This is a genomic window from Catenulispora sp. MAP12-49, from assembly GCF_041262705.1.
Taxonomy (GTDB): Bacteria; Actinomycetota; Actinomycetes; order Streptomycetales; family Catenulisporaceae; genus Catenulispora.
Window position 1 is genome coordinate 112,057 of sequence record NZ_JBGCCP010000024.1, and the last position, 45,496, is coordinate 157,552.

General features: G+C 68.6%; 37 protein-coding genes and 1 tRNA gene. 15 read left to right on the top strand and 23 right to left on the bottom strand.

The genetic code is table 11. The annotated features are described in order from the left end of the window. Nucleotides 1-118: 118 nt before the first annotated feature. Nucleotides 119-1,480 carry a hypothetical protein gene (locus tag ABIA35_RS34125; RefSeq protein WP_370360703.1) on the top strand — a complete coding sequence of 454 codons (1,362 nt, stop codon included), beginning with the start codon at nt 119-121 and terminating at the stop codon, nt 1,478-1,480. Between the two features lie 14 nt (nt 1,481-1,494). Here ABIA35_RS34125 and ABIA35_RS34130 read toward each other — a convergent pair whose 3' ends face one another. The 4 genes from ABIA35_RS34130 to ABIA35_RS34145 all read right to left on the bottom strand — a co-directional run bounded on the left by ABIA35_RS34130 (nt 1,495) and on the right by ABIA35_RS34145 (nt 4,193). Next, a complete protein-coding gene (locus tag ABIA35_RS34130; RefSeq protein WP_370336266.1) occupies nt 1,495-2,316 on the bottom strand; it encodes a YhjD/YihY/BrkB family envelope integrity protein in 822 nt (273 codons plus the stop codon). Between the two features lie 198 nt (nt 2,317-2,514). Beyond that, a complete protein-coding gene (locus tag ABIA35_RS34135) occupies nt 2,515-3,063 on the bottom strand; it encodes a hypothetical protein (RefSeq protein ID WP_370336264.1) in 549 nt (182 codons plus the stop codon). A gap of 153 nt (nt 3,064-3,216) precedes the next feature. Then, nucleotides 3,217-3,498 (bottom strand): hypothetical protein, encoded by a 282-nt coding sequence (locus ABIA35_RS34140; RefSeq protein WP_370336262.1) that lies wholly within the window; start codon nt 3,496-3,498, stop codon nt 3,217-3,219. A 59-nt stretch (nt 3,499-3,557) separates the two neighbouring features. Further along, nucleotides 3,558-4,193 (bottom strand): GAP family protein, encoded by a 636-nt coding sequence (locus tag ABIA35_RS34145; protein WP_370360704.1) that lies wholly within the window; start codon nt 4,191-4,193, stop codon nt 3,558-3,560. 169 nt (nt 4,194-4,362) lie between these two features. Between ABIA35_RS34145 and ABIA35_RS34150 the strand changes: the two genes are divergently transcribed. Both ABIA35_RS34150 and ABIA35_RS34155 read left to right on the top strand, forming a co-directional pair. Then, nucleotides 4,363-6,072: a SulP family inorganic anion transporter gene (locus ABIA35_RS34150; protein WP_370360705.1), complete on the top strand. Its 1,710-nt coding sequence runs from the start codon at nt 4,363-4,365 to the stop codon at nt 6,070-6,072. Then, nucleotides 6,065-6,634, top strand: a complete 570-nt coding sequence (locus tag ABIA35_RS34155; RefSeq protein WP_370360706.1) for a hypothetical protein — start codon at nt 6,065-6,067, stop codon at nt 6,632-6,634. The genes ABIA35_RS34150 and ABIA35_RS34155 overlap by 8 nt, the downstream gene beginning before the upstream one ends. Here the strand turns inward: ABIA35_RS34155 and ABIA35_RS34160 are convergent. From ABIA35_RS34160 to ABIA35_RS34205, 10 genes are all read right to left on the bottom strand, one after another. Then, nucleotides 6,603-7,217 carry a phosphatase PAP2 family protein gene (locus tag ABIA35_RS34160; RefSeq protein ID WP_370360707.1) on the bottom strand — a complete coding sequence of 205 codons (615 nt, stop codon included), beginning with the start codon at nt 7,215-7,217 and terminating at the stop codon, nt 6,603-6,605. The two genes, ABIA35_RS34155 and ABIA35_RS34160, sit on opposite strands and share 32 nt — an antisense overlap. Continuing rightward, nucleotides 7,214-8,620, bottom strand: coding sequence for a diacylglycerol kinase family protein (locus tag ABIA35_RS34165; RefSeq protein ID WP_370360708.1), 1,407 nt, complete (start codon nt 8,618-8,620; stop codon nt 7,214-7,216). Before ABIA35_RS34165 ends, ABIA35_RS34160 begins: the two co-directional genes overlap by 4 nt. A gap of 11 nt (nt 8,621-8,631) precedes the next feature. Beyond that, nucleotides 8,632-9,045 (bottom strand): hypothetical protein, encoded by a 414-nt coding sequence (locus ABIA35_RS34170; protein ID WP_370336251.1) that lies wholly within the window; start codon nt 9,043-9,045, stop codon nt 8,632-8,634. Nucleotides 9,046-9,182: 137 nt separating this feature from the next. Next, nucleotides 9,183-10,148: a hypothetical protein gene (locus ABIA35_RS34175; protein WP_370336249.1), complete on the bottom strand. Its 966-nt coding sequence runs from the start codon at nt 10,146-10,148 to the stop codon at nt 9,183-9,185. Between the two features lie 186 nt (nt 10,149-10,334). Beyond that, the gene (locus tag ABIA35_RS34180; protein ID WP_370336247.1) at nt 10,335-10,676 is read right to left on the bottom strand and encodes a carboxymuconolactone decarboxylase; all 342 of its coding nucleotides are present in this window, start codon (nt 10,674-10,676) and stop codon (nt 10,335-10,337) included. 152 nt (nt 10,677-10,828) lie between these two features. After that, nucleotides 10,829-11,278 (bottom strand): RDD family protein, encoded by a 450-nt coding sequence (locus tag ABIA35_RS34185; RefSeq protein ID WP_370360709.1) that lies wholly within the window; start codon nt 11,276-11,278, stop codon nt 10,829-10,831. Continuing rightward, complete coding sequence (locus ABIA35_RS34190) at nt 11,275-11,835, bottom strand: hypothetical protein (protein WP_370360710.1); 561 nt, start codon at nt 11,833-11,835, stop codon at nt 11,275-11,277. The genes ABIA35_RS34185 and ABIA35_RS34190 overlap by 4 nt, the downstream gene beginning before the upstream one ends. Nucleotides 11,836-11,879: 44 nt before the next feature. After that, on the bottom strand, nt 11,880-12,170 hold the full coding sequence (locus tag ABIA35_RS34195) for an SHOCT domain-containing protein (protein ID WP_370360734.1): 291 nt from the start codon (nt 12,168-12,170) through the stop codon (nt 11,880-11,882). Nucleotides 12,171-12,180: 10 nt separating this feature from the next. Beyond that, nucleotides 12,181-12,627 carry a DUF6325 family protein gene (locus ABIA35_RS34200; protein ID WP_370360711.1) on the bottom strand — a complete coding sequence of 149 codons (447 nt, stop codon included), beginning with the start codon at nt 12,625-12,627 and terminating at the stop codon, nt 12,181-12,183. Between the two features lie 179 nt (nt 12,628-12,806). Continuing rightward, nucleotides 12,807-16,361: a cell wall-binding repeat-containing protein gene (locus ABIA35_RS34205; RefSeq protein WP_370360712.1), complete on the bottom strand. Its 3,555-nt coding sequence runs from the start codon at nt 16,359-16,361 to the stop codon at nt 12,807-12,809. 165 nt (nt 16,362-16,526) lie between these two features. Between ABIA35_RS34205 and ABIA35_RS34210 the strand changes: the two genes are divergently transcribed. Further along, a complete protein-coding gene (locus ABIA35_RS34210; RefSeq protein WP_370360713.1) occupies nt 16,527-17,330 on the top strand; it encodes a hypothetical protein in 804 nt (267 codons plus the stop codon). Between the two features lie 19 nt (nt 17,331-17,349). On the opposite strand, the gene ABIA35_RS34215 is transcribed toward ABIA35_RS34210, so the two are convergent. Further along, nucleotides 17,350-17,892, bottom strand: a complete 543-nt coding sequence (locus ABIA35_RS34215; protein WP_370360714.1) for a cell wall-binding repeat-containing protein — start codon at nt 17,890-17,892, stop codon at nt 17,350-17,352. Between ABIA35_RS34215 and ABIA35_RS34220 the strand changes: the two genes are divergently transcribed. Next, nucleotides 17,871-18,056, top strand: a complete 186-nt coding sequence (locus ABIA35_RS34220; RefSeq protein WP_370360715.1) for a hypothetical protein — start codon at nt 17,871-17,873, stop codon at nt 18,054-18,056. The genes ABIA35_RS34215 and ABIA35_RS34220 overlap by 22 nt on opposite strands. 33 nt (nt 18,057-18,089) lie before the next feature. Here the strand turns inward: ABIA35_RS34220 and ABIA35_RS34225 are convergent, their stop codons facing one another. After that, nucleotides 18,090-18,380, bottom strand: coding sequence for a hypothetical protein (locus tag ABIA35_RS34225; protein WP_370360716.1), 291 nt, complete (start codon nt 18,378-18,380; stop codon nt 18,090-18,092). A 429-nt stretch (nt 18,381-18,809) separates the two neighbouring features. Here ABIA35_RS34225 and ABIA35_RS34230 point away from each other — a divergent pair, with 429 nt between their 5' ends. Beyond that, the gene (locus tag ABIA35_RS34230) at nt 18,810-19,142 is read left to right on the top strand and encodes a hypothetical protein (RefSeq protein ID WP_370360717.1); all 333 of its coding nucleotides are present in this window, start codon (nt 18,810-18,812) and stop codon (nt 19,140-19,142) included. A 31-nt stretch (nt 19,143-19,173) separates the two neighbouring features. Here ABIA35_RS34230 and ABIA35_RS34235 read toward each other — a convergent pair whose 3' ends face one another. The 4 genes from ABIA35_RS34235 to ABIA35_RS34250 all read right to left on the bottom strand — a co-directional run bounded on the left by ABIA35_RS34235 (nt 19,174) and on the right by ABIA35_RS34250 (nt 23,460). Further along, complete coding sequence (locus tag ABIA35_RS34235) at nt 19,174-19,494, bottom strand: phospholipase (RefSeq protein WP_370336222.1); 321 nt, start codon at nt 19,492-19,494, stop codon at nt 19,174-19,176. A gap of 107 nt (nt 19,495-19,601) precedes the next feature. Next, a complete protein-coding gene (locus tag ABIA35_RS34240; protein ID WP_370360718.1) occupies nt 19,602-20,996 on the bottom strand; it encodes a DUF4331 domain-containing protein in 1,395 nt (464 codons plus the stop codon). 84 nt (nt 20,997-21,080) lie between these two features. Continuing rightward, nucleotides 21,081-21,407, bottom strand: a complete 327-nt coding sequence (locus tag ABIA35_RS34245; RefSeq protein WP_370360719.1) for a hypothetical protein — start codon at nt 21,405-21,407, stop codon at nt 21,081-21,083. Between the two features lie 193 nt (nt 21,408-21,600). Continuing rightward, on the bottom strand, nt 21,601-23,460 hold the full coding sequence (locus ABIA35_RS34250; RefSeq protein WP_370360720.1) for a multicopper oxidase family protein: 1,860 nt from the start codon (nt 23,458-23,460) through the stop codon (nt 21,601-21,603). A 1,057-nt stretch (nt 23,461-24,517) separates the two neighbouring features. Between ABIA35_RS34250 and ABIA35_RS34255 the strand changes: the two genes are divergently transcribed. The 4 genes from ABIA35_RS34255 to ABIA35_RS34270 all read left to right on the top strand — a co-directional run bounded on the left by ABIA35_RS34255 (nt 24,518) and on the right by ABIA35_RS34270 (nt 28,911). Further along, a complete protein-coding gene (locus ABIA35_RS34255; RefSeq protein WP_370360721.1) occupies nt 24,518-24,913 on the top strand; it encodes a hypothetical protein in 396 nt (131 codons plus the stop codon). 166 nt (nt 24,914-25,079) lie between these two features. Next, the gene (locus tag ABIA35_RS34260; RefSeq protein WP_370360722.1) at nt 25,080-25,664 is read left to right on the top strand and encodes a PadR family transcriptional regulator; all 585 of its coding nucleotides are present in this window, start codon (nt 25,080-25,082) and stop codon (nt 25,662-25,664) included. Between the two features lie 2 nt (nt 25,665-25,666). Further along, the gene (locus ABIA35_RS34265) at nt 25,667-26,386 is read left to right on the top strand and encodes an ABC transporter ATP-binding protein (protein ID WP_370336210.1); all 720 of its coding nucleotides are present in this window, start codon (nt 25,667-25,669) and stop codon (nt 26,384-26,386) included. After that, on the top strand, nt 26,383-28,911 hold the full coding sequence (locus tag ABIA35_RS34270) for an FtsX-like permease family protein (protein WP_370360723.1): 2,529 nt from the start codon (nt 26,383-26,385) through the stop codon (nt 28,909-28,911). The genes ABIA35_RS34265 and ABIA35_RS34270 overlap by 4 nt, the downstream gene beginning before the upstream one ends. A 58-nt stretch (nt 28,912-28,969) precedes the next feature. Here ABIA35_RS34270 and ABIA35_RS34275 read toward each other — a convergent pair. Continuing rightward, nucleotides 28,970-29,064: transfer RNA gene (locus tag ABIA35_RS34275), tRNA-OTHER, on the bottom strand. A 243-nt stretch (nt 29,065-29,307) separates the two neighbouring features. Here ABIA35_RS34275 and ABIA35_RS34280 point away from each other — a divergent pair. The 4 genes from ABIA35_RS34280 (at nt 29,308) to ABIA35_RS34295 (ending at nt 37,180) form a co-directional block, all read left to right on the top strand. After that, entirely contained in the window at nt 29,308-33,834 is a 4,527-nt protein-coding gene (locus ABIA35_RS34280; protein WP_370360724.1) for an RHS repeat-associated core domain-containing protein, read from the top strand. Further along, the gene (locus tag ABIA35_RS34285; RefSeq protein WP_370360725.1) at nt 33,813-34,547 is read left to right on the top strand and encodes a hypothetical protein; all 735 of its coding nucleotides are present in this window, start codon (nt 33,813-33,815) and stop codon (nt 34,545-34,547) included. The genes ABIA35_RS34280 and ABIA35_RS34285 overlap by 22 nt, the downstream gene beginning before the upstream one ends. 760 nt (nt 34,548-35,307) lie before the next feature. Beyond that, entirely contained in the window at nt 35,308-36,429 is a 1,122-nt protein-coding gene (locus tag ABIA35_RS34290; RefSeq protein ID WP_370360726.1) for a DUF262 domain-containing protein, read from the top strand. A gap of 7 nt (nt 36,430-36,436) precedes the next feature. Then, complete coding sequence (locus tag ABIA35_RS34295; RefSeq protein ID WP_370360727.1) at nt 36,437-37,180, top strand: MAE_28990/MAE_18760 family HEPN-like nuclease; 744 nt, start codon at nt 36,437-36,439, stop codon at nt 37,178-37,180. A 547-nt stretch (nt 37,181-37,727) separates the two neighbouring features. Here ABIA35_RS34295 and ABIA35_RS34300 read toward each other — a convergent pair. Both ABIA35_RS34300 and ABIA35_RS34305 read right to left on the bottom strand, forming a co-directional pair. Continuing rightward, complete coding sequence (locus ABIA35_RS34300) at nt 37,728-38,351, bottom strand: hypothetical protein (protein WP_370360728.1); 624 nt, start codon at nt 38,349-38,351, stop codon at nt 37,728-37,730. 10 nt (nt 38,352-38,361) lie between these two features. Further along, nucleotides 38,362-42,861, bottom strand: coding sequence for an RHS repeat-associated core domain-containing protein (locus ABIA35_RS34305; protein WP_370360729.1), 4,500 nt, complete (start codon nt 42,859-42,861; stop codon nt 38,362-38,364). Between the two features lie 142 nt (nt 42,862-43,003). Between ABIA35_RS34305 and ABIA35_RS34310 the strand changes: the two genes are divergently transcribed. Then, on the top strand, nt 43,004-44,464 hold the full coding sequence (locus tag ABIA35_RS34310; RefSeq protein WP_370360735.1) for an IS1182 family transposase: 1,461 nt from the start codon (nt 43,004-43,006) through the stop codon (nt 44,462-44,464). Nucleotides 44,465-45,496 lie beyond the last annotated feature (1,032 nt).

A 45,496-nucleotide genomic window follows, 5' to 3' on the forward strand; every position in this document is an offset into this window, starting at 1 on the left:
CTGCCGGTGTAGCACCGCTCGCGGTATCCCTGCCTGCTGGCTTTCCTTGGTGTGAGGCACGGCACTTGCGCCGGCCTTTCGGCTGTCGCAGGTGTCCGCCCAGGGATGGGAGCGCAGTATGTCCGCTACGGGTTCCGATCCGGCCGCGCCCCAGCCCGGCGACGAGGAGGTCGCCGAACTCCGCCGGCGCATCACCCAACTGGAGGCCGAGGCCGCCGCTAGGGAGGGTAAGCGGGAGCACCATCGGGTCCGCACGTTCTTCGCGACGCTGTTGATCATCCTGGCTTCCATCCTGGCTCTGCTGTCGGTGGTGTCGGTCTGGGCGGCCGACACGATCACCGACACCGACCGGTTCGTCGCGACTCTCAGCCCGCTGGCGAAGAACCCGGACGTGCAGGCCGGCGTGGAGAACCGGATCACCAACCTCGTGCTGGACCAGGTCGACATCAACGCGGTGGTCAAGGACCTCCAGCAGGCCGTCAGCAGCAGCAGCCTGCCGCCGGCGACGGCCACCCTGATCTCGAAGCTGAACGGGCCCATCGAGAGCGGCCTGAAGAGCGTGGTCGGCACGGTCGTGGACAAGGTCGTCAGCAGCGACCAGTTCGCCACCGTCTGGACCAACGCGCTGCGCACGGCCCACACCGCGTTCGTGAAAGCCCTGACCGGCAAGGGCGGCGGCGCGGTCAAGCTGAACAACGACGAGGTGCAGATCGATATCGGGCCGGCCGTGGCGCAGGTGAAGGACCAACTGGTGGCCCAGGGTTTCCCGGCGGCCAGCAAGATCCCGACGGTGAACACGACCTTCACCGTCTACAAGTCGTCGAGCCTGAACAAGCTCAAGAACTACTTCCGGCTGCTGCAGATCGTCGGCAACTGGATGCCGATCATCACGGTCGTGATCGCGGCCATCGGCGTCTACCTGGCCCACAACCGCCGCCGGGCGCTGATCGGCACGGCCATCGGGTTCGCGGTGGCGATGCTGGTGCTGGGCATCGCGCTGGCGGTCTTCCGGTCCTTCTTCCTCGACCAGCTCCCGCCGGACGTCAACGCCGGCGCCGCCGGGGCCGTCTACGACGCGCTGATCAAGTTCCTGCGGATCACCACGCGGATGGTCGGGGCCCTGGCCGTCCTGGTCGCGCTCGGCGCGTTCCTGAACGGGCCGACCTCCCTGGCGGTGTGGATCCGCGCGGCGTGCAGCAGCGGGATCGGCGCCATGCGCGCCGTCGCCGACTCGGCCGGGTTCCACGCCGGCCCCGTCGACCGGTTCACGGCCCGCTACAAGCGCTGGATCGGCATCGCGATCCTGCTGATCGCGTCGGTGATCTTCGTGCTCTGGAACCACCCGACCGGCCTGGTGGTGTTCTGGTTCGCCTTCGCCATCGTCATCGCGTTCGCCATCCGCGAGTTCTTCGCCCCGGGGCCCGGTCTGGTGCATCGTGACGAGACCGCGGTCGACGCGGCCGGTCCCCGGCCGGCGTGATCATTCCGGCCTGATCAGTCGGTCGAGTCCGGCGCGGGCGGCGTCTTCAGCAGCCGGGCCACGGCCGGCTCGTGGGCGATCACGTATCCGGTGGCCACGCACACGGTCGCCGCCGTGAAGAGCACGATCAGCCACGAGAACAACGTGAAGACCAGCCCCAGCGGCCCGAACTGGCTGATGCTGCGGTCCAGCGAGTTCGGCACGTAGATCTTCGCCGCGCCCGCCAGCGCCGTCATCGCGACCCCGGTGAGGACCGCGCCGGGCAGCAGCGGCAGCCACGGCATGCGGCCGGCCAGCAGCAGGTACTGCGTCCACCACCACATCAGGCAGGCGGTGGCCAGGGCCATGGGCAGCCCCAGACCCTGCCCGACGCCGAAGCCCTCCCGCACCTTCCCCTGGAACACGAGCACGGCCAGCCACACCACCAGCCAGGCCACCCACCGCCACGCGGCCAGCCGCGCCGCCGCGGGCGGCAGGTGCCAGGACCGCTCGCACAGCCGCTGGAGCACCCGGGAGCACGCGGTCGCCGACAGCAGGGTCACCACGACCCCGATCCCGCCGAAGGTCTCCACCTCGGTGTCATGGCCGGCCTGGAGCGTCCCCCTGATCTCGGCGAGCGGCCGGGAGCCCAGGCCGAGGATGGAGCGCAGCGAGTCCACGAGGTTGTCGCGCACCGCGGCCGGTGCGAAGGCGGCCAGCACGAACAGGACCGGGATGCCGGTCAGGAAGGTCTGGGCGGCCAGGCGGGTGGCGGTGTCGAGGACGTTGACGTGGACCAGCTGGACGGTGAGCTTCCCGACGAACGGGATCGCCCGTGTCCTCTCCGCCAGGCGCATGAGCCGGACGCGGAACCGGCCGAGCCGGCCGTTGCCGGGCGGCTGTGACGGCCCGGGCTCTGATGGCCCGGGCTGTGATGACCTGGGCCCCGGATCCGTCACCTCCGACTCGTGCCCGGAGCCCCGGTGCGGCATGTGGATGGACAGCCATTCGGCGTACAGAGGTGCCGACACCTGTACGCCGAAGCGCGTCGAGAATCAGGGCAGCGGCGGGGTTCCGGGGTCGCCCGGCTGCGCTCCGGCCGGGAGGGCACCGGCGGCCTCGTTCGCGGCCATCGTCATGGCCGGCTCTATGACGGGCTCCGCAATGGGCTTCCCGACTGGCTTGGCGGGCTCCGCGGTGGCCGCCGCGATGGGCGCTGTGGCGGGCTCGACGACGGGTTCCGCGACAGGTTCCGCGACGGGAACCGTCTCGGCGTCCTCGACGGGGCGGTCCCTCGCCAGCTCCTTGCGGAGCTCGCGGATGACCCGGCTCCCGATCTTCTTGGCGACCTTGAACCCGACCAGCAGCAGAACCAGGACGATGCCGGCGGCGCCCCAGGTGAGACCGACGCCGTGCTTGCCCCTGATGAGGCCCACGAGGCCCGCGAAGAGGCAGGCGAGCGTGAAGAAGTAGTAGCAGGCTCTGAAGACCGTGACCATCAGGTGCGCCACGATCTGCTGCCGATCGGCTATCTCGGCCGTCAGCCGCTGGATGTGCTCGACCCTTCTGCGCTGAATCCGCAGGTCGGCCGTATGCGTGGCCATAACCCCATCGTCCACCCGGGGACCTTCGAACACATTCTCTGGAGGTGTTCGGACTCCCCGAATGGAGTATCCACCTCCGACCGGGCAGGCAGCGGCGCATGAGCTGTCGGCCGACCGGGTGACCCCGTCGGCCGACAGCCGGATGACGGCCGCCTAGCGGGCGTGCGCGCGGTGACCGTTCGCCGAGTCCGCGTGCTCGCGCCAGGCGTGCGCGCCGGCGAGCGTCGCGTGCCTGACCTGGTCGAACTTGCCGGCCGCCAGGGCACCTGGGGAGACCTCCCGCCGCCGGGCCCAGGCTGCCACGCCGCGGGTCACGGCGATCGCCGTGATCCCCATGCCGGCGGTGGCGATCATCAGTCCGCCGCCGATGAGCGCGGCGCCGGCCCTGATCATGCCGGTCTGAAAGGGCAGCCCTGTCATCTCGGAATTCGTCATGGTTCCACTCTGCGTCCGCGCTCCCGGTCCGGCATGTCCGCGCGCCCGGTGAGCCACCTCTAAGCCTGGAGCAGCCCGACGATGCCCTTGACGACGAAGTAGCAGCCCACCACCGTCGAGGCGATGACCAGGATCTCCTGGCCGTGGCGGGCGAGCCAGGCGTTCGCCGCCGCGAGCCGGGCGGCGGTGGTCTCGGGGGCGACCAGATAGGTGATGATCGGGATCTCCGCCATGAGCATGACGATGGCCGCGAGCGGGATCACGACGAGGTACTTGGCCGCCGTGGCCATGTCCGACTGGGCCACCGTGTGCAGCGACAGCAGGTAGAGGGGCGACGGCGAGCCCATCGCCAGTCCGAGGACCATCGCGGTCGTCAGGCGGGTGTCGCCCCGGCGGACCTTCACCTTGTGCGGACTACGGCGCGCGACGAACACCGCGAACAACAGGGCCGCGCCGCCGAGGGCCAGATCCAGCGTGGGCGGCGCGGTCGGGTGCAGGCGCTTGTCGTCCAACCCGGTGGCGTCCAGCGCCCCGACGACCGCGAAGCCCACCGCGGCGGTGACCGTGCCCGCGGCGGCCAGGAAGGTGAACGCGAGTTTCAGCGGCCGCGCCCGGGACAGCAGTCCGGCGACGATCAGCAGCGTCGTCGGTGAGAACGCCGCGGCCAGCGCCGGCGGTATGGCATCCCACGGCATGGTCACCTCCACCACTCGCCAAGAAGATCATGACACTGCGGTGCGCTCTCAACACCCGGGCGTGAGCCGAACGGCCCGCCGGCTGGCAGCGCGAAAGGGCCCGTGGTCGACTTGACCCACACTGGCGGGGATCGGCTCATCGGCTCGCGGCACGGAGGCTGGAGGCGCTGTGTCCTTCTGGCGCTCGGTACCCGGCCTGCAAGCGGCGGCGACCTACCAGCGGGGCTGGGTGGTCAAGGACATCGTGGCCGGCGTGGTGCTGAGCACCCTGCTCGTGCCGCAGGGCATGGCGTACGCCGAACTGGCCGGCCTGCCGCCCATCACCGGCCTGTACACCTCGATCACCTGCCTGCTCGCCTACGCGCTGTTCGGCCCGAGCCGGATCCTGGTCCTGGGCCCGGACTCCTCCCTGGGGCCGATGATCGCCGCCGCCGTCCTCCCGCTGGCCGCCGCCGGCCAGGACAGCGCCCGCGCGGTCGCCCTGGCCTCGATGCTGGCCCTCCTGGTGGCGGTGCTGATGATCGGCGGCGCGGCGGCCCGCCTGGGCTTCGTGGCGGACCTGCTGTCCAAGCCCACGATCATGGGCTACCTGAACGGCCTGGCGCTGACCATCCTGGTCGGGCAGCTGCCCAAGCTGTTCGGCTTCAAGGTGAGCGCCGAGGGCCTGATCCGCGAGATCCACGCCTTCGTCCGGGGGCTCGCGCGTGGCGAGGCGGTCGCCGCGGCCGCCGCCGTCGGGATCGCCGGGGTGATCCTCATCCTGGTGCTGCAACGCTGGCTGCCCAAGCTCCCGGCGGTCCTGATCATGGTCCTGGCAGCCGTCGCCGCCACCTCGGTGTTCGACCTCGCCGCGCACGGCGTCGACCTGGTCGGCGACCTGCCGCGCGGCTTCCCGCCGCTGACGCTGCCGGACGTGCGCTGGTCGGACATCGGCCCGCTGGTCGGCGCCGCCGCCGGCATCGCGCTGGTCTCGCTGGCCGACACCATCTCCACCGCCTCGGCCTTCGCCGAACGCACCGGCCAGGAGATCGACGGCGGCAAGGAGATGGTCGGCATCGGGGCGGCGAACCTGGCCGCAGGGTTCTTCCAAGGCTTCCCGGTCAGCACCAGCGGCTCCCGCACCGCCGTGGCCGAGCGGTCCGGCGCGCGCAGCCAGCTGACCGGTGTGGTCGGCGCGGTACTCATCACCTTGATGATCGTGCTGGTCCCGGGCCTGCTGCGGAACCTGCCCCAGCCCGCGCTGGCCGCCGTGGTCATCTGCGCCTCGCTGTCGCTGGCCGACGTCCCGGGCACGGTCCGGCTCTGGCACCAGCGGCGGACCGAGTTCCTGCTCTCGGCCGCGGCGTTCCTCGGCGTGGCGCTGCTCGGGGTGCTGCCCGGCATCGCGATCGCGGTGCTCCTGTCGATCCTCAATGTCTTCCGCCACGCGTGGCAGCCCTATGAGGCCGAGCTCGGGCGGATCAGCGGACTGCGCGGCTACTACGACCTGGAGACCCACCCGACCGCTCAGCGAGTCCCCGGCCTGGTGGTCTACCGCTTCGCGGCGCCGCTGATCTTCGCCAACGCCAAGACGTTCCGCAAGCGGGTCGTCCGACTGTCCCGGAGCCCGGGGACCCGGTGGATCCTGGTCGCCGCCGAGTCGGTGACCGATGTCGACGTCACCGCCTGCGACATGCTCATGAAGCTCACCGAGGACCTCCAGGAGCGGGGGATCGCGTTGGTGTTCGCCGAGCTTCAGGACCCGGTCCGGCGCAAGATCGAACAGTACGAGGACCAGGCGATCCCGGCGAGCCGCTTCTACCCGAGCGTCCACGCCGCCGAGGACGCCTTCCGGGCCGGCGCGCCGGACCACCGAACCCCGGGAGAGGGCGATGTCTGACCTGGAACGCGGCGAGAGCGCGGCGGACGACGGCGTGACCGGCGGCGCGGCCGGCAGCGCGTCCGAGCAACCCCGCGGCCCGGCCTACGACGTCGGCCGCCGCCGGGCCGCCGGCATCTACGGGGCCATCGTCACCGCGGCGATCTTCGCCGCGACCTCCGGGCTGTCGACCGCGTCGCTCGTGGTCGCGGTCGTCGTCACCCTGGTGGTCTACTGGCTGGCCGAGGAATACGCCGATCTGCTCGGCGAACAGATCGAGGACGGACGCCTGCCGTCCCCGGCCCGCATCGGGCACGCGCTCGCCGAGACCTGGCCCATGGTCACGGCCTCGTTCCTGCCGCTGGCCGCCGCGGTCGTGGCCCGCCTGGCCGGGGCCTCGTCGCTGACCGCCGCGAACATCGGGCTCGCGGCCGTGGTGCTCCTGCTGGGGGCGCACAGCTGGGCGGCGGCCCGCGCGGCGCACCTGACCGGCTGGCGCCTGGCCGGGGCGACGGCCACCGCCGTGGCCCTCGGGGTCGTCATGGTGCTGCTCAAGAACCTGGTGCTGCTTCACCTGCACTGACGCCGGCCGAAGGTCTTGTTCGGCGACGGTCGGCCGCGATCACGGCAGCGGCACAGGCGGCGCCGAGCGCGAAGCCGGCCAGGACGTCGCCCGGATAGTGCACGCCGGTGTGCACCCGCGAATACCCGACGGCGGCGGCGAGGGCTCCCAACGGCAGGGCGGCCGCGGGAACCTCGGAGCTCACCGCCACCGCGAACGCCGCAGCGGACGCGGAATGCCCCGAGGGGAAAGCCGTCGAGGCGGGCATCCGGACCCTGCGCCGCAGCGGGACCCCGATCATGTCCCAGTCCGGCCGGCGCCGGCTGAACAGCCGCTTGCCGAGCAGGTTGGCGCTCGCCGAGGTGAGGCCGATGGCTGCCAGCCCCCTGACGGCGCCGCGGCGCGGTGCCCCGGACCGCGTCGCGAGAAGTGCCGCGATCGCCAGGGAGATCTTGGAATGGTCCGCCGCGTTCGAAAGCCGGGAGAGTGCCTCGTCCAGCCTGCTGCTGCCGGTGCTGCGCGCGACGGCCGCGTACAGGGCGGCGTCCGCCGACGCGGCTCCGGCGCGGGCGGCGTCGGCAACGGTGCGGATTCGCTGAGTCATCGTTCCACCGCCGCTTCTGTCGACTTCGCTTCTGCCGACTTCCCGGGAAGGGTCAGCGCGAGCACGCCGAGCCGGCGCCAGTCGACCGACCGCCGCGCCTCCGGGACGCCGGGGCGCTCCCGCGGAACCCGGACCCGCAGGGCTCCCGGGAGGATGCGGCAGCGGACCGGGGTCGGGAGGGTGAGCGCCTCGCCGTCCACCCCGGCCTGGACCGTGTCCGTGTCGGCCGTGATGGTCACCTCGTCGGCGGTCATCGTGGTGAGCGCGCCGGACTGCTCGCCGCGCAGGGCCAGATCCGCCGCCTGCGCCGCGCCGCGCACCGTCAGGCCTATGACGCCCAGCTTTCCGGTGTCCATGCGCGGCCGGCGGCCCGCGCCGTACCAGCCTGTGTCGTAGGGGTTGCAGCTCACCAGCACCGCCTGCGGACCGGCCAGGACCGTCCCGTCGATGTGTGCTGTCAGACGGGCCCCGGCGTAGCCGGTCAGCAGGTCCGGGAGCTGATCGAGCGTGGTGGAGGCCTTCGCGTCCCGGTACTCGGGGCGCTGCACGATCTCGGCGTAGACGCCGAAGGAGGCGTTGTTCACGAACGTCCGCCCCGCCACCTCCCCGAGGTCGACCCGCAGTTCGACGCCGTCGGTGAGCGCCAGCAGGCAGCGGCTCGGATCGTCGCGGTCCAGGCCGAGGTCCATGGCGAAGTGGTTGCGGGTGCCGGCCGAGATCACCAGGAACGGCACGCCGTGCTCGGCGGCCACCCCGGCGACCAGGGCCTGCGTGCCGTCCCCGCCGGCCACGCCGAGCAGGTCCGCGCCGTCGGCGAGGGCCTGCCGGGCGAGTGCGGCGACGTCCTGGTGGTGTGCCGGGTCCAGCAGGATCACCCGGCAGCCCAGAGCCTCGGCCTTGCGGACAAGGTCGAACTGCTCGACCTTGCCGCCGCCGGAGGCCGGATTCATGATCAGGACCGGACGGCGCGGCGCGGGGGTGCGCAGCACCGGCGCGCCCTGCTCGGCCCGGTCGGCGCGCAGCGCCGCGCGGCCGCAGGCAATGGCCGCGGCCCAGGCCACCGCGGCGCCGAGGGCGATGAGCCAGCGGACTGTCGAGTTGGCGTAGAGCAGGACCATGCCGACCAGCGCGCCGATCGCGACCAGGACCCCTGCGGCCCGGGCAGCGCCGTGGTGAGTCAGGGCCCACCAGCTCCCGACCGCGGCCAGCGCCAGCGCGGCGACCGCGATCAGGACGGCCACGATGGCGCCGCCCAGATCGGTCGCCGCGATCAGGAGCCCGACCGCGGCCAGGACGAGGGCGAGCGCTGCGCGGGCCAGCCAGCGCGCTCGGCGTGCGTGCCGTGCCTGCCGCGCTCGCCGTGCCGGGCCTGCTTGCTCCTGTCCGGCCCGATGGGATGGCACGCGCGGCGTTCTCAGGTTCTGGCGACCGGCTCGTCGCTGCCGCCGATCAGCGACCACAGGGCGAAGCCGTCGATCGCGATGAGGGCCAGCGCCCACCAGGTCTGGTAGGGCAGCCACATGAAGTTGACGATCATCGCTATCCCGACGATGGCGACACCGATGACCTTGGCCCACGTGGCGCCGGTGTAGGCACCCCAGCCGACGATCGCGACCAGGACGCCGAGGACCAGGTGGATCCAGCCCCACGAGGTGGTGGAGAACTTGAACGTGTAGTTGCCGATCTGCCGGTACACGTCGTCGTTGGCGATAGCGGTGATCCCCTGGAAGACGTTCATGATGCCCGAGATCATCAGCAGTACGCCGGCGAAGACCGCGTGGTGCGGTGTCCGGGACGCTGTTCCGCGTGGAACCGTGGCCTGACTCATGGCTGTCATCTCCACTCGCGCACAACCGGGTGCGCATTCGGTCTGTACCGCACCGTTCGGGTACGACTTCTCATCCTCAGCTCGCCGCCGGGGGTCTGGCGATGGGGGCGAGTCCGTTCGTGTGAAATCGAGGAAAGCTAGCGATGCCGGCGCCGAACGCGGCGCAGGTACCAAACCAGACCGGTCACCGAGGAGATGAGGACGGCCAGCGACAGCAGCGCGGGCCACTCGTGCCCGGCGATCTTGACGTCGAGCGAGAGGAACACGGCGAACCCGCCCACGATGAGCGCCAACGAGGCCAGCGCCCGCAGCGCCGCCGCCGCGAGTCCCGGGGCGTCGGAAGCCTTGCGCGGCAAGCGGATCGCCCTCTCCGGCCCCGAGTAGAACACCGAGACCCGCTCGGCCAGCTCGACCGTGCCGCGGTAGTACGACATCGACAGGTAGGGGAGCCAGATCAGCGGCACCACCATGCCCACGAGCAGCGCCAGACCGAGCACGATCCACCGCCCGAGATGGACCAGCTTGCTCACCCGGGTGACCGCCGCCGGCGCGATCAGCCCGAGCAGCTTGGCCATGCGCCGGATCACGTCGACCATGGCGTAGGCGGCAGAGTGCTTCTTCGGGACCTCGGACCCCGCCGCCGGCAACTTCTTCAGCGCCGCCGCCGCGCGCGCCACGTCGCCGTGGACACCCATGATCACCAACAGCTCGGCGGCGCGCTCGGGATCCCGCGGATCGCGGTCGGACACGGCCGCCATGCGCAGCATCATCTTGATCTGGGCCAGCAGGGCGGCGACGAAGGCCACCGGCACGAAGGCGATGAAGGGCCCGCCGACGAACCCGCCCTCGCGGGCCGTCTCCCGGATCCCCTGCTGCGCGATCAGGCGTTCCAGCTGCGAGGTGTCGGCATCCGGGTTCTGGGTGCGCAGCGCGGTGACGTAGGCGGGAATGCCGGGGCCCAGCATCGTCTGCGAGAAGACCGCGAGGTTCTCCGGGAGGTGGCCGGGGTCGCGCAGGACGATGCGGAGCAGCGTGCGGGCCAGCTCCGTAGTGCGGCGCGTCTCCCGGTTGCCCGCGGACGATGCGGCGCCCGCAGCTGGCATGGGCACTCCTTCGTCGAGCGCAGCCGTAGTGCGTCCGTGGCGTGGCCCTGGTGCGGCCGTAGTGCGTCCGTGGCGCGGCCGTCCGCCCCGGGTGCGCTTGTCAGATGCCCGATGCCCGATACCCGATACAACTGCAGACGCAGACGGAGATCGGCGCGGCGCACTCCGGGGCGGCGGCCGCTGAGGTCACATGCTGCCGCCGTCCTCCATCTCCATCATCTCCGTCTCGGCCACCGCGATCGCGAAGCCGAGCGCCTCGGTGATGTGGCCGGCGGCCGACATGACGCGGGCCGTGCCGACGACCGGCGCGATGGCGACGAGGAGGTCCTGGACCTGGTCCATGGTCACCTCGGCCTCCTGGGCCGGACCGACGTGGGCGAGGTAGGAGATCGGCGGTGCGTCCATCGCGCACAGTGCGGCCAGGCGGGTGAGCACGAGCGTGCTCGGCTCCAGGTTGCACCGCTCGAGCGAGTCGATCGTCATCGCGGCGAGCGTGTCCAGTACCGGAGTCTCGGATGTGACGGCCATGATTGGCTGCCTTCCTTCAGAGGCCGAGCCGGCGAAGGCCGCGCGGAATGAGCGAACCCTCATCGGCACTAGCGGTTCGATAGTAAGAGCGATCCCGGCCCCCCGCATTACGGGCGCCAAACCGTCCCCGACCGGCATGACCTGCGAGGGGATCACAACCTCCGGACGGCCGTGCCCATCACGATGTCGTGGGCGGCGCGGCGGCGCGGATCCAGCACCGTGGTGACCATGCCGGCCAGCCAGATCGGCGCGAACAGCAGGCCGAAGAACGCCCGCAGCGCGGCGCGCGGCGCGCCGACCCGCGAGCCGTCGGGCCGCAGGACGGCGATGCCGAAGAGCACGCCGCCGAGCGTCTGGCCGGTGACGCACCAGCTGAGCCAGAAGTACAGAGGCAGGAGCGCGGCGACGATCTCGGCGCTGTCCTTCAGCCATCCGGGAGCCGAGCCCTCCACGGAAGCCCACAAGGCCGGCACCCCGAAGCCGACGGCCACGGAGGCGATCAGGAGCAGGACGGCGTCGACACTCAGCGCCGACAATCGGGTGACCAGGCCTGAGTACTGCTCATGCCGCTCGTGGGCGGAAGGCTCTTCTCCGGCCGTCATCCCTCACTACCCCGCCGTCCGAACAGCCTGTGCACCAGGGCCTCCACCCGGTCGTCGGCGTCGGCGGAGGCGCGGCGTGCTTCGGCGACGCTGCGTGAGAGCATGTCGCGGCTCTGAGTGGCCACCAGGTCCTGGACGCGCTCGTCCTTCGTGAGGTCCTCGATCACCACCGGGACGACGTCCGCCCGGATCTTCGGCAGCACGCCGTCGATCACTTCCGGGACGAGTTCCTCGACCAGGTAGGGCTTCATCGACTCCGCCACCCGCCGGACGATCTGCCGGTCCGTCCACGCGGCGGCCGCGCCCAGCACCTGGTCGGCCGGCCCGGACAGCCTGCCCGCGGTGCTCTTGATCAGCGCGTCGCCCCGGCGGGCGGCCGCGTGGTACCGGCGATCCGCCTCGCCCGCCGTGGCCCGGCCCCTGTCGATCACCACCCGCGCGGTCTCCGCACCGAACTCGGTCAGGACCTCCACCGCCTGCAGCGCGGACCCGATCCCGGCCGCGAACAGCCTGACCACCGCTGACGGCAAGGGCTCGTCATCGTGTTCCTTCTCCATGGGCCGCTGCCCCTTCGGACCGGGCTGTGAGGCGGTGGCGGTCCTCAGGTCCCCAAGATCTTCTGCTTCTGCGCCTCGAACTCCGCCTCGGAGAGGATGCCGCTGTCCTTCAGGGAAGCGAGTTCCTTGAGCTGAGCGAGCTTGTCATCCATCGAGGGCGCGGCCGGGGCTGCCGGTTCGGCGGCGGCCGGCGGTTCCGCCTGCATGGTGGCCTGCACCGGCTGGTCCTGCTGGGCCCAGCGTCCGGCCTGGCGCCGGGAGACTCGGTTGGACACCGCTGTCGCCGTGCCCGCGACCACCGCGGTGCGCGCGACTCCTCGGAGCAATCCCATGATCAGGCACCTTTCAGCTGCTGGAACCGGCGGCGGCGATCTCGAGGGCGTCGAGCAGATCCGCGACCGGGATGCGGCCGCCGGCGACGACCTCGGCCCCGTTGTGCCGCAACGCGCTGACGAACGGCGCGGCCCAGGTGTTCTCGTACACGAGGATCCCGGCGGAGGTCCCGGGCCGCAGCACCGAAGCGGCCTCGGCGATCTCCTCGTCGCCGAGCAGCCCCGAGGAGGCGCCTTGGAAGACGGCCAGCTCCAGCTGTCCGTCGGCGTCCTCGTCGGCGAGGTCGAGCACCGTAACGGTCCCGTCGTCGCCCTTGGTCACGAAGGTCAGGTCCAGGATCCGGATGATGCCCCGCTCGACCAGGTCGACCAGGATCGGCAGGCCCTCCCCCCGCATGTCTTCGCGAGGGAACTCCACGACGATGTAGTCGATGGGCCCCATTTCGAGCTCGTCGCTCATGTCCACTCCGTAGATGGTGTGAGGCTCTTCTTTCACCGGTGAAGCCCTGTGCCACGCCGTGCCACGCCGCGCACGGACGGCGCATCGGTGATCGGCGAGCGGTCCGGCGACCACACCTCCATCAACGTCCCGCCGATCACCAACGGCAACCGTGTTGCACCCAGTCGGGTGAAACCGCCTCAGCCGCTCCTGCCGTGCACGGTCCGGGTCACCTGGTCGGCCGTGCCGGGCGAGATGACGCTCGTGCCGCCGAACAACGACACCGCGATCAAAGCCGGCTGGAGCTGCTGGAGCAGAGCCACGGTCCTCGGATCCAGCGTCGAGGGGACGATCACCAACTGGGCTCCGGCGTTCGCGGCATAGGCGCCGCCGGTGAGGGCGTCGGGGAACGCCGCGCCGGTCGCGATGCCGATGCGGGTCACGCCGCCGGCCGCGGCGGCCGCGCGGACCAGCCGCTGGTCCGTGTCGTAGCGGTCGGTCCCGGCGTAGACCTGGACGAAGCCGCCCAGGCCCGCGCTGGCCGAGGCGGCCTGGCCGCCGACCGCCCAGACCGCGGGCGCGCCCGGGGTGGAGGCCGAAGCCTTGCCGCGGACGTAGGCCGCGATGCGCGGATCCAGGGTCTTGCCGTCGGTCGGCAGGATCGCGGCCGGGACGCCGCCGGCCGCCGCCGGTCCGGCCGCGAACGGGCCGGCCGCCAGGGCGTCGGCGAAGTCCTGGCCGGTGGCCAGCACCACGTGCGCCGGGTTGCCCAGGCCGCGCTGCGCGATGTCCAGCGCGGTGGCGTCGCGGTTCGGCCCGGAGTAGCGGTTCACCGTGTAACCCAGGCTGCGCAACCGGTTCTCCACAGCTGTGGACACCGCGGAGGTCCCGCCGAGGATGTCGACCGTGCCGCTGCCGCCGAGCACCCGGCGGATCTCGTTCTCGCTCGACGTGGTCAGCGTCGCGGGATCGGTGAGCAGCAGCGGCCCGTGCACCTTGGCCGCCAACGGCACGCCGGCGAGCGCGTCCGGGAACATGTCGCCGCGGGCCAGCACCACGCCGTGCGCCGTGGCCCTGGCGGTCCCGTCGCCGCCGGCGTTCGCCCACTGCGACTGCGACACCGCGACGCCGGTCAGGTAGCGGTCGCTGCCCGACAGCCGCGTGACCAACGGATCGGCGGCCGGCTGGTTCGGGGGAGGGGGAGGCGGAGCGGCTGCGGGATCCTCGCCGGTTCCGGAGAGCTGCACGTACATCGCGCCCTGGCCGGTGTCGGCGCTGATCTCGTACACGGCGTTCGCCGGACCGGCGACGGTTGGGGCGTAGGTGACGGCCAGCTGGGCCCCTTGGCCGGGGCCCAGGACCAGGCCCTCGGTCGGCGGCCGCGTGGTGAAGAACTGTCCGGCCGGCGCCTTGGCCTTGGTGATGGTCGCCGGGACGTTGCCGATGTTGGTCACCCAGAACGTCAGCGTGCCGGAGTCGCCGAACGGTATCGTGCCGAAGTCCATCAAGGACGTCGACAGGGAGATGTGGCCGAATCCGGTGACGCCGCCCCCGGACAGCGGGATCGTCAGGGTGTCCTGAGACCCTGTGCCGCTGGTCGAGGCGATCGAGATCGCGTCCTGGTAAGGCTGTTGGGCGGTCGGTGTGAAGGTGACGGACACGTCGATGCCCGCACCCGGCGGGATCACCGTGCCCGCGGCCGGCAGACCGGCCACGGCGAACGCGCCGCCGGGCGCCGGCCCCGTGGCCGAGCCGATGGTCTCGGGTGTGGTGCCGGTGTTGACGATCCGCGCCGGCAGCGTGGCACTGATCCCGGTCGGCTGGTCGTCGTTGAAGACCAGCGCGGGCGGGCTCGAGCCGAGGCCGTCCTGCGTGCCGGTGCCGGTCAGCGCGGCGCCGAAGGTGCCCTGGTCGGTGGCCAGCGACAGGATCGCGGTGTTCGCGCCGGGCACCGACGGGGTGAAGCCGATCGGCAGCGTCAGCGTGTCGCCGGCGGCCATGACGCGCGGCAGGGCGGCGCCGTCGGTGTCGACCTGGAAGTCCGCCGAAGAGGCCTTCACCCCGGTGACGGTCACCGCCCGGGTCGCGGTGAGCGTCACCGTGCCCTGAACCGTGCTGCCGACGGCCTCCTGGCCGAACGCGGTCTGGGGCGCTGTCAGCGCCGCGGTGGTGGGACTGCCGAAGCCGAGCACGTGGCCGTCGCGGGTGCCGACGTACACGTGCCCCTTGTCGGTGGCCGGGACGACGAACTTCGGCGCGGTGCCGATCGGCGCCGAGTACAGCAGTGGCAGATGGCCGTCGGCACCGGGAAGGGCCCCGTACGCCCGCAGCTCGGCGTTGACCCCGGACGCCCCGCCGGGCGCGACGACCACCCAGACCACGGCGCTGCCGGACGTCGTGCCGTCGGAGGTGACGACCGGGGAGCCGCTGGTGTAGCCGAAGGCGTCGGCGGTGGTCCCGACCGCGCTCAGGCTCGGCGTACCGTCGGCCGAGGCGCCGTACCGGAAAGCCCGCATCGGGCCGTTGTTCCCGACCGCGTAGACCCACCCGCCGTCGCCGCCCCAGACCGCCGGATGGCCCCACTGGCCGGCGAACGGCCCCGAGACGCTGACGACGTCGTCGGTCCCGCCCGGGCCCTGGGCGTTGCCGCCGAGCGCGTTCCGGTCGAGCAGGAACACCCGGCCGTCCTTGCCCTGCTCCATCAGCAGGGACTGGCCCGAAGCGGTCGGGAAGTACTGGTCCGGCAGGCCGACCGGACCACCGGAACCGAGGTCCTGGTCGTTGATGTCCAGCGCGGCGTTGTTCGTCGGACTGAAGAAGTCGGCCGTGCTCAGCGTCCCGTCGGCGTTCACCTGGAGCCGCACCACCGACTCGCCGAGGTCCTGCGGCGGTGTACTCCCGCCGACCCCGCTGGGGCTGCTGTGCGGACTCATCCCGTTCCCGGTGGACAGGAAGATCCGTCCGTCCCCGTCCGACATCAAACCGCTGCCGGCCTGCCAGATGCCCGCTCCGGTCCCGACTCCGCCGGCCTCGTCGGTCCACATCGCGGTCTGCTTCCCGGTGGCGGCATCGACGCCGACGACGTAGCCGCGATAGGGCGTGAAGTCGCAGTGCGCACCGAAGCCGGCGTAGACGACGCCGTCCATCAGCAACAGACCGGGACGCTGCATCTGGTGGAAGGCATCGAAGCTGGTCGTGGGATCGTTGTCCGGCGAGCCCTTGATCTCCGTCGGAAACCCGGGACGCTCCCGCCCGGTCTCCGCATCGAGCGCGTGCATGTACCAATGCGCCGAGGCGACGTTCCCGCCCGAGTACGTCTTCGAGGTCAGATACACGGTGCCGGTGGCCGGGTCGAAGACAGGCGTCGCCGTACTGCCGATCTGCGGAGTCAGATCCCCGCATCCACTGGCCGCCGCCGGCCAGGCCGGCCCGAGGTTCACATGCCAGGCGACGGCACCGCTCCCCGGATCCAGCCCGTAGACGCTGTTGTTCTCGGTGGTCACGACCAGCACGTCACCAGCGGTGATCGGCTCCGCGTAGACCTGCCCGTCGACCGCCGTGGAGAAGATCTGCCCGAACCCGGACGAGGTGATCGTCGCCGGCCCCAGACCCGGCTCGGCCGAATCCCACCCGGTCCGCAGGTTGTCGACGGACACAGTGGTCGCGGCGGCATGGCCGACCACGGGCTGTGCCAGCGCGGCGATGAGAGTGACGCCCGTCCCGAGCGCGGAAAGCCGGATCCTGAAGGTCGACAACACGCTGTCCTGTCCCCTTGAAGCGACGCCCGGGTGACCGCCGTGGGGCATGTGCCGGAACACCTGGCGAAATCGCCGATGCGGAGGATTTTCGGGCGGCGGGAGCCGTGGTGTCAACCGGCAAGCGCTTGAAAACAGAGCCCTGATCTGCGAAAAGATGGCTTCGTGGCCGCCGCCGATCCGATCGAGCTCGCCCCGGGGACTCTCGCCCTTATCGTTCCGGGCGAGCCGTTCGCCGCGCGGCCGGCCTTGCGCCTGGACAGCTTGGAACTGTCCCTGGCGACCGACGGCGATCGGTCTTTTGAAGCGCGACTGGCCGAGACGACCGGAAGCAGCGAGTGGCTCTGGGACGCTGCCGAGTACTGGAGGTTCGACCGCACCTCGTCGCGGTTGGTGGCGATCACCGTGTCCTTGCCCGCGGACAACTGTCCGAAAGAGGATCCCGAGGCTTGGGCGCAGGCACCGACGGTCACCGGGAGTATCGAACTTGCCACTCCCGGGGACTTCACCCGAGCGGAAGGCGTCGCTCGCTGGATCGACCCGGCGGGGACCACGCTGATCCTCCGCTACGAGCCGCCGGACTTGCCACAGCCGGAGTCGCCGACCCGTCCCCCGGACCGACGACGAGTCCGCCTGACAGAGGGCTGCTTCCTGCTCATCGAGAGCGACCGAGTGGCGGGCTGGCAGCTGGAACGCCCGGCCAGGTTCATCACCGGGGACTCAGGCGGCGCACCGCTGCCCGGGGCCGAGGTGGAGGAAGAACTCGGCCGCCTCCTCAGCACCCTTATTGCGCTCACCGACGACGTCCTCCTCGACGCGCTGGACCGCGGCGATGCCGCGACGCGCGAAGCGTTGCAGAGCCTGGACCAGCGGCTTGAGCCGTACTGCGCACAGCACGACTCCCGCGCACTGGAGATGCGAAGGCTTACCCGCCAGGTCCTGGAGGACTTCGGGCCGCGGCCTTCGTAGACGCTTGCAGCAGTGTCGGCTACTGCACCTTGCCCTTCACCGCAGAGACGATCTCGGACAAGACACCGCTGCTAACGGCCTTCTCCCCTCCGAAGACGGTGACGGCGGTCAGCGCATTGGCCCAGCCCGACAACTGCTGAAGAGTCGGCGCCGCCAACGCGTCGCTCTCAGTGATCAGCAGCGGCATACCGGCGTTGGCCGCATAGGCGCCTCCGGTCAGGGCGTCCGGGAACGACACCGCCGCGTTGTCGCCGAGGATGTAGACGGTCTTGTCAGGCGCGGGACCACCGGTGACCCGGGCGATCTCGGCGCTGGTGGCCCGGTCCAGAGTGCTGGGATCGGTGAGCAGCAGCGGGCCGTGGACGTGCGCGGCCAGCGGGACGCCTGCCAGAGCGTCAGGAGCCTGATCGCCGCGCGCCAGGACCACGGCGTTCGCGCTGCCGTCCTTCCACTGCGCCTGCGAGACCAGCAGCGAGGTCTGGTACCTGTCGCTGCCGCCGATGCGCTTAACAGAGGGCTGAGTAACTGGAGGCGGGGGCGGTGGGGACGACGGCAGAACCACTGCTGCTGACCGCCCCGCAGACCCTGCCGGACGCGGTGGGCGCCGCACTGAGCGCCATGGCGCCGTACTTGAAGGCGGTCACCGTATTCGGCGGCCCGATGGCCGTCTCGCCCACCGTGGAGAGCGAGATCGCGGCCAGGGTTCACGGGCGGTTGCAGCAGTGAGAGCCGCACGCCTCCCAGCTACAAGCCTCCCAGCTACAAGCCGAACGGCTCGTCGCCCACGATCACCGCGGCGATCCTAGGCGCGGCCGCCGTGGCGGCGATCCGCATCGGCACGAAGGCGTGCGACTTCAAGCCCTGATAGCGCGTCAAGAAGACCAGCCGCCCACCCGCGCCGTCGTCGACGAGCGTCGCGGCGTACCGCCCATCGGGCGCGTACACCGTGTCGCCGTCGCGCCGGCCGACCAGGCGACCGGTCTTGTCGAACAGCTTGTCCCCCGACACCTGAATCGGTGCACCCTGCTTCGTGTAGAGCATCTGGTTCAACTGAGTGGACTCCCGCTCCGGGCGATCACAGTTATGGCAGCGTCCTGTCTATCTTCCCGCCTGACTAGCGGGGACACGGGGGAGGGGTTCATCGATGGTGCGTCCGTCTGGGTGGGACATTCTGGGGTTGGATGGGGATCCGACGCCGGGTGTGGTGGAGTCGGTGCAGGTGTTGGCGAGGGAGTTCGGGGACTTCGCCCATGATGTGGAGGCGGCGTATCGGAGTCTGAACAGTTTTGGTTCGGATCCTCGCAGAGGATGCAGAAGGGCCCGCGGGGGCGTTCGACGGGCACATAGACGGCATCGTGCAGGTTCGCGGTCTCGCGAGTCCCGAACCGAGTCCGCATGGCAACAGCGTCCCGCACCCGTGCGATGTGAACTGCCAGCCAGTTCTCAACGTACTCGGGGTCACGTGGTAGAGGTCGTCCTATGCCGCCGAGCTATAACAGCCTCAGCCTGGGGCCGAGCGACCTTGAGACCTACGCTGCGGAAGCAGCGCGCCATGACATGGACGCCGTCCGGGGAGCGGCTACCGCTCTGGTGGATCTGGTGCTCACCGACGACTACGCGTACATGGACGCGCTGCCGATCGCTGTGCAGACCTCAGTGCTCACGCCGCTCGGGATGCTCAGCGACGCTTTGGACGACCGAGTGGATGACCCGATCATCATCGCGGCGATCCGCTCCGTTAAGGGCTCGGTGCGGGGTGTTCTGGCGCAGTGCCCTCCGGAAATGAGAGAACTGATCGAGAATCTTCCGTAGCGGGATCGCCTTCAGGGTGTCCGACTGGGCACTACGCGGTGAGCTTGTACGTGGTGATCTGCCCACCGCTGATGGTGACGGTCCCAGCCGGGGTCGTGGCATCGCGCCAGATCGTGTACCGGCCGGCCTGCACGTCCGGGTAGACGGCGTCGTAGCGGGGCTGCGGCACGGTTTGGCGTTCTCGAACCATGGAGTGGGTGCGGTGGGGCTCGCCGGTGCCATCCAGCGGGCTGATCTCGATTTCCACACCGAGCAGGTCTGCCTCGGCCTGGATGATCAGGGCACCGATGTCGCCGCCGAGGTTCAACACGACGCTGCCGACCGCGGAGGGACCATGGTTGTGCTCGTTCATCGGCGGCTCTACCTCTTTCGTTCTTTTCCGATGGTGGATGTGAGGGCGCCCGGGGGTGATCGGACTGACCACCCCCGGGCGCCGCATCATGGTCGTGACGTGGCTGATCAGGGCATGAAGTTGTAGCCGCTGTAGGGCACGGGAAGGTACGGGAAGTTCGCCAGGTAGGCGGGGAAGCCCGGGACCGGCGGGGTGAAGTCGGTCACGACGCCTGCTGCCGCGTCGGGGGTGTAGGTGGCCACCAGGGCGTAGGTGACTCCGGCGATGGCGCGCAGTTCGATGGTGACGACGTCGTCGGCGACGCGGCGGCCGTTGGGGAAGCCGGCGAGGTCGCCGCCCAGCAGGCCCAGGTTGTTGGGGTTGGCCGTGGGCTTGATCGCGGTGTTCAGGCGGAGCATGTCGGCCTGGACGTCGCCGGTGTTGTTCTGGAAGCCGGGGATGATCCCGGAGGGGATGCCGGTGAGCAGGATCGCCAGCAGGTCGGCGCGGGCGGTGCCGGCGGCGTCCAGGGCGGCCAGGTTCGGGAAGACGCCGGGGTACAGGACCGGCAGCAGCGCGGCCAGTTCGGGGTGGGCGACGTACTGGGCGAACTGCTTGTCGTCGGACGGCGGCAGCGCGTTCCACTCGTCCTTGCGTGCCATCGGCACCAGGACCTCGTTGAACAGCGGGTTGCCCAGGCGGGAGACCTGGACGAACGGCCCGTTCTCCTCGTCCCGGCCCGGCTCGACCTCGCGGACGGTGACCTTGCGGCGGCTGGCGCTGGTCCACACGCCGATCACCGCGCGCGGGTCCGACGGGTTGCCGCCGTGCCAGCGGTCGCGGGTCAGGTCCTTGATGGGCACCTGGATCGCGATGCTGTGCACGTTGACCTGTGCGGTGGCGTTGACGCCCTGCTCGGCGGGCAGTACCAGGCCGGGGATGTTGAAGGTGGTGTGCAGGTTCTGGAACGGGCGCAGGTTCCCGAGGTCGAAGATCGACCCGAGGTCGACGTAGAACCCCTCGGCGCGCTGGCCGGCGAAGACCGTGCGGCCGCGGCCGAGGTTGTGCACGGCCATCTGTGCCAAGGCCGGGTAGTCCGGCGTGGACAGCGGACCGATGTTGCACGGCGGGCACGCCAGGTCGCGGCCCAGGGTGGTGCAGCGGCCGTCGGCGTCGACGCGGGTGACGGTGTAGGTCTGGCGCCGGTTCCAGTTGGTGCTGTCCAGCGACAGGATCGGGCCGGTGTTGTACAGGAAGGTGTCGGGGTTGGCCACGGTGGTCTTGAACTGGAACTGGTAGGTCACGTCCGGGCGGCCGTCGCCGGTGTTGTCGATGTGGATCTCGTACAGGACGTCGTCACCGAACTCGTAGAAGTTCGGCCCGCCGGCCGGACCCTGCAACGGCAGGTAGTTGGCGATCAGCGTGACGGTGTCCGGCGCGTTCGGGCTGACGAACGCGTACACGTCGGTACTGTCGGCGACCGGGTCCTTGGAGATCTCGGGGGCTTCGCGATGGGAGGACATGAGAGGGGCCTCGATTACTGAGCGGAGGTGGGGAGGGAGTCAGAGCGCCGGGCTACTCGGCGGGTGTGGAGGGGTGGTCGGGCGTCAGCGCGCGGCGGCGATCAGGCGCGAGGCCAGGTCCCGGTCGCGCACCCGCACGTGGCGGTCGCCGACGTAGAGGTCGAGGTCACCGGTCCGCGCGTCCCGCACGTGGACGACGACGGTCTCGCCGGCCGCGGGGCGGTCGTCCCGGGCCGGAAAGGCCGCCGTGGGGGTCCGGTGGCCGCTCGAAGGGTTCTCGGGCGACGTGTGCGCCTGCGCGGGGGTGCGTGCGGAAACCACCGCCGCCGTGCCCAGGACGGCGGCACCCGCCGCACTGCGCACCAGGCCCCTGCGCGACAGGGCGAGCTCGTGTTGCATGTCGGATTCCATTGCTGCCTTCTTTCTGTCCACAGCGCGTGAGAGCGCGGGGATGTGTTGCGATCGAATGGCCAAGACAGTTCTAGAGCTGCTCAATGCTCGGCAATATGCTGATTGCGATGCGTCTTCGGGTAATGCACCCGTTTAGCCGATGTCTCCGCCACATGCGAGCTACATGGGAGCTACATGGGAGCGCCTTGGCGCCTCAGCCCGTCGGGGCGTACGGCCGCATCATTTCGTTGTCCTCGTGATCGATGATGTGGCAGTGCCAGACGTAGCCCGGTCCCTCGGTGGGGTCGAAGGGGAAGAGGTTCTCGCCGGGCGCGACGGCGCCGGTGGGCGTCGCGCTGGGCGCCCAACGGGCGATCAGCCTGGTCACCTGGTGCGGATTGATGTTGACGGTGTCCTTCCAGCCCGCCTCGCTCGGGGTCGGCGGCATGACCGGGCCGACCAGGTAGGGGCTGAACGCCCGGTTGCCGCCGATCGCGCCGTCGGCGTTCGGGGTGAGGTAGTCCCGGGGCGGCCCGTAGCCGGGGATGACCTCGCCGGGCGGGTACTTGACCTCGCCCAGGGTGCCGTCGCAGAGCTGTCCTTCGTAGGTGCCGCCGGGGAAGTCCTTGGCCCAGTCGGCGAAATACGCGTCGGTGTTGGCGTACTGCCGGTTGAGCACCTGGAACTGGATCAGGTGGAGGTGCATCGGGTGGGAGAACATCGCGCCGTTGAGCAGCTCCCAGACTTCGGTGGCCCCGACCCGCGGAAGTTCGGTCAGCCACAGGCCCTGGCCGTACCGGTCCTGGCTGGAGCCGCTGATCGGGGTCTTGGTGCCGGCCCGCAGGCCGGTCCACAGGCTGTTGTTGACCAGTGCGATGAGCGTCCCGGGGCCGCCGGGCGGCGCCGGCGTGCAGCCTTCGACCGTCTCCGGCTCGTTGACCAGCAGTTGGCGCGTGACGTTCACCGTCACGCCGCGAGCGACCTTCCCGCTGCCGGGGTCGGCGAGCCGGACCACCGGCGCCGGCAGTCCGGGACCACCGCGCAGCCGGGCACCGGTCGCCGGGTCGTACGTCCTGTCCCGGCCGGAGAGCGGGAGGGTGACGTCGATCCGCATGATCTGCCCGTCCAGCGACGGGTCCGGGGCCGGGCCGAGGGGGTACGAGCGAAGCGCGGAGTTGGTCAGGATCAGAGAGGCACCCGCCAACCCGGCGAAATCGATGATCACGTCGGCCCGCTCCGCCGGCGCGAGCATGAGCGGATGCCCACCCGGCCCCGACCCGCCGGGCGGATTGAGTTCCACGGGGGTGTCGAGCAGCCCGCCGTCGGTACCGATCTGCCAGAACCGCACCGCGGACGGCGCGTTGGACCGCACCGCGTTCGGCGCGTCGGTGAGGTTCATCGAGAGGTACCGGCCGTTGCACCCGTTCAGGAACCGGAAGCGGTAGCGCCGCGGCTCTACGGCGAGCACCGGCCAGGTGCGGCCGTTGACGGTCATCGCGTCACCGCCGAACGTGGGGATCCAGTACGGGTGCGCGACAGGGTTGGGCGGGTTGATGACCAGATCGGCCGCCTTGTTCGTCCCGTCGGGAAAGAGCAGCTGCCCGTTGGTGTCGAACTGCCGATCCTGAATCGCGAGCTCGATCTCGTACGGATCCGCCGGAAGCCGCAGCGGGTTGTCGTGGCAGCCGGTGTCGTACCGGTCCCGGACAAGGTAGAAGGCGGCGAGCCCGGCGAACACATTGAGCCTGGTGACCCCGAGCGCGTGGTCGTGGAACCACAGCGTGGTCGCCGGCTGGGCGTTCGGATACACGTAGACGGCCTCGTTCGCCCGCGCCGGATAGCTCGTGGCGTACCCAGCGCCCCGAATACCGGTCGAGGTGAACCAGGACTCCGGCCCGCCATCGACAGCGGAGGGCACCTCGCCACCGTGCAGATGCGGGGCAGCGGGGAACGGCCCGCGATACGGATCCTTGGAACCCATCTGGTTCAGCGGATCGGCCCAGTGGAGCGTCTGGTCGACCGTGAGCAGCGGCGCCACCTGCGAACCACGGTCGCACCCGGGCAACCGGTTCACGTAGCGCACCGTCGTAGGACGCCCCTCCCAAGCCTCGACAGTGCACCCGGGCCAGCTAGCGGGCCGATCCGCGACCTGATACCCCCACACCCAGGTACCGCGCGAATAGCGACGCGGATACATCCACCGCGGCAGCACCAGTTGCGGGAATTCCACGAAAGACGTCGTCATCGACGAAGCCCCGACCCGCTTCCCACTGAACGTCGCCAGCGAAGTGACATACTTCGGGATGTCCGCACCCGGCAGCGGATTCTGCGGCCGCAGCGCCGAAGCCATGGCACTCTGCGCCGGAATCAAACCATCAAGCGCGGCAAGCGAAGCAGCACCCAATCCCGCGACAAGAAGCCGACGACGACTCACCTGCGCCGAGCTGAACAGGTCAGCACTCGCTCTCTCCGACATGGCAGGCCTTCCTGGAAGAATGCGGCGCCAGCCACCTGCGGTATCGCAGCAGACTCCGTCGCCGGCAGATCCGCGATGCGAGCAAAACAACTTTGCGCCGACGCGATATGTCTACGCCGAGCATAGAGCTGGCCGATGTTCGTTCCAGGAACTGACTGAGAATTGCGCGGCATCTGCGTGTCGCAACAATCTGTCTATTAGCATTCTTATGGCGTCGGGATGTCGCCGGGGCGTCCCCGGTATGACCGGGCACATCACGGGCGACGGAGCGCGCGTCGCACTGATCACCGGCGGTGCAGTGGCATCGGCGCCGCCACGACACGTCTGCTGCCCAGGTCCCCCCTGATCGCCCCCACATGTGGCGGCATCGGAGTTGGGGTCCGGTGTGCTCCCGCCAGACGGCTGTCCCACGCCGACTGGCTGTCGACGATGTGCCATGACCTGCAGCGCCGTTTGCATGCAGTGGGCTATCAGCCTCCGCAGGGCCCGAACTCCGCTTACCCGGCACACGATAGCCTGACGTCGTACGTCGGGCGCCGGCCTCACCGCCCCGGCGGCAGAGGCTGCCAACAGAACAGCCCCTGCCCTGCGCTTCCGCAGATCAGGGGCTGTCTTTGGAAGGCACGATGGTGCGCGTTCCGCTCGGAGCGAAGTGATGGAAATCGAAATCTCTGAAATCCTCGACACCCCGAACCAACGCGTTCGGTTCCGTAGCGATGTAGGAACGGCTACTGGAACATGGTCGGACCCGAAACCCGCCTCACTCGGGCGAGTCCACGTCGAGTTCGACATCCCCGACGAGATCAGCGAGTGGCAGATGCTTGACAAGCCGTCCCCGAACAGCATCGAGGGCGGAGACGAACTGAAGGCTGGCGTGCGTATCGTCGCGACCGTCATCGACGACGGCAGCGATGACGATCCCGTGGTGAGCATCCGTGTAGGAACGGACGTCATCATGATCGAGCCGTCTGAGCGCCGGTCAGAGGTGGTTGCAGGCTCGACGATCGCCTTTACCGCGCCAGACCTTCATCTCTACCCGATCAATCTTTGACTGATCATCCACGCCTGACTTGGCTGCGGCCCCGGCATCCGTTGTGATGCCCGGGCCGCTTGGTGGCAACGGTGACGCAGTGCCTTGACCCGCACCCGATTCCCAGCAGTAGTATACCGAGTATGCTACTGCTGCGAGAGCCTGAGACGGCGAGGCGCCAGATCCGATGAGCTTCCGACACGCCCTGTTGGCCCTGCTCAGGGAGGGCCCGAAATACGGCCTGCAACTCCGCCAGGAGTTCGAGGCGCGCACCGGCGAGGTCTGGCCGTTGAACGTCGGCCAGGTCTACACCACGCTCCAGCGTCTGGAGCGTGACGGCCTCGTCGAACCCATCGAGGACGGCGACGGCGAGGCCGGCACGCAGAAGTCCTTCCGCATCACCGTCGAGGGCTCGGGCGAGCTCGCCGCCTGGCTGCGCACGCCTCCGGATCTGAGTCTGCCGCCACGTGACGAGCTTGTCGTCAAGGTGTTGGTGTCACTGCGGCTGCCTGATGTCGACGTGCACGAGGTGATCCAGGTGCACCGCCACTATCTCGTCGAGTTGATGCAGCAGTGGACACACCTGAAGGAGGACGATGACGGCGCCGATCTGGGGTTCGCGCTGGCTGTGGACGCCGAGCTGTTCCGTCTGGACTCGGTCGTGCGCTGGCTGGACTCCGCCGACGGCCGCATCAAGCGCGCCGCCGTCGGACCCCTTCCGGAGGCCCCGGCCGGGATGCCGAAACTGAGACGCCGCGTGGGGGTGCGCTGATCATGCTCGAGCTGAAGAACGTCTCCAAGTCCTACAACGACGGATCGACCGAGGTGCACGCCCTCCAGGGCGTCAACCTGAGCGTGGAGGCCGGCTCGCTCGTGGCCGTCATGGGCCCCAGCGGCTCGGGCAAGAGCACGCTGCTGACCGTGGCCGGCAGCCTGGAGGATCCGACCGAGGGCGACGTGCTCATCGACGGCCGGTCGCTGACCTCGCTCAGCCGTGACGCCAAAGCCGCGCTGCGCCGCCGCCGCATCGGCTACGTGTTCCAGGACTACAACCTGCTCGCGGGCCTCACCGCGGCCGAGAACGTCGCGATGCCGTTGGAGCTCGACGGTGTCCCGGCCCGAAAGGCGCGCGTGGCAGCCCTGAGCGCTATGGAGTCGCTCGGGCTGACCGACCGCGCGGGCCACTTCCCCGACCAGCTGTCGGGCGGCGAGCGCCAGCGGGTGTCGATCGCCCGCGCGATCGTGGGCGAGCGCGGCCTGCTGCTGGCCGACGAGCCGTCCGGCGCGCTGGACTCGGCCAACGGCGAGGCGGTGATGCGGCTGCTGGTGGCCGCGTGCAAGCGGGGTGTGGCCGCGGTGTTCGTGACACACGACGCGCAGCTCGCGGCGTGGGCCGACCGTGTCGTGTTCATCCGCGACGGCCGGATCGTGGACCAGACGTCGCGCCAGCGTCCTGAGTCGCTGCTGGAGTCGGCTCCGGGGAGCGGACGGTGAGCGCCGCGCCTGCCGCGGTGCTCGAACGGGAGCGCGCCGATCGCCCGGCGCGCGGTGGCCGACCGGCCAAGCGGGCCGTCCGGCGCTGGGCCTGGCGGCTGTTCCGCCGCGAGTGGCGCCAGCAGATCCTGGTCCTGGCACTGATCACGACAGCGGTGGCGGTGACGACGCTGGGCGGCGCGGTCCTGACCAACACACCGGTTCCGCCGACGTCCACGTTCGGTACCGCCTCTCATCAGGTCGTGCTGGAAGGCGACGGCGGCAGCGCCGGCCTGGCCGGCGACATCGACGCCGTCCGCAAGCATTTCGGCGGTGTCGACGTCATCGAGAATCAGGACGTCGCCACTGGGGCCAAAGGCGGCGCGCAGCTGCGGTCGCAGGACCCGAACGGTCTGTTCGGGCATCCGCTGCTCGCCCTGCGCTCCGGGCACTGGCCGACCGGCGTCGGCCAGATCGCGCTGACCGCGAATCTGGCATCGCAGCTGGGCTTGCGCATCGGCGACGTCTGGAAGGCCGCCGGACACGACTACGACGTCGTCGGCACCGTGGAGAACCCCTGGAACCTCGGCGACGCCTTCGCACTGGTCGCCCCGGGAACCCTGACCGGGCCGGTGCAGGCCACCGTGCTCTTCCACGCCACAGCCGACTCACTCGCGGGCTTCGCCTTCCCACAGCACGTCCAGCCGATCTCACCGCAGACGCCGTCCGGCATCCCGCCGGCCTTCCTGGTCCTGATCTTCACCTGCGTCGGGCTGGTCTTCGTGGGCCTGGTGTCAGTGGCCGGATTCACGGTCCTCGCCCAGCGTCGTCAGCGCGCCCTGGGGATGCTCGCTTCGCTCGGCGCCACCGATCGCGACGTGCGCCGGGTCATGGTCGCCAACGGCACGGTGGTCGGCGTGGCCGGGGCCATCGCGGGGGCTGTACTCGGGCTGGCGGTCTGGATCGCCTACGCGCCCGGCTTCTCGGCCAGCGTCAACCACCACGTGTCCTGGAGCCAGGTGCCGTGGTGGCTGATCGGCACCGCCATGGTCCTGGCGGTCGTCACCGCGACGCTGGCCGCCCGCCGGCCGGCGCGCGACGCCGCGCAGATGTCGGTGGTCGCCTCGCTCGCCCGCCGGCCGATGCCGCCCAAGCCGATCGCGCGCACCGCCTGGAAGCCGGCGGTCCTGCTGGCGGCCTCCGTGGTGCTGATGCTGGCCGGCGGCGGGGTCGCGGCCGGTGGCGGCGGCCGGGTGCAGGCCGGGGTGCTGGCCGCCCTGCTGTGCGCGATATTCGGGCTGATCTCGGTGGCGCCGCTCGCCGCCGGGGCGCTGGGCACGATCGCCGGCCGGATGCCGTTCGCGGCGCGCGTCGCGTTCCGGGACGTGGCCCGCTACCGCTCGCGGTCGGGACCGGCACTGGCGGCCAGTTCGGTGGCGGTCTACATGGCGATGATGGTCATCCTGATCACCGCCGGCCGCTTCTCGGACAGCGTCGACTACGTCGGGCCGAACCTGCCGTACAACGCCCTGATCGTCGCCGGCGGCTCCTCGGACGCGGCCCAGGGCCTCGGCCCCTCGACGCCACAGCCCGCCACGACCGCCACGACCGCCACGACCGCCACCCCAGCGGCCCAGGATCAGGCCGCTGCCACGGCGATCGGCACCGCCGTCGGCTCCTCGGACATCCTGCCGCTGGAAGTCGCCGAGGCCGGCGTCGGCACGTGCTCGGCCGGACACGGCGGCCGCAGCTGCCGCAGCAACGGCGTCGTCTACGTGGCCACCCCGGAACTACTGCGCCACTACGGAATCGACCCGGCCGCCATCAACCCGGACACGATGATCATCACCGCCAGGCAGCGCCTGAACCAGGTGGCGGACCTGGACGTCATCCCGCACCCCCAGGGCCCCCAGCCCGACGGGCCGCGCCCCACCCCCTTCCCCCACCCGAAAATCCAGTACTTCCCACAGCTGCCCACCGGCACCTCCGAACCCAACCTGGTGCTGACCCGGCACGCCGTGGACCTCATGCACCTCGGAACCACCGCCGACAACTGGCTGATCCACACCACCAAACCACTGACCGACACCGAGGCGGCGACCGCCCGCCGCCTGGCCGCCCAGCACACCGTGACCATCGAGACCCGCAACAACATCCCCACCCTGAACCAAGTCCTCGGCTTCGCCTCGGCAACCGGAATCCTCCTCGCCCTGGGCATCCTGGCCACCACCGTCGGCCTGGTCCGCAGCGAAACCACCGGCGACCTGCGCACCCTGACCGCCACCGGCGCGCGCCGCCGCACACGCCGCGCGATCACGGCGGCGACGGCCGGGGCACTGGGGCTGCTGTCCTCGGTGCTGGGCACGCTGGTCGCCTACGTGGGGATCGTCTGCTACTACCAGGACGAACTCAGTGCCCAGATGCACGACGTGCCGGTGACCGACCTGCTGCTGATCGTGGTCGGCATTCCCGTGGCGGCCGCGGTCGGCGGGTGGGTGTTCGCCGGGCGGGAGCCGCGGTCGATCGGGCGGCAGGCACTGGAGTAGGGCGGGGGTAGGGCAGTCGGGCAGGGCGTTGGCGAGTTGGCTCCGACTCTGTCTCAGTTGGTGACGGTGGGATTTGAACCCACGGAGGCTTGCACCTCACACGCTTTCGAGGTTCGAGAGGGCGTATCGCAGGCTTCGCATGCATTTGCCGACCTGCGGCGGAGCGAAGGCATGCGACAGTGGTTCGCTCCTGCGAAGCAGGCGTGAACTAAGGAATGCAACCCGGAATGCAACCTTGACCGGCCAACAGCCAGAGTTCATCGCCGCTCATCCCTGCCCTCACCGGACCAGCGGCTGGCGGATCATTTGAGTAGACTCCCACGGGGTGATCACGCTCTGGCAGGGCTCTGTTATAGCAGTGCGCCTGACTGGTGGGACACGGGGAGGGGTTCACTTATGGTGCGTCCAACCGGCTGGGACATTCTGGGCCTGGATGGGGATCCGACGCCTGGTGTAGTGGAGTCAGTACAAGCGCTCGCCAAGGAGTTCGGGGACTTTGCCCACGATGTGGAGTCGGCTTACCGGAGCCTGAACTCGTTCGGCTCTGACGCTGCTGCTCTGGAGTGGGTCGGCCAGACCGCTGATGCGTTCAAGTCCAACTATGGTCCTCTGCCAGGACGCCTGCAGAAGCTGTACACCTCATACAGCGAGGCCTCCGACGCGCTGTCGGCCTATGCGCCCAAGTTGCAGGCCGCCCAGTCCAAGGCCGACTTGGCGCTGCGCCAGGCGCAGGATGCGCACGCCGATTTGCAGCGTGCGACCACCAATGCCACAAACGCCGCGGCCGATCTGAAGACGGCGCAGCAGAACCATGCCGCCAGCCCTAACCCGCAGGCCGTCACCGACGCCCAAACGGCGCACGACACCGCGCAGACCAGCCTGAACAACGCCAAGGCCCGCATGACCGACCTGGCCAGGCAAGCTGAGGACGCCTACGACGACAGGATCACCGCCGCGAAGGACTGCGCGAAGGCGATAGGCCACGCCCAGTCGGACGGCATCCACAACAAGCACTGGTGGGAGCACATCGGTGCGGACCTGGCCGAGTGGGGCGGCAAGATCGCCGAGATCGCCAACGACCTCGCACCGTTTCTGGACGTGCTGGCGTTGGCCACCTCGTGGATTCCCGGCGTCGACGTCATCACCGCGGGCCTGGCCGAGGCCGACAACCTGATCGCACTGGCCGGCACCGGTCTGGAGATCGCCGGCGACGCGATGCAGGGCCACTGGGGCGACGCGCTGATGGGCGCCGGCATGCTCGGCCTCACCTTCCTCGGCGGCAAAGCCATCGGTTCGCTTGGCGGCAAGTTGGCGGGAAGGCTTGGCCGGGAAGCCGAGGAAGGTGCGGAGGGGGCCGCTGGGGCCGAGGCGCGCACTGCGGAAGGCAACGGTCCGGCCATCTGCAAGGACGACCCCATCGATGTGGTGTCCGGCTGGATGCTCACCGATGAGACCGACCTGACGCTGCCGGGCACGCTGCCGGTGGTGTTGCGCCGTGCATACAGCTCCGGCTACGGCATGGGTCGGCTATTCGGTCCAGGCTGGGCCTCCACCATGGATCAGCGCCTGTCGGTCAACGAGGCCGGCGTCCATTTCGCCGGTGATGACGCTCAGCGTCTGGACTATCCGGTTCCCGGACAGGGCGAGGACGTCCTACCGGGGCGCGGGAATCGCTGGCCGCTCAGCTGGGACCGCGAAGCCGACGAGATCCGCATCTTCGACCCGTTCACTGGAATCGCCAGACATTTCGCTACAGTCCACTACCAAGACGAGCACGGCCAGATCCGTGACCTGACGGCCATATCGGACCGTAACGGTAACCGCATCAACTTTCTGCGGGACGCGCGCGGCACGCCGATTGCGGTGGAGCATCCGGCCTATCGCATAGATGTGGATACCGTGCTGACTGCCACCGGTCCGCGCATAGCGGGGCTACGGCTGCACGACGGTACCGAGAACGGCATCGACGTCAAGAAGTTCAGCTACGACGAACGCGGACGCCTCACCGGAGTAGTCGACTCCTCGGACCTACCACTCCGCTATACGTGGGACGACTCCGACCGGATCACCGCGTGGATCGACCGCGTCGGCTACCGCTATGTCTACGAGTACGACGCCCTCGGCCGAGTCGTGCGAACCAGCGGCGACGGCGGATTCATGTCCGGCACCTTCGTCTACGACATCGACGGACGGACCACCGTCCACACCTCGAGCCTCGGCAACGCGACCATCTTCCGGTACGACGACGCCGGCCACGTGCTCTCGGAGACTGATCCGCTCGGCAACACTGTCTTCACCGAATACGACCTCGAAGGCCGGCTGCTCCGCCGCACCGACGCCCTCGGCAACAGCTCTGTGTACGAGATCGACGAGCGTGGCGACACAATCGCCGGGCGACGGCCCGACGGCACAGCCGTGGTGGCCGAGTACACGTCGTTGCACAAGGTCGCGGTGATCCGGCTGCCGGATGGCGCCGAGTGGCACCGCCACTACGATCACCGGGGCAACCTGCTGACGGTGACCGATCCTACGGGCGCCACCACGACGTTCGAGTACGGGGACCGCGGCGTATTGCTGAGTGCGGCCGATGCCCTCGGCGCGGTGACCGGTTACGAGACGAATCCCGCGGGTCTCCCGCTGACGCTTGTCGATCCACTGGGTGCGGTTACCCACCTGGTCCGGGACGCGTTCGGCCGAGTAGTCCGCGTGACCGATCCCATGGGGGCGGTGACGGAATGCGCGTGGACCGTGGAAGGGCGGCCGACCTGGCGCGTCGAGCCGGACGGAGGTCGCACTGAGTGGGCCTATGACGCGGAGGGACGGCTGCTGTCGCTGACGTCGCCCGGCGGCGCGGTGACTGCTTACGAGAACGGGCCTTTCGGCACCGTCACTGCCCGAATGGAGGCTGACGGCAACCGCTACGAGTTCGCTTTCGACGCCGAACTGCGGCCGATACGCGTGACCAACGCGGCAGGTGCGGCGTGGAGCTATGCTCACGATCTGGCTGGCCGGCTGGTATCGGAAACGGACTTCATAGGTCGAACGGTCGACTACGTATATGACGCATCCGGCCGGATGCGTCTGCGAACAGACGCGGCTGGTGGTCGCGTCGAGTTCGAGCGGGACACGAACGGCCTGGTGGCGCGGCGTCGTATTCCGGACGGAGAGTTCGGCTACGAGTACGACGCCATGGGCCGGTTGCTGCGTGCTACGGGGCCAGGCAGCGAGATCGTGTATGCCCGCGATGCCGCAGGGCGGGTGGTCTCCGAGACCGTCGACGGCCGTACTACGGCGTATGAGTTCGATCGTGCGGGGCGGCGGGTCCGGCGAACCACGCCCGCCGGCGTGACTTCGACCTGGACCTATGACGCCGCGGGCCGGCCCGCAGCGTTGCAGGCCGGCGGCACGGAACTGAGCTTCCTCCACGACGCCGCGGGGCGGGAGGTTGAGCGGGCTTTCGCAGGCGGTGCCCGTCTCGAACGGCGACTCGACGCGGCGGGGCGGCTCGGCGGGTTGCGTCTGTGGGCAGGGGATCGATCAGGCGCTTCGGGGCCGGACGCCGCCGCCTCCGAACGGCTGGTGTTCGGGCGTGAGTGGGATTACCGCTCCGACGGGATACCTGTCGAGATCCGTGATTCCCTGTCGGGGACCCGGCGGTATACGGCTGATTCGGTAGGCCGTGTCCAGGGAGTCGATGCCGGAACCTGGACCGAGTCATACGCCTATGACGCCTTCGGCAATCTTTCGCAGGCCGCATCGAGCCTCGACGGAGATGCGAACGGTACCGCCGTCTTCGAGACCGAGCGGACCTTGATTCGCCAGGCTGGCCGCACACGCTACGAACACGATGCGGCTGGTCGGCTCGTCCGGGCTGTGCGGCGCACTCTCGACGGCCGCCGCAAGGTCTGGGCGTACAGCTGGGATGGCGAGGACCGGCTCGTTCAGGTCGTCACTCCCGACGGGGCGACATGGCACTACTCTTACGACCCCCTCGGCCGACGGACGGCCAAGACCCGAATCTCGCCGGACGGCGTGGAAACCGAGCGCGTTGCGTTCGTTTGGGACGGTGTCCGACTGGCCGAGCAATCCGCCGTCGATGCGGACGCCACCGTTACGACCCTCACATGGGACTACGAGCCGGGAACGTTCGCCCCGGCTGCGCAGCGCCGCCGAAGCCGGGGCGCCGATGCCGAACAGCGCGTGGTCGACGAGGCCTTCTATGCCATCATCACCGACCTGGCCGGGGCGCCGACCGAGTTGGTGACCGCCGATGGCCGGATCGCCTGGCGTACGGTGACCGGCCTGTGGGGCCGCACGCTCTCAACCACCGCGGACCATGGCACGGACTGCCCACTACGCTTCGCGGGGCAGTACCACGACACCGAAACCGGTCTGCACTACAACCTCAACCGCTACTACGACCCAGACACGGCCGCGTATCTCAGCCCCGACCCTCTCGGACTAGCTCCGGCCCCCAACGACCATGCCTACGTCGTCAACCCTCTGACCTGGATCGACCCGCTTGGCCTGGCCTGCGTCAAGACCGATACGGGTTTGGGGTTCCAGGGCCACGGCGCCAAGGAGTGGGCGGAGAAGAACGGATTCCAGCACTACATGTCCGAGCAGTACCAGGACACGTGGCAAGGCGCCGTTCGGTCGGACTTGGGCAATCCTGCCAAGACCATTCACGTGCTCACCGAGGGATTCGGGCCGGAAGGATTCGAGGGCATGGCCGTCGCCGGCCTCAAACCCGGAGCGAAGGCGACCGAACAAGAGATGGGATGGGCTGCCCGCTCCGTCATCCACGGTCAGCGGTCTTGGGATTCGATACATTTCTATGACAAGAACGGCCGGATTTTCCCGGACGAACCCCAGTGGTACGACCCGAAGTGGGAGAAAGCATGGATATTGGAGGAAGTCTAGCCCGGACCCCGGACGGACTCACTCCCGCGGATGCCCTTAATGCCGATCTCTACCCCGACCTCATCGAGGCCGGGGGGCTGGCCGCCGCGCTGCGTCAAGTAGCCCATGCCGAGCATCTCGATCTGGGTGAGATCAAGGTGCAGAACGAATGGGGGCGGTCGGCGTTCACCACGGCGCGTCTGACAGCCGACCGGGGTGCTATGGCGGTGCTGCTGGGGGGTGACAGCCACCGCTTCTCAATCTCGGCGGGACAGCCCTTCAGAGATCCCGGTTGGGTCTCCGGCAGCACGCCAGACCTAGCCGAGGCTGCCCGGATGTTGGCGGCGTGGCGGACCGGGGTGAAGCTCAGAGAACTGACGGCGCGGTTCCCTTTCCTGGAATACCCCCCGATCAGTCAGGGATACGAGGATGGGACGCCGGTTCCTGCCCAATGGAAGATTGTCCTGACAGATCAGGAAGCGGAGACGTATCGCGACCTGCTGACCGCTCTGCACGCTGACGACGTCACCGGAGGAATGTTTCCGTACCTCTCGATGTTCACGCTCAGACTTGCGGCGGACCCGTACGACATGTCGGCTGCTGAAGTGGTCGTGGCTAGGGGCCCTGAGGAGGGCGGCTACCGCGTGAGCTCATCGGCTGCCGAGGGCGAGCGCCTGGTAAGGGGAATCGGGGAGACCGTGGAGGCCGTGCGGGACTTGTCGCGTAAGCCGTAGTGTGGCTGTCGGCGTAGGTAAGGAGTGCGATACGTGCAGCTCAGCGTTAGCTGGCAGCCGTATCCAGCAACGCTGTTCGCACTCGACAGAGCCGACCACACACGCCTTCCTCGCGAGACTTCCAGACCCCGGGGAGCATGATGAGCTGGGAGAGCGTCCACGGCGTGCTCTGACAGAGATGCAACCGGAATGCAACCCTGGAAGATGAGCCTAGGCCGGGCGGGCGAACAAGCGAGCCCCTGCCCTGCATTTCCGCAGGTCAGAGGCTCGCCGTAAGCGGTGACGGTGGGATTTGAACCCACGGAGGCTTGCACCTCACACGCTTTCGAGGCTTGTCGACTACTGCTGCGAGAGTTGCGGAAGGCCACTGGCGCCGCGCGGTTCATGACGCGCGAGGAGCTAGTCGACCTCTGCGGCCCCGTGAAACCGTCGCAAATGCAACTGAGACTGCAACTGGACGCGCCTTTGTCGCCCTAAGCCGTTCGCTTTTGAGCCTGTCTCCGGCCGGGAAGGACCGTACGTTGCTGGACTAATCACCTGGGAACCCGGCCGTAACCGTCCCCCGCCGAATGCCTAGCGTGGCCATCGATGGCTACGCCATACGACACTTGTCGAGACCGATAGGTCCACGCCCGAGTGAGAAGCGGTCGTGTGTGCAGGTGAGAGGTCTTGGCTGGGTGGCGCATAGCCAAATGAGGTTACAACACGATTGTGATCCGCTACTATCTGCAAGTTGCGTGGCTTACGGCAAGGAGGCCTCATGTCTGATGTAAACGCGTTGTTCGATATGGAAGATCATGGCGAAGATGACGACGTCACCGCCGACCAGCATGATGCCCTCGTCGTTCCACTTGGCGAGCGACGGTTGGTCACTCAGCCCTATGACCTGTCCCTGGCGACCCTGGTGAGTGATATTGAGAAGGGGCAGTTGTTGCTCAATGTCGCCTATCAGCGTAAATACGTCTGGGATCGCGCGAAGGCGAGTCGTCTTATCGAGAGCTTCCTGCTGAATATTCCGGTTCCGGTATGCTACTTCGCGGAGAATGATGACGGCACTTACGAGGTGATTGATGGCGCGCAGCGCGTCACCTCGGTGAATGATTTCCTAAGTAATAAGTTTCGGCTCCGTGGCGTCCCGGTTATGAGCGAGCTCGAGGGAAAGCGCTATGATGAGTTGTCGCCCAAGGATGCGAGAAGACTTGCGAGTCGAACTATCCGATGTGTAGTAATCACTGCCGACTCGCATCCAGATATCAAGTTTGATGTATTTGAGCGCTTGAACACTGGATCTGCCACGCTACATGAACAGGAACTTCGTAATTGTATCTACCGTGGCGCATTCAACTCTTTCCTCAAGAATGTGGCCGACCTCCACTCGTTTGAGCGCATTCTTGGTGGGATCAAGAACTCGAGGATGGCGTACGAGGAGCTCGCCCTCAGGTTCTTCGCACTCTATGATGGCATCAGTGATTATAAGCCGCCTTTGCGCCAGTGCCTTAACCAGTATATGCGCAGCCATCGCACGTCGACGCCTTCAAAAGGTACTGTCAAGGTGTTCGACGAAACGTGCGATACCGTATACGAGATTTTTGGTGCCGATGCTTTTAAATTGGTGCGCGGAGGGCAGGACACTGCTTTTAACCGAGCGCTATTCGATGCCGTGATGCTACCGCTCGCCTTTGCTGATCGTCGCATTGCCGTGGAGCGATCGACGGGTGTTCGAGATTTACGAGACAGATTGTTGACCGATAGCGAATTTCTGGCTGATATTGGTCGTGCCACGGCTGATCGAGCGCGCATGCACGGTAGAGTGAAAAGCTTTGCGGACGGCTTGATCGCGCTGGGCGTGCCGTGCCGACTTCCAAGCCTCGCTGACGGGTAGCGCAATTATGACTTCTTCGAAGATTGAAGCGCTCGGAGAATTCTATGACAGCCTGGTCGAAGTTGATATCCTGCTCAACCAGGCTAATGCGATGGCTGCTTTGGGAACCGGTACGCCTTTGGAGAACGAAACAGGGCGTGCCCTCGCCAACGCATCGACTCGGGCATGTGTGGTTATGCTGGTGGCGCACTTCGAAGGATTTGTGAAGCTCGCACTAACGGAGCTAATCGACTCCATCCGGGAAGCCAAGCCTCCGAATCGCAGGGTTCCTGACGGGCTCCTCGAGATTATGACCAGAGATCGGCTCGTGGAGATCGCCGCATGCGAAGGCGTTGAACGAAGCCGCCGCATACGAAAACTTTTCACCGCCTATGGCCCGTTATGGGAGGACGGTCGAACCATCAACCCGGCGCTTATGTCGGATAGGATCTTGGCGAAGCAATTGACGAACGCGCGTCCTGAGACCTTGGACCAGGTCTTCGTACTACTGGACGTCGCCGGACTGACGGCTGGCATTCAGGCCTCTCTGGACTCTGAGGCCGCTTCCAGCGGTAACGGGTGTGCGGCATTCGATGTTCGGATGAAGCTTGACGAGATCGTTGACCGGCGAAACGAGATTGCGCATGGTGATCGCGATGTTAAGCCAACTGCGGTCGAGGTGGTTGAGTATATCAATTTCCTGCGAGATGTCGCAGGCGCGATCGCTACTGTGGTGGGCGAGAGGATTAGGTACTGCTGTTCACTGGGATGATGCTGTCGGGCGAAGCCGGGCGCGTATCTACGCCGTGCCGCGTCAGTGGGCTTCTTTAGGCTTTTCCTGGCCGCTTACTTGACTTGTGCCACACGCGACCGGGGTAATTCAGCGCGACGCCGGCACCGTGTCGGAACACTTCTATGGGTGTCGACGTCCTGTCCATAAAAGTCCCGACTGGCGATCGAATCGTCACGAACTGCCACGGAGACGGCAATGGCAACTGGGCGGATCGTTCGGGCGTAGCAGAACGCGAGGCTTGCACCGCACACGCTTTCGAGGTTCATCGATGGCCGTCGCGAGGGCTGCGGAAGCCTCTGCTAACGCCGGGTGAACCTCATCGCGTGAGGAATGAGCCGCTCTCAGTGACCCTCCGCATATGTCGCAAATTCAACTGAGGCTGCAACTGAACGGCTGTGCGGCACGATCGCGCAGTCTGGTTCGAGGCGGGCCACTGACCCATTCGACCCGGCGGCCCCACCGACACCAGGTGACCCGACAAGCTCTGGCCACGGGTACAGGCTGCGCTACCGCACCACTCGCCGCCTCAGGACCTCACGTAGTCCTGTGCGAGTGCGAGCCAGTCACGGCCGACGGCGCGGGACTGCTCCCGCAGCGTCGCCTTCAGCTCCTCGGCGCTCCCTTCCTCGATCAGGCTCCGCATGTCGGCTGCTTGGCGGTCGGCCTCATCGGCCTCCAGCGAGGTTCCCGTCGCCTTTTCGAGGCCCGAGGCGATCTTCAACGTGGTGGACGACACCGAGCGGGCCGCGGACGGCTCCCCCTTCTCCGTGACGGCGAGGGCAGACCACAGGACTCTGGCGGCGAGCTCGGCGAAACCCGCGGCCTTGCCGCCGGGCTCGTAATGGTGCGACAGCTCGTACAGCCGTTGTAGGTCGTCTTGCGTGACCGCAGGGCTCTCGGTTGGATCCGTCCAGAGCTGTTCCACCGCCCGCAGATAGACGTCCGCTTCGGCCTGGCGCCCTTCCGAAGCGGCATTCCACAGCAGGATTCCCGCCGCGCGTTCCGCGCAGGCGGCGGCGAAGCAGGCCGCCTGTTCCCCGGTCGCCCGAGCTACGAAGTCCTCCAGGACAGGAGTGAGCCTGTCCTGGAGTGACTCCCGCTCGGCCAGACGTCGTGCCTGCTCGGCGAGGATGTCGTCGATCCCGGCCATCTGCTGCCCCTCACTTGATGTTCATCGATCCAGACCAGAAGAATCCTCTCACCTGATGGCCGTGGGTCTTGGGGATGATCTGGCCGTAAATGGTTCCCTTGGTGCCCTGGATGAGGGGTCCGCAGAAGTCCCTGCACACCGGACGCGAAGCGCCGCCGGCCACCGGCACGCCCCCGAGCTTGTTGATGAACAGCAAGGCGTTGTGCTCGGCATGGGTGAAGCCCGGGACGTTGAACGGCACCGCGATGTCGCCGTTCTTCACGGCCGCGGACTGGAGGGCGACGGCCATCTCCTCGGTCTCCTTCCCGCTGTGCGCGACGACGTCCTTGACGACCCAGTTGCCCTTGCCGTCAGGGAACCGGGCCCTGACGACCGCGGTGGTCCCGTTCTGGTGGAACCAGTCGTCGACGCCCTTGTGCAGGTCGTGGTAGGCCGTCGCCTTGTCCATGGTCTCGTCGGACCATTTCATCAAGGCCTTATCGCACATGAGGCCGAACGGGTCGGTGTCGACCAGCGGGTTCGGGACGTAGGCGTGATCGTTCGGACCCGCGACCAGACCCAGCGGGTCCGGGGACAGGTAGGCGGCGGTGTCCGGGTCGTAGTACCGGTGCAGGTTGTAGTGCAGCTCGGTCTCGGCGTCGAAGTACTGTCCCGCGAACCGCAGCGGACATTCGGCGCCGTCGGTGTCCGCGGACCCGGCGACCATGCGGCCCCACAGGTCCGTCGTGGTGCGCCAGACGATGGCGTGGAACGTCTCGTCCACCAGATCCTGGTCGGCCGCGGTCGAGGTACGGCTGCGCTGGGCCGCCGGCGCTCCGGTTCCGGGATCGTAGTCCCAGGTGAGGACCGCCACCGAGGCATCGGCGCTGTGTGCGTGCTGTTCCACCAGCACCGGCCCGTCCCAGACGAAGACGGTCTGCTCGACGACCGCCCCCTCCGGGGACACGCGTGCCTTGGAGACGCGGCGGCCGAGAGGGTCGTAGGCGTAATGCCAGCGTGTCCCATCCGGTGCGACCGTCTGAACGAGCCGGTCTTCGCTGTTCCACTGGAACTCGCGGATGATCCGGCGGCCGTCGAGGGTCCGGCGGATCGTGCGGGTCACCCGTCCGGCGGCGTCGTATTCACGGCTGGTACGCCGGCCGCCGCGTGATCGGGCCTGAGCGGGACCACCTTCCCCGACCGCCTGCAGGGTCGGCGCGGCGTCGCCAGGTGTCGCCACCCCAGGTGTCGTCACCCCGCCGAACGCGTCGTAGGCGTACTCCTCGCGCCAATCCCGCGCCGTCACCGCGGTGACCCGGCCAATCTGGTCCGTCTCATAGCGACGGACACCACGCAGGCTGTCGTGGATCTCCGTCGGTATCCCGTCGGCCCGGCGGCGCCATTCGCGCCCGACGACCTGCCGACGCTCCGTGGGCCCGTCGCCGGCCCACACCCGCTGGGCCTCGACCCGGCCCGCCGGGTCGAAGGCGAAGTCGATTCGAGCCCCGGGCAGAATCCGCTGAACCTCGCGACCGGCGGCGTCCAGCCTGAAAGCCAGCAGGTGCGACCCGGCGCGCAGGGTCTCGGCCTGGCCGGCCGCGTCATAAGACCACTCCGACACGGCGCCGCCGGGAGTGATCCGGCGGACACGGCGCCCTGCTACGTCGTACTCGTACGCCGTCCGGCGGCCGTCGGTGCTCTCGGCGGCGAGCCGGCCCGCGTCGTTCCACGTGTATTCGACCCGGCTGCCGGGACCGCTGAGGCTGGTGATCCGGTGCTCGGTGTCGTATCCGTAGGTGTAGTCGCCGTCGGGCGTCCGACGGCACGCCAGCCGTCCAGCGGTGTCGTACTCGAATCCGATCCGCTCGCCGGAGCCGGTGATCCGCGCCACCATCCTTCCGGCGGCGTCGTATTCGTAGCCGAGGCGGCGGCCGACGAAGTCCTGCTCGGTCACCAGGCGCCCGGCGGCGTCATATCCGTAGTGCCAGACCGCGCCGGCCGGACCCGTGACCGACAGGAGGTTCAGCTCGGTGTCGTGGGAGAACTGGTGGCGCACACCGTCCGGCCCGGTCCGCGCCGCGATCCTGCCGAACGGGCCGGGCTCGGTCACCGTCACCGCGCCGACCGCGTCGACGCTGCGTATCTCGTTGCCCTCGGCGTCGTAGGACCAGCTCGACCGGGCGCCGTCCGGCTCGGTGCGCTCGGCGAGGAAGCCCTCGACGGTCCAGCGGTAGCGGGTCGTCGCGCCGGTCGCGTCCGTCACTGCCGTGACCCGGCCGAACGCGTCGCGTACCGCGCGGATCGTGCCGCCGAGCGGGTCGGTCACGGAAATCGGCAGGCCTGCGGCGTCGTGATGGTAGCCGACGACGGAGCCTGCGGGGTCGATACCGCGGGTGATCGCGCCGCGGTCGGAGTGTTCGGCCCGGGTGGTCGCGCCGCCCGGCTCCACCACCTCTGTCAGGTTCCCGCGCTCGTCGTACCGACGCCGCCAGATCGGGCCGTCGGCGGTCTGCACCAGAACCGGCTGGTGGAATCCGTTGTACTCGAACCGCGTCACCGCGCCGTCCGGGTCGGTGACCCGAACAACGTCGCCGCGTTCGTCGAACTCGAAGCTGGTGCGGTTGCCCAGGGCGTCGATCCTGGAGGCGAGTCGGCCGTAGCGGTCGTAGTCGCTCAGGACCGTGCCGCCCAGCGGGTCGGTGACCGCCACGAGGTGGCCGTGATCGTCGTAGCGATACGTCGTCGGATGCCCGAGAGAGTCGGTCACGACGGTGGTGTTTTCGTCCTCGACGTAGGCGAAGGACGCCGTCAGGAAGCCCTCGGCACCGGAGGCGCGGAGGACTCGCCCCTGCTCGTCATATTCGTAGGTGTATCGGAAGCCGAGGCGGTCTGTGAACGCGACGATCCGGTCTTCGTCGTCGAAGTCGTAGGAATAGGGCAGGCCGGAGGAGTTGACGACCGCGACCAGGCGCCCGCGGTCGTCGTAGCGGTACTCGACGATCTGGACATAGCCGTCGGCGGCCGCTTCGTCCCGCAGCTTGAAGCCGGTGACCCGGACGCCGGCAGGAGTCGCCGCTGTGTCGACGGCGATCCGGTATCCGCCGCTGTGCTCGATGCGCAGCGGGGTGCCCACATCGTCACGGACGAAGGTGATCCGATTGCCATTCCGGTCCGAGATCGCGGTCAGGTCGCGAATCTGCCCGTTATCGGATTGATGGTGAACGGTGTCGAAGTGCCAACTGAGTCCGCTCCACGGATTGTCCACGCGGATCTCGTCACGCACACGGTCCCAGACCAAAGGCCAGCGCGCCCCCTCCGTCGGCAGCACACTCCCGTCTCCGGCGGGGAACGGGTAGGTGAGGATCTGGGCGTCGTCGCCGGCGAAGTGGATCCCGGCTTCGTTGATGGCGATCCGCTGGTCGAGTGTGGAGGACCAGCCGGCGCCGAGGAGGCGGCCCGTGAAGTTGCCCGACGAGTAGGCCCGTCTCAAGGCGATAGGGAGCGTACCGGGGAGCTCGAGATCGACCTCGTTGGCGATCACGCTTCCTGAGACGACGTCCACCGGGTCGCCGCCTTCGCAGGCCAGCTTGTTTCCTCGGGCGCCGATCTTCTCGATCAACTTCCCGCCGAACTTCTCCATCATCTTGCCGCCGAGGTACTGGGCACCGAGCATGCCGACGCCCATCAGGGCGTCGCCCCAGTGGCCTTGCATGGCGTCGCCGGCGATCTGCATGCCGGTGCCGACCAGGGCGATGATGTTGTCGGCTTCGGCGAGGGCGGCGGTGATGACGTCCACGCCGGGAATCCACGAGGTGGCCAGCGCGAGCACGTCGAGGAAGGGGGCGAGTTCGTTGGCGATCTCGGCGATCTTCCCGCCCCACTCGGCCAAGTCCTCGCCGACGTGATCCCACCAGGACTTGTTGTGGATGCCGTCGCCTTGCGCTTTGTGGAGCGCGGAGGCGCAGGTTTTGGCCGCTTCGATGCGGTCGTTGTAGGCGTCGTTGGCCTGCTTGGTCAAAGCCGCCATCTTGGCCTTGGCGTTGTTCAGGTTGGTCTGCGCGGTGTCGTGCGCTGTTTGCGCATCGGTGACAGCCTGCTGATTGGGGTTGGCCGGCTGATTCTGTTGCGCCGTCTTCAGATCTGTTGCCGCGTTGTTTGCATTGGTCGTCGCGCGCTGCAGATCAGCGTGCGCATCCTGCGCCTGACGCAGTGCCGCATCGGCCTTGGTTTGCGCGGCCTGAAGCTGCGGCGCATACGCGGACAGTGCATCGGAGGCTTCGCTGTAGGAGGTGTACAGCTTCTGAAGCCGTCCCGGCAGCGGACCGTACTGGTTCTTGAAGGCGTCAGCGGTCTGGCCGATCCACTGCATCGCGGCAGTGTCAGACCCGAATGAGTTCAGGGACCGATATGCCGCCTCCACATCATGGGCGAAGTCCCCGAACTGCTTCGCCAGCGTCTGAACCGACTCCACCACACCCGGAGTCGGATCCCCATCCAGGCCCAGGATGTCCCAACCAGTTGGACGTGCCATTGCTGAAGCCCTCCCCGTATCCGCCACGTGGCTAGGAGCGTGGGTCAGTAACGCCAACCCTGCCAGCGGTTCGTGATCTTTCGTATGGAAGAATCTTGGTATGTCTGGTGGGGATGGGTTGTTCGAGGTGGATCCGGCGACGATGACACCGAAGGCGTCGCCGGCGGTGCCGGTGAAGAAGACGTTCCGGGCGTTCGTCCCCGATCAGATGTTTTTGCTGCCGCCCTCGCTGGACGACTGGCTGCCCGAGGGCCATCTGGCCCGGTTCGTCGCCGATCTGGTCGACGAGGTGCTGGACCTGTCCCCGATCCTGGCGGGCTACATCGAAAAGCGCGGGCAGCCACCATATGACCCGCGTCTGATGGTGCGGCTGTTGATCTACGGTTACACCACCGGGGTGCGCTCCTCCCGGGCGATCGAGCGCAAGTGCACCGACGATGTGGCGTTCCGCTACCTGGCCGCAGGGGCTGGTCCTGACTACCGGTCGATATCCCGGTTCCGGGCCCGGCACTTGGATGCCCTGGCCGACATCTTCACCCAGTCGCTGCACCTGGCGCAGAAGTTGGGCATGGTAAAGATGGGCAGGGTCGCGCTGGACGGCACGAAGTGGGCGGCGAACGCCTCCAAGCACAAGGCGAACAGCTACGCCCGGCTGGTCGACAAGGAGCAGCAGGTCGAGGCCGAGATCGCCGAACTGGAAGCGGCTGCGGCGGCGCTGCTGGCCGATGCCGCGGCCGTCGACGCCGCCGAGGATGCCCGGTTCGGCCCGGACGGCAAGGACACCGACCTGCCGGCCGAGTTGGACCGGCGGGAGAAGCGCCTGGCCAGGTTGCAGGCCGCCCGAGCCCAGATCGAGGCCGAAGCCGCAGCCAAGGCCGCCGCACACGCCGAGGAACTGGCCCGCAAAAAGGCCAAGCGCACCGGGCGCGAACCCGACGACGACGAGATCGACCAGGTAAGACGCCAAGCCGACGCCAAGGCGCGGCCGAAGGACAAGGCGCAGGCCAACTTCACCGACCCCGAATCCCGGATCATGAAGAACAGCGACGGCGCCTACATCCAGGCCTACAACGGCCAGGCCGTCGTGGACGACGCTCACCAGATCATCACCGCCGCCGACGTCACCACCAACCCCGCCGACGCGCTGTTCTACACCGCGATGCTCGACCAGTCCGCCGCCAACACCGGCATCCACCCACGTCAAGCCCTGGCCGACGCAGGGTACTGCTCCGAGGCGAACCTGCAGGCCGCAGCCAAACGCAAGGAAGAACACGGCACCGACACCTTCATGGCCACCGGACGGCTGGCCCACGACGAACAGGTACCGCCCACCCCGCGCGGACGCATCCGCAAAGACGCCACGCTGCGCGAGCGCATGGCCCGCAAGTTGCGCACCAAACCCGGACGCGCCGCCTACGCCAGACGCAAAGCCATCGTCGAACCCGTATTCGGCCAGATCATGACCTGCCAGAACGGCCGCGAACTGCTGCTGCGCGGCGAGTGTGGGGCCCGCGGCGAATGGCGGCTGCTCGCCGCCTGCCACAACCTCCGCAAGATCTTCCGGCACGCCGGAACCGCCGGACTGGCCGCCGCCCGGGCCTGACGACCCGGCCAGTCGGCCGCCGGCGGACCAGTCGAGCCCGGCAGACATCCTCGCGAACCGCTCACGCCACCGCGAACGCCTCCACCGGGCTCCGAACAGCCGCTCACAAAGGCCCCGCGGCTTGTTCAATTCCGACCCACGCTCCTAGATCGCGCGAGGCAGTGGGGCTGAACGCGGACAACGTGAGCACATTGATGACGAGACTCGTCATCTTCCCCCGCATCCCCCCGCTTGCGTCGCGCAACAGCTAACGAGTCTACAAAGCAGGTCGTGGCCTCGGTAACTCTTTGGCGCGAAGCGAGTGACCGCCGTCCTGCGGCTGACGTATCTGCCACCTGTCACTGCGCAGGCATAGAAGGACGATGCGGCGTCTGTCGTCTCGACCCTCGGTGGACGAGTGGTCTGATTCGGTGCCCACCAGCCGGCCCGCTCTGAAGCCGAAGGTGCCGAGCCGGGCCGAGCATGGCTCGGCTCGTGCCGTGGGCTCGTGTTTGCAGTGGGGGGCCTCCGGTACTGCCCCTTGCACGGCCTGCGACGACGTCCAGAGCCTTGCGAGACTCGCACGCTTGGCGGTGGTGTGAATCGATGAACCTACGTGCAGGCCAATGCTGGTGTTCGGGAGATCCGCTTGCAGTCCGACCGAAGCCCAGTTGCGTTCCGATAGCGTGAGACGTGAGACAAACGCCCTCAACAGAACAGCCGCGAGGTGCGTTTCCACAGCTCAGGGGCTGTATCAAAAGCGGTGACGGTGGATTTGAGCCCACGGAGGCTTGCACCTCACACGCTTTCGAGGTTGGCGCATGGATGCCCACGGGAATGCACCTTGAGCTTTACCTGGTGGCATGCCGCAGCAGGAGCATCCAGATCAGTTCCCACACAACGGCGAACCCTAGTGTGCTGAGACGGCTGTTGAGACGAGACGGGAGCCCTGCACGGCTAGCCTCCGATACTCAGCAGATGAGTTGTGAGTTCGGAACCTGACATGCGAAAGGTGCCCTTGGCCTGGAAGGATGCGAGTGTCGAGTTCGTATC

Bases quoted from the DNA above. Each gene is read 5' to 3' on its own strand.
- ABIA35_RS34125 (WP_370360703.1), top strand. From the start codon at position 119: ATGTCCGCTACGGGTTCCGATCCGGCCGCGCCCCAGCCCGGCGACGAG.
- ABIA35_RS34130 (WP_370336266.1), bottom strand. From the start codon at position 2,316: ATGCGCCTGGCGGAGAGGACACGGGCGATCCCGTTCGTCGGGAAGCTC.
- ABIA35_RS34135 (WP_370336264.1), bottom strand. From the start codon at position 3,063: ATGGCCACGCATACGGCCGACCTGCGGATTCAGCGCAGAAGGGTCGAG.
- ABIA35_RS34140 (WP_370336262.1), bottom strand. From the start codon at position 3,498: ATGACGAATTCCGAGATGACAGGGCTGCCCTTTCAGACCGGCATGATC.
- ABIA35_RS34145 (WP_370360704.1), bottom strand. From the start codon at position 4,193: ATGCCGTGGGATGCCATACCGCCGGCGCTGGCCGCGGCGTTCTCACCG.
- ABIA35_RS34155 (WP_370360706.1), top strand. From the start codon at position 6,065: ATGTCTGACCTGGAACGCGGCGAGAGCGCGGCGGACGACGGCGTGACC.
- ABIA35_RS34160 (WP_370360707.1), bottom strand. From the start codon at position 7,217: ATGACTCAGCGAATCCGCACCGTTGCCGACGCCGCCCGCGCCGGAGCC.
- ABIA35_RS34170 (WP_370336251.1), bottom strand. From the start codon at position 9,045: ATGAGTCAGGCCACGGTTCCACGCGGAACAGCGTCCCGGACACCGCAC.
- ABIA35_RS34175 (WP_370336249.1), bottom strand. From the start codon at position 10,148: ATGCCAGCTGCGGGCGCCGCATCGTCCGCGGGCAACCGGGAGACGCGC.
- ABIA35_RS34180 (WP_370336247.1), bottom strand. From the start codon at position 10,676: ATGGCCGTCACATCCGAGACTCCGGTACTGGACACGCTCGCCGCGATG.
- ABIA35_RS34185 (WP_370360709.1), bottom strand. From the start codon at position 11,278: ATGACGGCCGGAGAAGAGCCTTCCGCCCACGAGCGGCATGAGCAGTAC.
- ABIA35_RS34190 (WP_370360710.1), bottom strand. From the start codon at position 11,835: ATGGAGAAGGAACACGATGACGAGCCCTTGCCGTCAGCGGTGGTCAGG.
- ABIA35_RS34200 (WP_370360711.1), bottom strand. From the start codon at position 12,627: ATGAGCGACGAGCTCGAAATGGGGCCCATCGACTACATCGTCGTGGAG.
- ABIA35_RS34230 (WP_370360717.1), top strand. From the start codon at position 18,810: ATGCCGCCGAGCTATAACAGCCTCAGCCTGGGGCCGAGCGACCTTGAG.
- ABIA35_RS34235 (WP_370336222.1), bottom strand. From the start codon at position 19,494: ATGAACGAGCACAACCATGGTCCCTCCGCGGTCGGCAGCGTCGTGTTG.
- ABIA35_RS34240 (WP_370360718.1), bottom strand. From the start codon at position 20,996: ATGTCCTCCCATCGCGAAGCCCCCGAGATCTCCAAGGACCCGGTCGCC.
- ABIA35_RS34245 (WP_370360719.1), bottom strand. From the start codon at position 21,407: ATGGAATCCGACATGCAACACGAGCTCGCCCTGTCGCGCAGGGGCCTG.
- ABIA35_RS34255 (WP_370360721.1), top strand. From the start codon at position 24,518: ATGGAAATCGAAATCTCTGAAATCCTCGACACCCCGAACCAACGCGTT.
- ABIA35_RS34260 (WP_370360722.1), top strand. From the start codon at position 25,080: ATGAGCTTCCGACACGCCCTGTTGGCCCTGCTCAGGGAGGGCCCGAAA.
- ABIA35_RS34265 (WP_370336210.1), top strand. From the start codon at position 25,667: ATGCTCGAGCTGAAGAACGTCTCCAAGTCCTACAACGACGGATCGACC.
- ABIA35_RS34280 (WP_370360724.1), top strand. From the start codon at position 29,308: ATGGTGCGTCCAACCGGCTGGGACATTCTGGGCCTGGATGGGGATCCG.
- ABIA35_RS34285 (WP_370360725.1), top strand. From the start codon at position 33,813: ATGGATATTGGAGGAAGTCTAGCCCGGACCCCGGACGGACTCACTCCC.
- ABIA35_RS34290 (WP_370360726.1), top strand. From the start codon at position 35,308: ATGTCTGATGTAAACGCGTTGTTCGATATGGAAGATCATGGCGAAGAT.
- ABIA35_RS34295 (WP_370360727.1), top strand. From the start codon at position 36,437: ATGACTTCTTCGAAGATTGAAGCGCTCGGAGAATTCTATGACAGCCTG.
- ABIA35_RS34300 (WP_370360728.1), bottom strand. From the start codon at position 38,351: ATGGCCGGGATCGACGACATCCTCGCCGAGCAGGCACGACGTCTGGCC.
- ABIA35_RS34305 (WP_370360729.1), bottom strand. From the start codon at position 42,861: ATGGCACGTCCAACTGGTTGGGACATCCTGGGCCTGGATGGGGATCCG.
- ABIA35_RS34310 (WP_370360735.1), top strand. From the start codon at position 43,004: ATGACACCGAAGGCGTCGCCGGCGGTGCCGGTGAAGAAGACGTTCCGG.